At 47.9% G+C, this 57,671-nt stretch carries 52 protein-coding genes, 1 pseudogene and 1 other annotated feature (2 of these 54 cut by a window edge); of the genes and pseudogenes, 23 read left to right on the forward strand and 30 right to left on the reverse strand.

Annotation, left to right across the window (positions count from 1 at the left end):
• The 3 genes from dnaB to AB3Y94_RS08255 form a co-directional block, all read right to left on the reverse strand.
• Nucleotides 1-409, reverse strand: partial view of a replicative DNA helicase gene (gene dnaB / locus AB3Y94_RS08245; RefSeq protein ID WP_367295804.1) — the 5' end (the start) only. 989 nt of this gene lie to the left of the window's left edge; the window shows 409 of its 1,398 coding nt (coding positions 1-409); its start codon is at nt 407-409; its stop codon lies beyond the left edge, outside the window.
• 156 nt (nt 410-565) lie between these two features.
• On the reverse strand, nt 566-1,024 hold the full coding sequence (rplI, locus tag AB3Y94_RS08250) for a 50S ribosomal protein L9 (RefSeq protein ID WP_367295805.1): 459 nt from the start codon (nt 1,022-1,024) through the stop codon (nt 566-568).
• Nucleotides 1,025-1,093: 69 nt separating this feature from the next.
• Complete coding sequence (locus AB3Y94_RS08255; protein WP_367295806.1) at nt 1,094-3,109, reverse strand: DHH family phosphoesterase; 2,016 nt, start codon at nt 3,107-3,109, stop codon at nt 1,094-1,096.
• Between the two features lie 253 nt (nt 3,110-3,362).
• Here AB3Y94_RS08255 and AB3Y94_RS08260 point away from each other — a divergent pair, with 253 nt between their 5' ends.
• Entirely contained in the window at nt 3,363-4,124 is a 762-nt protein-coding gene (locus AB3Y94_RS08260) for a MerR family transcriptional regulator (protein WP_367295807.1), read from the forward strand.
• 117 nt (nt 4,125-4,241) lie between these two features.
• Here the strand turns inward: AB3Y94_RS08260 and AB3Y94_RS08265 are convergent, their stop codons facing one another.
• A complete protein-coding gene (locus AB3Y94_RS08265; protein ID WP_367295808.1) occupies nt 4,242-4,706 on the reverse strand; it encodes a VOC family protein in 465 nt (154 codons plus the stop codon).
• Nucleotides 4,707-5,316: 610 nt separating this feature from the next.
• Nucleotides 5,317-5,655 (reverse strand): hypothetical protein, encoded by a 339-nt coding sequence (locus AB3Y94_RS08270; protein WP_367295809.1) that lies wholly within the window; start codon nt 5,653-5,655, stop codon nt 5,317-5,319.
• Between the two features lie 100 nt (nt 5,656-5,755).
• Nucleotides 5,756-6,045 (forward strand) — a binding site (T-box leader).
• A 79-nt stretch (nt 6,046-6,124) separates the two neighbouring features.
• Here AB3Y94_RS08270 and AB3Y94_RS08275 point away from each other — a divergent pair.
• Entirely contained in the window at nt 6,125-7,729 is a 1,605-nt protein-coding gene (locus AB3Y94_RS08275; protein ID WP_367295810.1) for a peptide ABC transporter substrate-binding protein, read from the forward strand.
• A gap of 99 nt (nt 7,730-7,828) precedes the next feature.
• Nucleotides 7,829-9,013, forward strand: a complete 1,185-nt coding sequence (locus AB3Y94_RS08280) for an amidohydrolase family protein (protein WP_367295811.1) — start codon at nt 7,829-7,831, stop codon at nt 9,011-9,013.
• A gap of 78 nt (nt 9,014-9,091) precedes the next feature.
• On the opposite strand, the gene AB3Y94_RS08285 is transcribed toward AB3Y94_RS08280, so the two are convergent.
• The 14 genes and pseudogenes from AB3Y94_RS08285 to dnaA form a co-directional block, all read right to left on the reverse strand.
• Nucleotides 9,092-10,201, reverse strand: coding sequence for a glycerol dehydrogenase (locus tag AB3Y94_RS08285; RefSeq protein ID WP_367295812.1), 1,110 nt, complete (start codon nt 10,199-10,201; stop codon nt 9,092-9,094).
• A 354-nt stretch (nt 10,202-10,555) separates the two neighbouring features.
• Nucleotides 10,556-10,795: a 30S ribosomal protein S18 gene (rpsR, locus tag AB3Y94_RS08290; RefSeq protein WP_048733694.1), complete on the reverse strand. Its 240-nt coding sequence runs from the start codon at nt 10,793-10,795 to the stop codon at nt 10,556-10,558.
• A 27-nt stretch (nt 10,796-10,822) separates the two neighbouring features.
• A complete protein-coding gene (gene ssb / locus AB3Y94_RS08295; RefSeq protein ID WP_367295813.1) occupies nt 10,823-11,398 on the reverse strand; it encodes a single-stranded DNA-binding protein in 576 nt (191 codons plus the stop codon).
• A gap of 40 nt (nt 11,399-11,438) precedes the next feature.
• Entirely contained in the window at nt 11,439-11,735 is a 297-nt protein-coding gene (gene rpsF, locus AB3Y94_RS08300) for a 30S ribosomal protein S6 (RefSeq protein ID WP_125693240.1), read from the reverse strand.
• A 443-nt stretch (nt 11,736-12,178) separates the two neighbouring features.
• Entirely contained in the window at nt 12,179-12,940 is a 762-nt protein-coding gene (locus AB3Y94_RS08305; protein ID WP_367295814.1) for a helix-turn-helix domain-containing protein, read from the reverse strand.
• 302 nt (nt 12,941-13,242) lie between these two features.
• Nucleotides 13,243-13,708 (reverse strand): annotated as a pseudogene (gene tnpA, locus AB3Y94_RS08310) (IS200/IS605 family transposase).
• Between the two features lie 214 nt (nt 13,709-13,922).
• Nucleotides 13,923-16,073, reverse strand: a complete 2,151-nt coding sequence (locus tag AB3Y94_RS08315; protein ID WP_367295815.1) for a BspA family leucine-rich repeat surface protein — start codon at nt 16,071-16,073, stop codon at nt 13,923-13,925.
• A 234-nt stretch (nt 16,074-16,307) separates the two neighbouring features.
• On the reverse strand, nt 16,308-18,152 hold the full coding sequence (locus AB3Y94_RS08320; RefSeq protein WP_367295816.1) for a BspA family leucine-rich repeat surface protein: 1,845 nt from the start codon (nt 18,150-18,152) through the stop codon (nt 16,308-16,310).
• A gap of 339 nt (nt 18,153-18,491) precedes the next feature.
• A complete protein-coding gene (gene gyrA, locus AB3Y94_RS08325) occupies nt 18,492-21,038 on the reverse strand; it encodes a DNA gyrase subunit A (protein ID WP_367295817.1) in 2,547 nt (848 codons plus the stop codon).
• A gap of 31 nt (nt 21,039-21,069) precedes the next feature.
• Nucleotides 21,070-23,013, reverse strand: a complete 1,944-nt coding sequence (gene gyrB, locus AB3Y94_RS08330; protein ID WP_367295818.1) for a DNA topoisomerase (ATP-hydrolyzing) subunit B — start codon at nt 23,011-23,013, stop codon at nt 21,070-21,072.
• Between the two features lie 3 nt (nt 23,014-23,016).
• Nucleotides 23,017-24,171 carry a DNA replication/repair protein RecF gene (gene recF, locus AB3Y94_RS08335; protein WP_125680583.1) on the reverse strand — a complete coding sequence of 385 codons (1,155 nt, stop codon included), beginning with the start codon at nt 24,169-24,171 and terminating at the stop codon, nt 23,017-23,019.
• The gene (gene yaaA / locus AB3Y94_RS08340) at nt 24,171-24,398 is read right to left on the reverse strand and encodes a S4 domain-containing protein YaaA (protein ID WP_125680581.1); all 228 of its coding nucleotides are present in this window, start codon (nt 24,396-24,398) and stop codon (nt 24,171-24,173) included. The genes recF and yaaA overlap by 1 nt, the downstream gene beginning before the upstream one ends.
• Nucleotides 24,399-24,826: 428 nt before the next feature.
• A complete protein-coding gene (gene dnaN / locus AB3Y94_RS08345) occupies nt 24,827-25,966 on the reverse strand; it encodes a DNA polymerase III subunit beta (protein ID WP_125680579.1) in 1,140 nt (379 codons plus the stop codon).
• A 282-nt stretch (nt 25,967-26,248) separates the two neighbouring features.
• The gene (dnaA, locus tag AB3Y94_RS08350) at nt 26,249-27,607 is read right to left on the reverse strand and encodes a chromosomal replication initiator protein DnaA (protein ID WP_367295819.1); all 1,359 of its coding nucleotides are present in this window, start codon (nt 27,605-27,607) and stop codon (nt 26,249-26,251) included.
• A 545-nt stretch (nt 27,608-28,152) separates the two neighbouring features.
• On the opposite strand from dnaA, the gene rpmH reads away from it, so the two are divergent.
• The 8 genes from rpmH (at nt 28,153) to AB3Y94_RS08390 (ending at nt 35,310) form a co-directional block, all read left to right on the forward strand.
• Nucleotides 28,153-28,287, forward strand: coding sequence for a 50S ribosomal protein L34 (gene rpmH, locus AB3Y94_RS08355; RefSeq protein ID WP_081624573.1), 135 nt, complete (start codon nt 28,153-28,155; stop codon nt 28,285-28,287).
• Nucleotides 28,288-28,382: 95 nt separating this feature from the next.
• A complete protein-coding gene (gene rnpA, locus AB3Y94_RS08360; RefSeq protein ID WP_125693224.1) occupies nt 28,383-28,739 on the forward strand; it encodes a ribonuclease P protein component in 357 nt (118 codons plus the stop codon).
• Nucleotides 28,740-28,777: 38 nt separating this feature from the next.
• Nucleotides 28,778-29,584: a membrane protein insertase YidC gene (gene yidC, locus AB3Y94_RS08365; protein WP_367296499.1), complete on the forward strand. Its 807-nt coding sequence runs from the start codon at nt 28,778-28,780 to the stop codon at nt 29,582-29,584.
• A 159-nt stretch (nt 29,585-29,743) separates the two neighbouring features.
• Nucleotides 29,744-30,541: an RNA-binding cell elongation regulator Jag/EloR gene (gene jag / locus AB3Y94_RS08370; RefSeq protein WP_367295820.1), complete on the forward strand. Its 798-nt coding sequence runs from the start codon at nt 29,744-29,746 to the stop codon at nt 30,539-30,541.
• A gap of 289 nt (nt 30,542-30,830) precedes the next feature.
• Nucleotides 30,831-32,225 (forward strand): tRNA uridine-5-carboxymethylaminomethyl(34) synthesis GTPase MnmE, encoded by a 1,395-nt coding sequence (gene mnmE, locus AB3Y94_RS08375; protein WP_367295821.1) that lies wholly within the window; start codon nt 30,831-30,833, stop codon nt 32,223-32,225.
• 63 nt (nt 32,226-32,288) lie between these two features.
• A complete protein-coding gene (mnmG, locus tag AB3Y94_RS08380) occupies nt 32,289-34,199 on the forward strand; it encodes a tRNA uridine-5-carboxymethylaminomethyl(34) synthesis enzyme MnmG (RefSeq protein ID WP_367295822.1) in 1,911 nt (636 codons plus the stop codon).
• A 385-nt stretch (nt 34,200-34,584) separates the two neighbouring features.
• Entirely contained in the window at nt 34,585-34,974 is a 390-nt protein-coding gene (locus tag AB3Y94_RS08385) for a hypothetical protein (RefSeq protein WP_367295823.1), read from the forward strand.
• Nucleotides 34,975-35,058: 84 nt separating this feature from the next.
• Nucleotides 35,059-35,310, forward strand: coding sequence for a type II toxin-antitoxin system Phd/YefM family antitoxin (locus AB3Y94_RS08390; RefSeq protein WP_367295824.1), 252 nt, complete (start codon nt 35,059-35,061; stop codon nt 35,308-35,310).
• Here AB3Y94_RS08390 and AB3Y94_RS08395 read toward each other — a convergent pair.
• The 4 genes from AB3Y94_RS08395 to AB3Y94_RS08410 all read right to left on the reverse strand — a co-directional run bounded on the left by AB3Y94_RS08395 (nt 35,307) and on the right by AB3Y94_RS08410 (nt 38,578).
• Complete coding sequence (locus AB3Y94_RS08395) at nt 35,307-35,996, reverse strand: YjjG family noncanonical pyrimidine nucleotidase (protein WP_367295825.1); 690 nt, start codon at nt 35,994-35,996, stop codon at nt 35,307-35,309. The two genes, AB3Y94_RS08390 and AB3Y94_RS08395, sit on opposite strands and share 4 nt — an antisense overlap.
• 113 nt (nt 35,997-36,109) lie before the next feature.
• Nucleotides 36,110-36,376 (reverse strand): hypothetical protein, encoded by a 267-nt coding sequence (locus tag AB3Y94_RS08400; RefSeq protein WP_367295826.1) that lies wholly within the window; start codon nt 36,374-36,376, stop codon nt 36,110-36,112.
• Between the two features lie 109 nt (nt 36,377-36,485).
• A complete protein-coding gene (gene brnQ, locus AB3Y94_RS08405; protein ID WP_367295827.1) occupies nt 36,486-37,829 on the reverse strand; it encodes a branched-chain amino acid transport system II carrier protein in 1,344 nt (447 codons plus the stop codon).
• A gap of 101 nt (nt 37,830-37,930) precedes the next feature.
• A complete protein-coding gene (locus AB3Y94_RS08410; RefSeq protein ID WP_367295828.1) occupies nt 37,931-38,578 on the reverse strand; it encodes an NAD(P)-dependent oxidoreductase in 648 nt (215 codons plus the stop codon).
• 122 nt (nt 38,579-38,700) lie between these two features.
• Between AB3Y94_RS08410 and AB3Y94_RS08415 the strand changes: the two genes are divergently transcribed.
• Nucleotides 38,701-39,258, forward strand: coding sequence for a GNAT family N-acetyltransferase (locus AB3Y94_RS08415; protein WP_367295829.1), 558 nt, complete (start codon nt 38,701-38,703; stop codon nt 39,256-39,258).
• A 61-nt stretch (nt 39,259-39,319) separates the two neighbouring features.
• Here the strand turns inward: AB3Y94_RS08415 and AB3Y94_RS08420 are convergent, their stop codons facing one another.
• Complete coding sequence (locus AB3Y94_RS08420) at nt 39,320-39,841, reverse strand: acyl-CoA thioesterase (RefSeq protein ID WP_125693341.1); 522 nt, start codon at nt 39,839-39,841, stop codon at nt 39,320-39,322.
• 177 nt (nt 39,842-40,018) lie between these two features.
• On the opposite strand from AB3Y94_RS08420, the gene AB3Y94_RS08425 reads away from it, so the two are divergent.
• Nucleotides 40,019-41,227 carry a condensation domain-containing protein gene (locus AB3Y94_RS08425; protein ID WP_367295830.1) on the forward strand — a complete coding sequence of 403 codons (1,209 nt, stop codon included), beginning with the start codon at nt 40,019-40,021 and terminating at the stop codon, nt 41,225-41,227.
• Nucleotides 41,228-41,273: 46 nt separating this feature from the next.
• Here the strand turns inward: AB3Y94_RS08425 and AB3Y94_RS08430 are convergent, their stop codons facing one another.
• On the reverse strand, nt 41,274-41,690 hold the full coding sequence (locus AB3Y94_RS08430) for a MerR family transcriptional regulator (protein ID WP_367295831.1): 417 nt from the start codon (nt 41,688-41,690) through the stop codon (nt 41,274-41,276).
• Nucleotides 41,691-41,786: 96 nt separating this feature from the next.
• On the opposite strand from AB3Y94_RS08430, the gene AB3Y94_RS08435 reads away from it, so the two are divergent.
• Nucleotides 41,787-42,764, forward strand: coding sequence for an aldo/keto reductase (locus tag AB3Y94_RS08435; protein ID WP_367295832.1), 978 nt, complete (start codon nt 41,787-41,789; stop codon nt 42,762-42,764).
• A 124-nt stretch (nt 42,765-42,888) separates the two neighbouring features.
• Here the strand turns inward: AB3Y94_RS08435 and AB3Y94_RS08440 are convergent, their stop codons facing one another.
• Nucleotides 42,889-44,082, reverse strand: a complete 1,194-nt coding sequence (locus AB3Y94_RS08440) for a multidrug effflux MFS transporter (protein WP_367295833.1) — start codon at nt 44,080-44,082, stop codon at nt 42,889-42,891.
• A gap of 339 nt (nt 44,083-44,421) precedes the next feature.
• On the opposite strand from AB3Y94_RS08440, the gene lepB reads away from it, so the two are divergent.
• The 5 genes from lepB (at nt 44,422) to AB3Y94_RS08465 (ending at nt 48,875) form a co-directional block, all read left to right on the forward strand.
• A complete protein-coding gene (lepB, locus tag AB3Y94_RS08445) occupies nt 44,422-45,006 on the forward strand; it encodes a signal peptidase I (protein ID WP_367295834.1) in 585 nt (194 codons plus the stop codon).
• 138 nt (nt 45,007-45,144) lie between these two features.
• Complete coding sequence (locus AB3Y94_RS08450) at nt 45,145-45,603, forward strand: MarR family winged helix-turn-helix transcriptional regulator (protein ID WP_367295835.1); 459 nt, start codon at nt 45,145-45,147, stop codon at nt 45,601-45,603.
• A 260-nt stretch (nt 45,604-45,863) separates the two neighbouring features.
• Nucleotides 45,864-46,508, forward strand: coding sequence for a TetR/AcrR family transcriptional regulator (locus AB3Y94_RS08455; RefSeq protein ID WP_367295836.1), 645 nt, complete (start codon nt 45,864-45,866; stop codon nt 46,506-46,508).
• A gap of 154 nt (nt 46,509-46,662) precedes the next feature.
• Nucleotides 46,663-47,997: a C1 family peptidase gene (locus AB3Y94_RS08460; RefSeq protein WP_367295837.1), complete on the forward strand. Its 1,335-nt coding sequence runs from the start codon at nt 46,663-46,665 to the stop codon at nt 47,995-47,997.
• 239 nt (nt 47,998-48,236) lie between these two features.
• Nucleotides 48,237-48,875: an HAD family hydrolase gene (locus tag AB3Y94_RS08465; RefSeq protein ID WP_367295838.1), complete on the forward strand. Its 639-nt coding sequence runs from the start codon at nt 48,237-48,239 to the stop codon at nt 48,873-48,875.
• A 470-nt stretch (nt 48,876-49,345) separates the two neighbouring features.
• Here the strand turns inward: AB3Y94_RS08465 and AB3Y94_RS08470 are convergent, their stop codons facing one another.
• The 3 genes from AB3Y94_RS08470 to AB3Y94_RS08480 form a co-directional block, all read right to left on the reverse strand.
• Nucleotides 49,346-49,666: a hypothetical protein gene (locus tag AB3Y94_RS08470; RefSeq protein ID WP_367295839.1), complete on the reverse strand. Its 321-nt coding sequence runs from the start codon at nt 49,664-49,666 to the stop codon at nt 49,346-49,348.
• A gap of 48 nt (nt 49,667-49,714) precedes the next feature.
• Entirely contained in the window at nt 49,715-49,885 is a 171-nt protein-coding gene (locus AB3Y94_RS08475; protein WP_367295840.1) for a hypothetical protein, read from the reverse strand.
• A 204-nt stretch (nt 49,886-50,089) separates the two neighbouring features.
• Complete coding sequence (locus AB3Y94_RS08480) at nt 50,090-50,632, reverse strand: hypothetical protein (RefSeq protein WP_367295841.1); 543 nt, start codon at nt 50,630-50,632, stop codon at nt 50,090-50,092.
• A gap of 272 nt (nt 50,633-50,904) precedes the next feature.
• Between AB3Y94_RS08480 and AB3Y94_RS08485 the strand changes: the two genes are divergently transcribed.
• Entirely contained in the window at nt 50,905-51,723 is an 819-nt protein-coding gene (locus AB3Y94_RS08485; RefSeq protein ID WP_367295842.1) for a DNA/RNA non-specific endonuclease, read from the forward strand.
• Between the two features lie 149 nt (nt 51,724-51,872).
• On the opposite strand, the gene AB3Y94_RS08490 is transcribed toward AB3Y94_RS08485, so the two are convergent.
• On the reverse strand, nt 51,873-52,028 hold the full coding sequence (locus AB3Y94_RS08490) for a hypothetical protein (RefSeq protein ID WP_367295843.1): 156 nt from the start codon (nt 52,026-52,028) through the stop codon (nt 51,873-51,875).
• 133 nt (nt 52,029-52,161) lie between these two features.
• Between AB3Y94_RS08490 and cls the strand changes: the two genes are divergently transcribed.
• The 3 genes from cls to AB3Y94_RS08505 all read left to right on the forward strand — a co-directional run.
• Nucleotides 52,162-53,604, forward strand: a complete 1,443-nt coding sequence (cls, locus tag AB3Y94_RS08495) for a cardiolipin synthase (protein ID WP_367296500.1) — start codon at nt 52,162-52,164, stop codon at nt 53,602-53,604.
• Nucleotides 53,605-54,211: 607 nt separating this feature from the next.
• Nucleotides 54,212-57,307 carry a YfhO family protein gene (locus AB3Y94_RS08500; RefSeq protein ID WP_367295844.1) on the forward strand — a complete coding sequence of 1,032 codons (3,096 nt, stop codon included), beginning with the start codon at nt 54,212-54,214 and terminating at the stop codon, nt 57,305-57,307.
• A 92-nt stretch (nt 57,308-57,399) separates the two neighbouring features.
• Nucleotides 57,400-57,671 carry the start of a prenyltransferase gene (locus AB3Y94_RS08505; protein WP_367296501.1) on the forward strand. The gene runs 646 nt beyond the window's last position, so the window shows 272 of its 918 coding nt (coding positions 1-272); its start codon is at nt 57,400-57,402; its stop codon lies beyond the right edge, outside the window.

The following is a 57,671-nucleotide window of genomic DNA, read 5'->3' on the forward strand; positions in this document are numbered from 1 at the left end:
CGTCTTCGTCCTGTTGATAACCCTGCGTTGCAATGTTCGTGGCTGTCTGAATCAGCCGCCGTAAAATGGCCTTTTCTTGAACAATCTTAGCGTAGTAGGTGGCGTTGGCCGCGGTGGGCACGGAACCCGCTAACTCAGCAATGTAGGTCACACCACCGACGTCGTCCAGCTCGTTTTTCGCCGTCAATCGGTCGGTGATGGTCACCACATCAATGGCTTCATCACGGTCGTTCAGGTCGATCATGGCCTGAAAGATAATCTGATGTTCCCGGCGGTAGAAGTCTTCCGGGGACAGATATTCCATGGCATCCACCAATGCGTCGGTACTCAAAAAGATCGCCCCAAGGACGGCCTTTTCGGCATCGAGGTTCTGTGGTGGTGTGTGATCTGTGAGAACGTTGTTATCCATGCTTAACTGATTACCTCTTAACTCAATTTTGTCTGCCGCAACGGACTTCTGAACTTACATTTTACCATGTAAGCTAGGATGGGGGAAATATAAGTTACCCCACTGACGGCTGGTACCATGAAAAAAGCCGCCCTGATAGGACGGCTTTTGAAATATTTATTTTTGCTTAGCAACCACGTGAACCCGAATCTTCGCGGTGACGTTGCTGTGCAGCTTAACCGGCACGTTCGTGAAGCCCAAAGACCGGATAGGTTCTGGGAGTTCGACCTTGCGCTTGTCGATCTTTAAATCAAATTGCTTTTGCAGTGCTTGAACAATCTGCTTACTAGGAATGGACCCAAATAACCGGTCGTCTTCCCCCGCCTTAGCCACGATTTCAACAACCGTCTTGTCGGCTTCCAGCTTCTTTTGTAAGTCCTTGGCTTCTGCCAATTCTTCGGCGTCCCGCCGTTGTTCAGCTTTGCGTTCGGCACTCAACTGACTCATCGCGGATTGGTTGGCTTCCTTAGCCAACCCCCGTTTGATCAGGAAGTTTTGGGCGTAGCCATCGGGAACATTCTTGATTTCCCCACGCTTACCCTTACCGCGAACGTCCTTGATAAAAATAACTTTCACGTCGCTCACTCCTCACTTATTCCAACTATAATATTAATCCTACGCTAAGACGACGCGTTTAGCAATTAACTAAGTCGTCGCTTCCTCCGGCTCATCACTATGATTTAAAATATCAATCAGCTGCTGCTTGACCTCAGCCACTGTCTTGTCGCTGATTTGCGTGGCTGCGTTCGACAGGTGACCACCACCGCCCATCGCTTCCATGGACAATTGTACGTTAATTTCACCCAGCGACCGAGCAGAAATACCTACCCGACCATCGGCCCGACGCGTAATGACAAATGACGCATCGACACCCGACATGTTCAACAGGTCATCGGCAGCCTGAGCGGCAGTAACGGGATCGTAGGTTTGGTCCTCTTCACCGGCGATCAGTGCCATGTCTTCATTGATAAACTCGACCATTTCAATTAAGTGATTGCGTTGCAGGTAACTGTCGACGTTTTCCTTCATATACTGTTGCATTTGAATCGCGTCAGCTCCAGCAGACCGCAAGTAACTGGCAGCATCGAACGTCCGCGTCCCAGTCCGCAACGAGAAGTGCTTGGTGTCGACGAAAATCCCTGTCAGCATCGCAGTGGCTTCCAGCTTGTTGATTGGTTCACCCTCTTGTGACTGATACTCAAACATTTCGGTAATCAGCTCACACGTAGAGCTAGCGTACGGTTCAATGTAGACCAACAATGGGTTCTCAGGGAACTCTTCACCACGACGGTGATGGTCAATAATCATGACCCGGTTTTCCAGGCGGTGATACAGTTCAGACGAAATGGAAATCGATGCCTTGGAATGGTCAACCATCAGCAACATACTCTGATCGGTCGCCTTCTCCAGGGCTTCTTCCGGTGAAATAATGGCGGCATCGACATCTGGATATTCTTTCAAGTTATCCAGCAACCGTTGCACGTCGGAATGAACAGTCTCTTTGTCGAGGACAATCCACGCCTTCTTATTATTCATCTTCGCAATCCGCCGAATCCCTAAGCAAGCTCCCAACGAATCCATATCCGGTTGGGTGTGTCCCTGAACAAAGATTTGGTCGGATTCATTCATCAATTCCTGCAGTGCTTGCGAAATCATCCGGGCCCGAACCCGCGTCCGTTTCTCCATCGGATTCGTCTTACCACCATAGTAGCGGGCTTCCTGGTCAGCGGCTTTCACCACGACCTGATCCCCACCCCGACCGAGGGCCAAGTCCAGATTACTCTGAGCTTGATCGGCCAGTTTATTCAAGTTAGGGTCGCCGTACGCAATCCCCATACTCAAGGTCAGAGGGAAGTTTTGCTTCGACGTACTCTCGCGAATGGTGTCCAAAATTTTAAACTTATCCGCTTCAATCCCAGCCAATGATTTAGCATAGGCCAGAATGAAGTAGTGGTCATCATCCAATTGTTTGAGGTACATATCAAATTGCTGGACCCACGCCGACAATTCATTCGTGACATAATTTCTCAGGTTAGAAATGTCTTGGTCGGTCATTGACTGTGTGACTTCATCATAGTTATCCAGGAAGATCTGCCCAATCGCAATTTTCTCATTATCGTACTGTTCCTGAATCAATTGGTAATGGGTGATGTCATACAAATAAATCGCATGAAAATCTGGTTGAACGTACATCGTGAAACGTTTATCCCGCCATTTCACGGTCGTCATGGTCTGGGGCTCCGCACCTTCCACCAGCTTTGCCAAGTCCGTATCAACCGCCCCAATCGTGCGGTTCAAAACGTCCTGGTCACCAAAGTAGTGTTGCAGGTAAGGATTGACCCATTCAATCTGATCGTTTTCCCCGAGAATAATCACACCAGGTGGCATCCGTAGCAGTGCTTCCTGCTCACCCTGCTGAATTCGAAAGGACAGGTCAGAGATGTACTGCGTCGTATCGGCACCAATTTCCGCCATAGTATTAAATGCTATCAGCGTTGCGATTCCCACCAGAACTAAAACGACGATCCCAAAAATCCAATTGAGCAGAAACGAGAGCACAATGCCGAGAATTGCCAGTATGGCAGTCATCATTGCAATGCCTCGCAAGCGCCGGTTCTGTAAGAACTCAGGCACATTTGCTCGTGAAAATAATTTATTCATTTTGCTCCTCATCTGATTCATCTGGAAAAGATATTTTGACCCACCCATGCCGGGCAAAAACTCACGGGATCAAAAAGTGTCAAATAATAACCTTATTTTATCACACTCGCTGGTAATGACAAACCCGTCCTACGTAATAAACCGCGTCATGACGGGCACGGCAAGAGTTTGGGCATGATTAAAAATTCCCAGTTGACCTTGACGTTACGTCAACCACTATAGTAGATTACAAGCAAGACAGGAGGTGGTCACCATGACCTACAGCATTCAACAGTTAGCCAGTTTAGCTGGCGTCAGCACTCGGACCCTACGCTACTATGATCAAATCAAGCTGTTACCCGCTAATCGCAACGTTCATAATGGCTACCGTGAATACGATGCGAGCGCCGTAGACCGGCTCCAATTGATTCGTTACTTTCAAACGTTTGGCTTCGAGCTGACCACCATTCAACAACTGCTCAGCCAGCCCCGTACCGTCCAAACAGCCGCATTAGCTACGCAACGGGCCCAGTTGGCCGCAAAGCGTGATCACCTCACTACCTTGCTGAATACGCTGGACCGCACCCTAGCGGCCCGTAACGGAGGTCCTCAGATGACTGATTCAGAAAAATTTGCCACCTTTAAACAGGAGCAACTCGCCGACAACGAGCAGGCCTTTGGCACAGAAGCCCGTCAACTATATGGAAAAGCAACCGTCACAGCTAGCCAACAACGGTTTGCTAATCTAAGTGAAACCGAGTATTGCGACATGCAGGCCACCGAGGCTGAGCTATTTGTCGCTCTCAAAACGGTCGCCACAACGGGTGACCTCACGAGCGAAGCCGCTCAGCGAGTCTACGAGTGCCATCGGAAATGGTTGTGTTTCACGTGGAACAACTACTCACCGGCTGCTCACCGTGGCTTGGCTCAAATGTACTCACACGATTCCCGTTTTGCCGACTACTACAATCAACGGGTCGGCTTGCCTAATGCGGCAGCTACATTAGTGGCCGTGATCAACCGGTTTACAGCATAACTCGAATCACCACACGTCAACCCTTTTTTAATCTACTACAGAAACCAGCGGCCATGAGAAAATGTCATGGCCGCTGGTTTCTTGGTAAACTTTCTAATATTACGAATCAAAACCGGTTTATTGATTGGGATCCTTGATTTGGCTCCAAGGCATCACATGGAGCATCCAAGAAATGCCGTACTTGTCAGTGAAATGGCCCATCTTACCACCCCAGAACTGCTCCTCATATGGCATATCAACGGTCACTTCACCTGAGGCAACCAACCGTTGATAAAAAGCGTCCGCTGCCTGAACACTAGCGGCATCGTCACCATTAATATCCAAGATCATATCCACCTGATTAGACGACTGAACCGGGCCCCGAAAACTATCGGCACACTGAAAGCTCATGCCTAGGACTGTAAATCCGGCATGAATCGTCAGACTCTCTAGTTCGGCATCTACTGGTAGATGAAACTGTTTGGCCTGTTCTGGTTGGGGGCTAAAACGATAGACATCCGTGGCACCAAAGACCGTTTGGTAATAGGCCAAGGCCTCCTTGGCACTTTCAAAGGCAAAGCTGGGAATAATTCTCGATTGCATAAATAACCATCTCCTGACTATGAATGTCCTAAGTTTAGCAATCTTCTCAGTGAGATGGTAGTAAAGGGGCTTGAATAATTTATTGTTCGCAATCTAGTGGCGGCCGCAACTGATACTTTTATTCATATCGCTCATCAATCACTGCCTTTAAACACTTACTATTCCCTAATCAGGCTCTGATGTTTCATGTGAAACAAAGCTATTCAGTCTGATATCTCACCTGTTTAGTTGATAAACGCACCGATTCCATCCAGCTGACCGCGATTAATAACGATCCATTAACATGTATAAATATTAGCTGTGTAATGCGCCATATTTATTCAATTATGCTAGCGTTATTCTTCTTGTCTCCTCAGTTTTCCTATGCTAAGCTTGATTTCCAATCAGTCAGGAGGTTAGCCTTATCCTTAGCTTACTCATGCGTTTAATCATTTGGTTACCCACCTTTCTAATCACTTGCTTTGCCCTTTTTATATTATTGGGCCGACTAATGGGTCCCCTCCTAGTAAGTGACAACATCAGCATTGTCTTCACGATTATCATCCTAATTGTCAGCGTGGCGATTGCTGTCGAGATTGCCAATTGGGTATGCTTTCGTCATTGGCATGAATCAGGCAACGACTAAACCCAATCGTCTACCAAAATTTCTTACATTATAGGGTATAAATACGAGGTCGGAATTTTTCCCAGCCTCGTTTTTGCTAATCACTATTTTACCATCAATATCTGCCAACTTTCTCATTTTACAACCGCTTTGGGCCGGTTTTACCGGGTAGCCAGCCTGAAAATACTGACAACAATCGTTAGAAGTAAATTTTACTAACTCCCAAAACAATTTAATTATCCAGTGAATGATCTGCCAAATTAGCCACCGCTTGTCACCGCTTACATTACTACCAATATCATATTTATCCCACACCACCCAATCATCCCCACCATCTTCTCTCAACTAATCACCACTGAAAATTTTACGTCTTTTTTTCAAATTCGCCGTTGACAAAACAAATTTCGGTGCTAAACTAGCAATTATTAACAATTGATTAGAAAATTAAAAAGTGATGATGAAGTCCAGTAGTGCTGAACGATCTTGTCAGCGAGCCCGGTTAAGTGAGAGCGGGTCAAGATTCTTAGCACGAACATCCCTTCGGAGCTGTTAGCTGAAATTCAAGTAAGTTTATACCGGAAGCATCCGTTATCAATGCAGTGAATCGCGGGAGTGGTCGTTTCCCAAAAGTTCCTAGCTTTTGAGGCTCGTCCTCTAGGAGCCCGCCGTTCATAGATAAGGCTACTTTTTGAGTAGCAAAAACTAAGGTGGTACCGTGCGAACTGCACCCTTACAGAGAAACATTTTCTGTAGGGGTGCTTTTTATTTCCCCGCTAATCACTTCTAATCAATTGAATCTAGGAGGTTGTTTCACATGAAACATTCAGTTTGGGCAATGCCCGCATCTTTATTATTACTCGTCACCCTCAGTGCCTGTGGTCAAGCATCCGGTAACACGACCAACAAGAACAAAACGCTAAACGTCACGCTGGCCAGTGAACCCGCCACCGCCGACCCGAACAAGTCGACCGATACCAACAGTGGTAACGTCATCACCCAAACAATGGAGGGGCTCTATACCTATAACAAAGCCGGCAAATTAACTGCCGGGGTTGCCACCAAGATGGTTAAACCCACCAACAACGGCAAAACCTACACGTTCACGTTACGTAAGAACGCCAAGTGGTCCAACGGCCAGCCAGTTACCGCCCAGGACTTCGTAACTTCCATGCAACGGTGGGTCGACCCTAAGACCAAGGCTCAATATGCCAGTCTTCTAAGTGCCTTTAAAAACTACGATGCCGTCCAGAAGGGTACCCTCACTCCCGATAAATTAGGGGTCAAGGCTTTAAGCAAAACCAAGCTCCAATTTCAATTAAGCAAGGCCGTTCCCTACTTTGATGACTTAGTCGCCGGCTACTACCCACTGAACACCGACGCCGTTAAGAAATATGGGCAGAAGTACGGGACTAGCGCTGCTAAGACCGTCAGCAATGGCGCCTACAAGCTGGCTGGCTGGACTGGGAGTAATTCCTCATGGACCTACGTGAAGAACACCCATTACTGGAACGCCCAAAACGTCAAAATCAAGAAAGTCGCTGTATCCGTCACCAAAGATGAAAGCACCGCCTCTAATCTTTTTAAGAGCGGTAAGATTCAGGAAACCACGGTTAGCGGCCAGTACGTCCGGGCCAACGCCAACGACAAGCAACTTCACACTCACCTGTTGGGCCGGTTGCAATACCTCTATGTCAACAGTAAGAAAAAAGCAACGGATTCAGAAAACCTACGTCAAGCTGTTTCACTCGTCATGAGCCGATCAACGTTGACTAAGAAAGTGCTTCAAGATGGCTCTAAACCAGCCCTCAGCGCCGTCCCTCGTGGTGATCAAGCTAATCCTAAGACTGGCCAAGATATGGCCGCTCAGGTTGGGAACCTGTTACCTCAAGATGTCACCAAGGCCAAGGAATACTGGGCCAAATACCTCAAGGAAACTGGTAAGACTAAGGCCACGTTGAACCTTCTGACCGATGATACCGACGATGACAAGCACGTTGGTACCTACCTACAATCCGTTATGCAGAAGAATTTCAAGGGCCTGACGGTCAATGTGACCTCAATCCCTCACGCCCAACACGTTGCCCGCGACTTTGCCGGCACCTTTGAGCTGAACCTTACCGGCTGGTCCAGCAGTTGGCTTGACGCCTCCGACTACCTCAGCCTAGCCGCCAAGACCAACACCGTGAACTTCACCGGCTGGAACGATGATCAATTCAACGAATTGCTGAACGACGCCAACAGTAAGACTGGTTTGGCACGCTACAACGGTCTAATGGCTGCCGATAAGCGGTTGATGGCGGTCAAGGGCTACATCCCCGTTTACCAACCTTCAGAAGCTAAGTTGGTCTCCAGCAAGGTGGGCGGTCTGACCTACACGCTCCTGCACGATGCTAAATACCAATACGCTTACTGGAAATAAACGATTCCACTAGCAACATGATCATAACCACCAATACTTCCACTAACAACCAAACGATGCTAACGAAACGAGTTACTTAATATATAGGAGGAAACGCATATGAGCAAAAAAACTTTCTTTAACTTCACCTTATTTGATGGTACCACCGATCAGAATGAAGCCGACGCCTGGTTCACCGTCGACACGGAAACGGGTAAATTAGTCGACCGCGGTCAGGGCACGCCCGCTGAGGCCGATGAACAGGTTGATTTAGGCGGTCAGTACGTCATGCCAGGGTTCTTCAACGTTCACACCCACGTTTCAGCCAATCCTTTAGCACTGAACGGCAGTCACAACTCTGAATCTGAAGTCTCCGTCTTTGCCTGGACCAACCTCCAAGCACTCTTAAAGTCCGGTGTAACCTATGTCCGGGGCTGCGGGAACGATTACGACGTTGACGTGAAACTCAAGCGTCTGCAGAAAACCGGTCAGCTCCCACACACTCCCCGGATGTTGACCTCCGGCAAGGCCTTCTCGATGACCGGTGGCCACGGTGATTCCGCAACTGGTGGGCACGCCGTTGACTCACCCGATGAGATGCGAAAGGCCGTTCGAACCGCCTTTAAGAACGGTGCTGAGAGTGTCAAAGTCATGGCCACTGGTGGCGTCATGACCCCTAACGATTTCATGGAAGACGCTCAATTATCCGTAGCCGAAATGCACGTGGCCGTTGAAGAGGCCCACCATAAGCGTCGCGTCGTTGCTGCTCACGCCGAAGGGAACCCTGGTATCCAAAATGCTTTGGATGCGGGCGTTGATTCTATCGAGCATGGCTTCTACGTCAACGAATCTGAAGCCAAACAAATGGTCAACCAGGGCACCTACCTCACGCCAACGTTGATTGCCGAATGGGTCATCCCAGAATTTGGTAACGGTGACCTCCCTGACTGGGAAGTAAAAAAGGCCGCCGACGCCTTAGACGATACCTACGTTAACATGAAGCGAGCCTTCAAGTTAGGCGTTAAATTCACCTGCGGGACCGACGCCGGGACACCTTACAACGGCTTCGATAAAACGCCCGAGGAATTCGGTTTGCTCACCAAGCTAGGGATGACCAATGCCGAAGCCTACCAGTGCTCGACGTTGAATTCCCCTAAGTTATTGGGAGTTGCCGATGAATATGGCACCCTTGAGGTTGGCAAATTCGCCGACTTCCAAGTCCTTAAGAAGGACCCCCTCGCTGACACCGCCAATGTGGTTCAGGCAGACAAACAAGTCTACCTTGGTGGTCACCGCGAGTTCTAAACCTCGTTAAAAAGCAATGCGTTCGCATGGGATCCGACCCCAGTGCTGACGCATTGCTTTTTTAATGCTTGCCTCTAATTAGCCCAATCCTTGCATCTTCCGTGACAGACTATCGGTTGCCTTAATGGCTGCCAGAACGTCCCGCGGTGTTACGGGGAAGCCCATGTTATGAATGGTCTCGCCCTTTTGAGTAGTCAACGTGGCCACTTTTAACAGGTCTTCATCACTCACGTTTTCCAAGTGGAGGTCGGCCAAAGTGGTTGGCAGGCCCAATGCCGCCTCAAACTCCAGGTAACGCCGGAACTGGTCGTCAGTCGCCCCTTCCAGGACTAGGTTGACTAACGTTCCGAAGGAGACCTTTTGCCCGTGCGAGAGCTTATGCACGTCACCGGACAGCGCGGTCAACCCGTTTTGAAAACTGTGCGCGGCCGCTAAACCGGAACTTTCGGCACCGACCCCACTCAATAGAATGTTGGCCTCAATGATGTGTGACAACGCTGGCGTCACTACGTGGTCCTGAGCAGCCGCCACCGCTTGATCCGTGTATTTAAACAGCAATTCTTCACACTTTTCAGCCAATGCGATTCCGGCTGCCGTCTGGTCCGTCTGCAATGGGAGTAACGTTGTCGCCCGGGCCCGCGCCACAGTCTGTGCTTCCACGTTAGTCGATAATGCATCGGCAATGCCATCAATTAGGAACCGAACTGGCGCACCCGCAATCACGGAGGAATCAACCAGAACTAAATCCGGATTCTTGTCGTAGAATTGGTACTTCAGGAATTCCCCGCTAGCGGAGTAAATCACACTCAATCGGGTACAAGGCGAGTCATTCGAAGCCAGCGTTGGCACAATAACCACTGGTACGTGAAGCCGGTCGCCAACAGCCTTGGTCGTATCATTAGTCTTTCCACCACCGAGAGCGATGACGAACTTGGCATCCTTTTGCTCACCGATATCCTGAATCCGCTCAATTTCTTCCGGTGAACTTTCCCCGTTAAACGAAATGTGTTCGATTTCCAATCCATCAGCGGTCAGGTATTGGTAGAACCGTTCACCAATCAGTTTCCAAACAATATCATCCGCAATCAAGAGCCCATGGTCGCCAAATGGTGCGATGTACCGCGCCGCGTGCTGTAGTAACTGATCACCCTGAACGTATGTCGAAGGACTTGCAAATGCCGTAATCATTGAAAATACCTCCATCCTTAAGAAAGGTTCCATTCTAATCAACAAAGTGTGAATGAACAGGTAATTCGCCATATGAATCGCGCTTACCGTGAGATTCCAGTAGTTACGGGTGGACGTCTCCCCCATGGTTTACTGACCTAATCCTGGCCTGTGATTAAGCTTATGACCAGAGTATGCCCCGATTTAGTTAAGGGTGCAAGTAAGATATCTTGTGAAAGTTTTGGCCAATTCCCGTTTTCTTTTCTTGTGAATTTTTCTGAAAACAGGCTACATAAAGGGATTACTAATTCACAATCACAAAAGAGAGCAAAAAAAAAGACCCGCTACATTGCTGTAGTTAGGTCTAATTCTTTATTAACCTTCTTCACTGACGAAAGGCATTAAGCCCATAATCCGTGAACGCTTGATAGCGATGGTTAACTTCCGTTGGTTCTTGGCACTAGTACCAGTAACCCGGCGAGGTAAGATCTTACCCCGTTCAGAGATGAACCGACGTAATAAGTCAGTATCCTTGTAATCAATGTATTCGATGTGGTTGGCTGCAATAAAGTCAACCTTCCGACGGCGACGGCCGCCACGACGTTGTCCTGCCATGAGAATTTCCCTCCTCGTTATTTGAGATTAGAACGGTAAATCATCATCGGAAATGTCAATTGAATCGCCGGAGTTCGCAAACGGATCAGCTGTGTTGTTCCCAGCATTACCTTGGTTGTTATTAACCGGATTAGGATTCGAGTTCGTAGGGGCGGATGAGGCCGACGGTGTCGGATTCCCACTCGTGTACGGATTGGCATTTTGATTCTGATTTTGAGGAGCGTTATTCGCGGAACCACCATTGTAATTACTACCGGCGTTGCCACCCGCGTTACGATTGCTCGAACGGGGTTCCAAGAACGAAAAGTTCTCAACGACAACTTCGGTCACGTAAACACGTTGGCCTTGTTGATTTTCATAATTCCGGGTCTGGATGCGTCCTTCAATCCCACAAAGAGAACCTTTGTGCATAAAGTTAGCAAAGTTTTCCGCGGATTTACGCCAAATGACGCAACTTACGAAATCAGCTTCCCGTTCACCTTGTTGGTTGGTGAACCGCCGATCAACGGCCAGCGTGAATGTGGCAACAGCAGCACCGCTTTGGGTGTAACGTAAGTCAACATCCCGTGTCAGTCGGCCAGTAAGTACTACTTGGTTGATCATTGCTGAATAACTCCCTCTCTAGATAAAATTATTTTTGAATTTAGTCTTCGCGCTTAACGATCATGTGACGTAAGATACTGTCGTTGATCTTAGCCAAACGGTCGAATTCGTTCAAGGCTGCGTCATCAGTAGCGTTAATCAGGTTGATATGGTAAATACCTTCGTTAAAGCCGCCAATTTCGTAGGCGAACCGACGCTTTGACCAGTCTTTTGAACTGATCATATCTGCACCGTTATCAGTCAGCACCTTGTCGAAGCGTTCAACCAGAGCGGTCTTCGCAGCATCGTCAAGATCTGGACGAATGATGTAGGTGATTTCGTATTTAGTAGATTCCATGAATGTTACACCTCCTTATGGACTTCAGGCCCCCGCTGCAATGCGGAAGCAAGGAGAGACACTAGCGTAAGCCAGATACTCACAAGCTAGTAGTATAGCATAAACGTAGCAGTTAAGCAAATCGGGGCCGACCGACGGGTGTTGCTGACGTTACAAGGATTAACTACGCAAAGTTATCGTAGTTTTTTTGAAGGAATTGAAAGTTTCTACCAATTAATTTTCCTCTTCCTTAAATCCTGCCAAATGAGGACCCGCCCGTGGCAACATCGTCGGAAAATTGCTTAACCGTCTGCTTAGCTACCGCACCATCAAAAAAACGTCCGAGAACATCCCAGACACCTGTGACCGTCTTTTCACTTAATAATCACCGAAACGGGTGCTGCGGAACTTCTCGTTAGTCCACGTCTATCCTAACTTTGCGCGACGACCATCCTTTGATGAGCTTAGAGATAAGCCTGTGCCAACAAGGTATAGTCGTCTGCTAACAGATAATGTGAATCGTGGGACACAGCCCAGTTGACCCCTTCACTAATAATCCGAACAGCCTGGTCGACCTGACCTTGCTGCAGCAGGACCTGCGCATACCGATAGAAAATGGCATTTAAATTTTCATCAGGATCCATGACCCGCTTCGTCCGCATAATGGCTAGTGCGCGCTCAAAACCAGCAAAGTTTCCGGGCTGGTGGTCCGCCACCAAGTAGTTTTCCAGCGCAATCAATAAAACTTCCAACGACCGGTACTGGCTTGGCCGTTGGGGCACCATCATCGTCAATGCCGTTCGAACGCATCGCAATGCACCAGGCGCCTCATGAGTCACCTGGTAGAGGGCCCACCCATAGTAGTAATAATAGGTCTTTAAGTCCTCGTCCGTTTTTAGTGTGGGAAGCAGGTCGGCAGCGTCCATATAAGCCACCACTTCAGCGAAGCGACCGGCCTGGTATAACTTGTGGACCTTGCGGCTAAACGTTGGCTGACGACGAATCAGATAGTTCTGACGCACCGCTTGCTGCATCGGTAACCGCAAACGTTCACAGAGCTGAGTTAACAGAATTGGATTGGGCATCTGCCCCTGCTCAATTTTATTAATCAGCGACTGGGCACACAGACCTGCCGCCAAAACGTTCTGTGCAATCCCTAGCTCCAACCGTCGCGCTCGCAAACCGCGACCCAGTAGCTGACCAGCCCGTGCCAAATCATCTGCCATGACGCCCATCGCCCCCACTTTCATCCGTAAATAAGTTACTCTCAGGGTAGCAAATTCCACTAACAAAGTAAACCCGTTAAACCATTTACAATAAAGAAAATATCAAATACAAATTTAATCGTAAAACGAGTTTCATCCCCGCCCCAAAAATTAACCACAAAATAAAAACCACCCGTTGAACGGGTGGTTTTCTCGAGGGCTATAAGCCCTGGATACTGGCCAGCGTCTCAAGGCGCTGGCTTTTGTGTGTCAAAGCCAAATTGCGTTTGCCACTTTTGCTGCCGCTTTAAGCGGCGTTTGTATTACTTACCCTGACCCTTGAAGGGGTCTTCATACTCCCGAACGCTGAGTCTATCCACCGCCTGATCACTTTTTTCTTGATCACGAATATATTTTTTGATGGTGGCTTCGTTCAAGCCCACCGTGCTCACGTAGTATCCGATTGACCAGAAATGTCGATTTCCAAATTTATATTTCAAATTTGCATGCTGGTCAAACATCATCAACGCACTTTTTCCCTTTAAATATCCCATAAAGCTCGACACACTGAGCTTGGGTGGGATACTTACCAGGAGATGAGCATGATCTGGCATCATATGACCTTCCAAAATCTTGACACCTTTATACTGGCATAAAAGTCGAATATCCTCCTGTAAGTCACGTCGATATTGATTATAAATCATCTTTCTCCTATTACTTTGGAGTGAATACGATATGGTACTTGCATAACCACTTTGTGTGCGCAAGACTGTTGAGTTTATTCGCCATTTGAAAAGTCCCCTTTCGATTTAGCAATGTTGGCTTCGACACCTACATTCTAATTCTTATGGAGGGCTTTTTGGTACAACCGATCTATTATCCGCCCGCATAGCGGGTGGGTTTTTGTTTCGCACGCTTTAGCGTGCTCAACTGGGCCTAAAGGCACTACTAAAAGGACAATCACCCCAATTTCAGGATGATTGCCCTACTAAATCCATTTTTTCTAATCTTGCCGCTTAAACCAATGAATACTCAACAAACTTAGTCCCAGGAAGCCCGCTAATACGGCAACCCAGCTCGACTTTTGTTCATTGGTTTGTGGTAAGGTTGTGGCCGACTGTTGCTGCATCGCAGTTGACGATGACTTTGGTTGTGCAGCCAGTTGCTGACCTGGCTGCTGCGTACCATGACCCACCTTTGCAGCTACTGAACCGTTCACAGTTGCGACCTGACCAACAGTCCGGTTGCTCATCTTGTCGGCTGACCCACTCGTCACAACTTTGGGCTGACTCGTCTTAGTCCGCTTAACCGGCGTCTTGCTTGTCGCTTTTTTAGTCGTTGTACCACCTACATTAGCACCACTACCGCCGGAAGCCTTATCATCTTCGTTAGCGTTGGTACCTGGTTCTGGCGTTGGGGTCGGCGTTATTGGTTCAGTTGGCGTCCCCGTATTGCTCCCACCACTAGGATTAGTGTCGGGTTCAGTTGGCGTCGCTACTTTTTGCCAGACGTACGTGTCCGCCATAGTACTACCATCGTAAGCGGTATTGAGTTGGGCACTCGTGAAGGTGGCACCGTTAGGCTTATCAACTGTTCCGGTTCCAACTGCTTGCCAGAGGCCCGTATAAACGTCTGTCACAGGGATATCTGGCAATAACGCATTACCAGTCGTGGTGTCCCCCAGACGGGTATTCGTTCCTAAAACTAATTCTTGCAACCCAGTCGTATCAGCTAAAGCCTCATTGACGTGGTCGCCGTCCACAGCCGCCAAGTTAAACCCAGAGAGGTCCAATTTTGTTAAAGCTGTGTCTCCAGCAAACATCCGAATCATGTAGTTAATCGTGGGGTGCCACTGGCTCAAGTCCAGCGTAGCCAACGATGGATCGTTGTGGAACATACTGGTGAACTGACTGCCGCCAGAAACGTCCCAGTCACTAACCTTAGCCGTCGTCAGCAATGGATCACCTTCAAAAGCCTGGACGAAGATAACGACGTTACTGGTATCCCAGTTACTCCCGTCAAATGACACCAAATTTGGCATACTTGCAAAGGCATTGCTCAACGTTTTCAACTTACTCGTCTGCCAGCCAGACAAGTTCAAGTTAGCAATGGCTGTCCCATAAAACAGCGAATCGGCTGAAGTCAGACTGCTAACGTCCCAGTCAGCCGCATCGACCGTGGTTAAAGCATCATCGTTGTAAAGCATCGAGTCCATGGTCGTCACGTTACTCGTGGTCGTCCCTAATTTGAGGTCAACCAGTCCCATCTTGTAGTGCGTGTCGGTCTCTGGATCATAGTAGCGGCCACTGAAGGCGCCAGTCATATCCGTCACGTTACTCAGGTCCCAGCTACTGAGATCCAAACTCTTCAAGGCGAAGTCCTGGCTGAACATCTGCGTCATGTTCTTGACTTGACTGGCATCGACGTTTTCCATACCCTCAAACGCGGTCACGTTCTCCCAGTCCCAGAACAGCATCATACTGTTTGCCGGCAGGACAACTTTACCCTGACTACCGTCAAAAACCACTTTGGTAGCACTATGATACCGCCCGATGTTGGCTAACGTACCAGCATAAAAGGTCATCACACCATCGCTATCCATCGTCCATTTACTGGTCCCAGACATCCCCGTCTTAACAATCGTGGGAGCTGCCGTTGCCGCTGTATCCGCGAGACTCGCTGGTGCAACGGGTGCCATCGCTCGAGCCATCGTGCCCCGGTAACCCTGAGCAACCTTTGGCGTAGGCTGCTCCTCACTGATTACTTTCTTGGGTGTCGCCGTCGTGACCGGTGCCACTGGCTTGGGTGTCAATTTGCCAGTTGTATCTGCCGGTTGAGCAGGTGTAGCGGCGGGCTTATCGGCCGCTTGAATCACCGCTTTCGATGCGGTATCGCTAGTCGGTTTAGTCACCGGCGTCTGTGTAGATCCTTTGTCAGTTAGTTTTGGCTGTGAACTAGTTAATGTCGCTGATTGCTTCGTTGTGTAGTTAGCCGTATTGGCCGCTGAATCACTGATTTGGTTGTCAGAGTTGGTGGCGCTTTCATTAGTGTCAGCATAAGCGGTGTTCGCTTGGACGCCAACCCCTGCGATGGCCCCCATAATTGCTAAGGTTGTCAACCTTGTCTTTGTCGTGTTCCTCAACTTTTTAGTCATGATTAATCCCCCTCAACTTTGTTACATATTGATTAAACTGTCTAACCGTAGTATAAGCGTGAAACAGCGAAAAATCTACCTATGCGCACTAATTAAATACCGGTTTTACTGATTGTCGAATAAGTTTCCTCTACAAACCATGTTTCATGGGAAACACTCTGTCTGAATTGACATCAAAAAGGCGTTGGAACAAGAGTTCCAACGCCTTTCTGGTTTACAAATTATCCTTATTAATTAAGCTTGTCGTTTGAACCAGTGGGCACCCAGCAAACTCATGCTGAGAGCGCCGGCTACTACAGCCAACCAACTTGACTTCTGTTCCCCAGTTTGTGGCAGTGTCGCTTGTTGCGTCGTTTGTGGTGCTACTGCCTTAGCAGCCGTTGACACTACAGTTGGTGTTGGTGTCGTAGCTGATGCTACCGCCGCAGTGGTTCCTTTGACCGCCTGACCGGATGCCTTAACTGTAGGTGCTGCCGTGGCTTTTACGGTCTTCTTAGAGGCGACCGTATCGGCTGCACTGTCGTCAATAGTAGCCGCATCCCCACCATTAACAACATCCGTTGTTGGTGTTTCCGGAATTGGATCAGGCGTCACAACATCTGGTGTACTTGGATTTACCGGTGTCCCAGGATCTACTGGAGTAACTGGCTTAGGCGTTGTCTTCTGCCAAACGTAAGTCCCAGCCATTGTGGCACCATCGTAGCTCGCAACTAAGTCATCACTGGTGTAAGTGGCGCCCGTTTCAACCGATTGCCAGAGCCCCGTATAGTCATCATTGACTGGAACTGCCGGCAATGCCACGTTACCGTAATCATTGGTCAGTATGGTGTTCGGTCCCAGTACGAGCTGTGATAATCCGGTGTTTCCGTCCAACAGGTTGGTAATATATTGACCACCAACGTTGGTTAAATTAAGTTGCGTCAATAGTGGGTCATTTCTAAACATCCCAATCGCGTTCCCCACTTTACCGGTCTGCCAGTCGCCCAGATTGATTGCAGTCAAATTAGCCATATTGGAGAAAGCATCCCGCGTAGCCGTCACGTGACCAACGTTCCAACCGCTAACATCTAACGTACTAAAACCAGTTCCACTTAACATGTTTTGAATATTCAGGGCATGACTCAGGTCCCAGTTTGCAAAATCTACGTCGGTCAAGTTCGTGGCGTTCTGGAACATCCCCGTCAAATTGATAGCAGCATGGAAGCTCTTGCCTAATTTAACACTCTTTAACTGCATCTCTTGCAAGATTGCTGGTGATTGCCCAGCAAACATATAACTCACGTTAGAAACTTGACTGAAGTCCCAGCTACTGAGGTCAATACTGGTCAGCGCCAAATTCTCAGCAAAGAGATTGTTCATCATCGCGACCTGACTGGTATCCACGTTGTCCAACCCTTCATAGGCGGTCACTTTTTCAAAACTAGCAAACAAAGAGTTCGCGTTAGCTGGCAAAACAATTTTACCCGCGGTACCATCAAAGACCACCTTCGTAGCGCCAAAGATGTTGTCGTTGGTACTGTCAAATTGATTAAACGCCCTGCCCAGCGTCCCGGCAAAAATCGTCATCGTGCCCTGATCGTTTAGCGTCCACTTACTGGTACCCCAAACGCCGGTCTGAACTTCAACGGGGGCAACTGGTGCTGCCATTCTTGCTGATTCAACTGATTGTTGTGGTTGCACAGCATCTAGATTAGCCGGCTGTGGTGCGTCGTGCTTAGCCGGTGTGGTTACTTTGTCTGGGGCTGTTTGTTCAGGAGCAGCCGGTGCCTGAGGTGCTGGTGCTACTGGCGTTTTTTCTGGTTGCGGTTCAGTTTCTTCAACTGGTTGTGATTTCTCGATGTTACCGGATTTATTTTGAGATGGTTCCTCCTGTGAATGATTCAGAGTAACTGACTTGTCTTGAAGTTGATTAGTCTTGGTTACCGGTGAAGTTACCGTCGCCTTAGGTGCTTGCTGGTCGGGTGCTGCCGTTGTATCTGCCTGAGCAACGTCGATTTGGTAGCCTAGTCCTGCCAAGGCACCTAGTAATGCCAAGGTTGTCAACTTTTGCTTTGAACTGTTCCCCAACTTTGCACTCATGGTAATACCCCTTTCACTTTTGTAACACATCCGTCTATCTGTCTAACGTCACTATAACATGGTCGTGAAGGAAAGTACATGCTATTTAATAATTAACATATGTTTTCATTTTGCCAAATATCGATGAAATCATGCAATGGTATATCACCAAAACCAATCGTCTTGTAAAATTGGCCTTTTCTGCAAATACCAGCCGACTTCCAGAGCGTCAAAGTTGACCAGTGTCAGCTTTAACGCCCGCTTCCTCCACCAAGTTTTTTCAAGTCCATCGTCTATCTTTATTCAAATGCGCACAAAAAAAGGACCTTACCAGTTGGTAAAGTCCCTTTACAAGGCTATTTAATCTTCTGTTGGTGCGTCAGAATTTGGGGCAACGTGGGTAGCTTCGTCAGTTGACGGTGCCTCCTCGTTAGCAGCGTTTTCATCCGCGGCTTCGTCCGGCGTGTCGTCTTCCTTGTCGACTTTAGCCATGGTTGCCACAGCCGTATCATCGGCCAAACGAATCAGGTGAACCCCTAAGGTTGCCCGTCCCGTTTCGGAAACGTCGGCGCCACTGAACCGAATCATGACACCTTTATCGGTGACTAGCATCAAGTCTTCGTCACCATCCAAGGTGGTCAATCCAGCTAACGGTCCGTTCTTCTCGGTCACGTTAACGGTCTTGATTCCTTTACCGCCACGCCCCTTGATTGGGTACTCGCTAGCAGCCGTTTGCTTCCCATAACCTTTTTCGGAAATGACAAACACGTGACTGTCTGGTTTGAGCACGCTGGCACCAATGACATAGTCACTGTCCCGTAGGCGAATCCCCCGGACACCGGTTGCAGACCGACCCATCGACCGGACATCCTGTGCGGCAAAGCTGACCGCATAGCCCAAGTGGGTCCCAATAATCATGTTAGCATCACCATTAATGATGTCCACATCGATCAATTCGTCATCTTCCTTTAAGTTGATGGCTTTCAGACCATTACTCCGGATATTGGCAAATTCGTCCACAGGCGTCCGTTTAACGGTCCCTTGTACCGTGGTGAAGAAGATATCTCTTTCTTCGTTTTCACCAGGGTTAGCGACGTTAATAACGGCCTGTACGTGTTCGTTGTTGTTGATTCCCAGCAAGTTGATCACAGGAATCCCCTTGGCAGTCCGACCGTATTCAGGGATTTCGTACCCCTTCATCCGGTAGACCTTCCCCGTGTTCGTAAAGAACAACAACATATCGTGAGTGGAGGTTGCTACAAGGTGTTCGATGAAATCATCATCGTGCACACCCATACCTTGAACCCCTTTACCACCACGGTTTTGTGCCTTAAATTCAGACGTTGGCAATCGCTTAATGTAGCCGTTATGCGTCAATGAGACCACAACGTCTTCTTCAGCAATCAAATCTTCGTCTTCCAGGCTCAGCACCTCGCCGACCATTAATTCGGTCCGGCGAGCGTCACCAAACTTGTTTTGAATATCTAACAATTCTTGATAGATGATGGCTTGTTGCCGATCCTTGGACGCCAAGATTTCCTTGTAATCCTTGATATTGGCCATTACTTCATTGTATTCTTTCTCGACCTTTTCACGTTCCAAACCGGTCAAACGAACTAACCGCATGTCTAAAATAGCTTGCGACTGCTTATCTGACAGGCTGTAACGCGTCATCAATTCATTCTTAGCCACTTCCGCCGTTTGTGACTGACGGATGATGGTAATAATGGCATCGATGTGGTCCAGGGCAATCCGCAACCCTTCCAGGATGTGGGCCCGAGCTTCAGCTTTCCGTAATTCAAAGGCAGTCCGCCGCCGAATAACTTCCAGCTGGAATTCCAGGTAGTACTGCAAGATGGCCTTTAACCCCAGAACCTTAGGCGCACCGTTAACGATGGCCAACATGTTGATTCCAAAGGAGGTCTGCATCAAAGTCATTTTGTATAAGTTGTTTAAAATAACTTCGGCACTGGCGTCACGACGAACATCAATGACGATTCGCATCCCCGTCCGGTCGGTTTCATCGTTGACATCCGTGATGCCTTCAATTCGCTTGTCCCGAGCCAGTTCAGCAATTCGTTCAATCAGCTTAGCTTTGTTGACCATGTATGGAATTTCCGTGGCCACAATGCGTTGCTTCCCGTTCTTTTCTTCCTCAATGTCGACCTTAGCCCGCAAGGTAATGGTACCCTTCCCGGTCTCGTAGGCCCGGCGAATGGCTGCCTTCCCCATAACAATCCCACCGGTTGGGAAGTCGGGACCTGGTAAGGCCTCCATCAACTCAGCCAAGCTGGCATCAGGGTTATCCATCAAGATGTGCAAAGCACTGATAACTTCCGTTAAGTTATGAGGTGGAATGTTGGTTGCCATCCCCACGGCAATTCCGGAAGCCCCGTTGACCAAAAGGTTCGGGAACCGTGATGGCAGCACAACGGGTTCCCGTTCACTACCGTCATAGTTATCTTGAAAATCGATTGTATCTTTGTTGATGTCACGCAGCATTTCCATCGCAATTTTACTTAACCGCGCTTCAGTGTACCGCATGGCAGCGGCCCCGTCACCATCGACGGAACCAAAGTTCCCATGACCATCGACCAGCATGTAGCGGTACGAAAAGTCTTGCGCCATCCGTACCATGGATTCGTATACGGCCGAGTCACCATGGGGGTGATACTTACCAAGAACATCCCCAACCATCCGGGCTGATTTCCGGAATGGCTTGTCGGGAGTAATTCCCAGTTCATGCATATCATATAAAATCCGACGGTGAACGGGTTTTAGCCCGTCCCGCACGTCTGGTAACGCCCGTTGAACAATCACGCTCATTGCGTAATCCAAGAAGGATGTCCGCATCGTTTGTGAAAGGTCAACGTCGGTAATCCGACTTAAATAATCTTGATCAGCCAAATCTTTACCCTCCGTTCTTCCCTAACACACACTAAACATCCAACTCAGCGAAGGTGGCATTATCTTCGATGAACTGACGCCGTGGCGCCACTTTGTCTCCCATCAACATGGTAAAGACTTGGTCAGCGTTGATAGCATCTTCGGCATCCACTCGTAAGAGCCGCCGGTTTTCTGGATTCATGGTCGTTTCCCATAATTGTTCCGCGTCCATTTCCCCTAACCCTTTGTACCGTTGGATTTGTGGCTTCGGTGCTGGTGGTAATTGTCCTAAGAGTTCTTTCAATTCATCATCGGTGTCTAAGTACCGTTGCATCTTACCTTGCCGGACCCGGTAAAGCGGTGGGCAAGCGATGTAAACGAAGCCGGCATCCAATAATGGCCGCATGTAGCGATAGATCAACGTTAGCAATAAGGTCCGAATATGAGCCCCATCGACATCGGCATCGGTCATGATGATCAGCTTGTGATAATTAGCCTTAGAAACATCAAAGTCATTCCCAAAACCAGTTCCCATAGCCGTAAACATCGACCGAATTTCTTCGTTGGCCAAGATTCGATCCATCGAAGCCTTCTCAACGTTCAAAATCTTACCCCGAATTGGCAAAATCGCTTGCGTCAACCGCGAACGTCCCTGCTTAGCAGAACCACCGGCAGAATCCCCTTCGACAATGAACAATTCAGAGATAGCTGGATCTTTAGACGTATTGTCCGCCAACTTACCAGGAAGGTTGGAAATTTCCAACCCACTCTTTTTCCGCGTAACTTCACGCGCCCGTTTAGCAGCTACTCGCGCTTTAGACGCCAACGTCCCCTTGTCCACAACCTTGCGGGCAATGTCAGGATGTTCCATCAAGTAACGCATGAAGTGGTCAGCAAACGTGTGATCCACAGCGGTTCGTGCATCGGAGTTCCCTAATTTAGTCTTCGTTTGACCTTCAAACTGAGGGTCCGGATGCTTAACAGAAACGACGGCCGTCAAACCTTCACGAACATCATCCCCAGTTAAGTTGGGTTCGTTGTCCTTCATCAGTTTGTTTTGCCGAGCGTAGTCGTTCACGACCCGCGTCAAGGCCCGTTTGAACCCTTCCTCATGCGTCCCACCTTCGTAGGTGTGGATGTTGTTGGTAAAGGTCAACAGGTTGTTGTGATAGTCATCGGTGTATTGAAGCGCCACTTCTACGGTAATGCCATTTTCTTGGCCTTCCACGTAAATTGGTGGTTCAAACAACGTTTCTTTGTTTTCGTTTAAGTAGTCAACGTAGTGGCGAATCCCACCTTCATAGAGGAAATCGTCTTCCGTTGGCGTTTCTGGGCGTTCATCACGAATGGTGATGCGCAGACCCTTGTTCAAGAAAGCGAGCTCACGAATCCGCGTCGTCAACGTTTTGATATCAAACGTCGTCGTTTCCCGGAAGATATCTGGATCCGGCAGGAAATGAACAATGGTCCCGTGATCATCGATGGGAAGTCCCTCTTCGATCACGCGCATTGGTTCGACCACGTGACCGCGTTTGAACTTCATACCATACTTCTTACCATCCCGGATAACTTGCGCATCCAATTCGGTAGACAGGGCGTTAACAACAGACGCACCAACCCCGTGAAGTCCACCGGAGACCTTGTAACCGCCACCGCCGAACTTCCCACCGGCATGCAGGATCGTGAAGACCGTTTCAAGGGCAGGTTTCCCCGTCTTTTTCTGAATATCGATGGGGATTCCCCGACCGTTATCAGTTACAGTCACACTATTATCTTTGTTAACGGTCACGTGAATTTCGTTGGCAAAGCCCGCCAAGGCTTCGTCGATCCCGTTATCAACAATTTCCCAGACCAAGTGGTGCAGGCCTTGGGCACTCGTCGAGCCAATGTACATCCCGGGACGTTTCCGCACAGCCTCCAAGCCCTCTAAGACTTGAATTTGGCTGGCATCATATTCCCTAGCTCGTTCTGCTTTGGTTTCGTGTTCGTTAGCCACTGCCTAATCCTCCTTTGTTGCTGCATCGCCTTGTTCAGGCGAGCCATCCGCCACCACGGTCCCATCGGCCACGTGAAAAATGGTCGGGTCCTTGATCAGTTTGCGCGTGATGCCGCTCAAACTGGTGGTGGTGATAAACGTCTGTACCTTGTCCTGAATCGCCGTCAATAAATGCGTTTGACGTGCGTCATCCAGTTCTGAAAGTACATCATCAAGCAATAAGACTGGGTATTCGCCAGTCTCTTCCTTCATCAAATCAATCTCGGCAAGTTTGACACTCAATGCAGTTGTCCGCTGTTGGCCCTGTGACCCGAACGTTTGCACGTTCTTCCCGTTAACCTGGAAATGCAAGTCGTCACGGTGAGGACCAACCAAGGTCGTGCCCTGATAGAGCTCTTTTTCCTGCTGCTTCGCGTAGAGCGCGGTCAGCGCATCACAGATGGTCTTGGCGTCCGTTAACTGGTCGTCAGCCACCTGCGTGGCGTAGTGAAACGTCAGCTCTTCTCGTTGCTGCGAAATTTCGGCGTGAATGGCTTGCGCCCAATGCTCCAACTTCTTCAACATCGTCAACCGCGCCATGATGATCTCCGCCCCAAACGCTGCCAGCTGATCTGACAACACAGACAAAAAAAGGAGGTCCTTTTTTTGCTTGTGCTGGAGATCCTTTAGGTACCGGTTTCGCTGTTTTAACAACGTCCGATACTGGCTCAAGTTGTAGAGGTACCGCGGATTCATCTGACCAAACTCCATGTCCATGAAGCGCCGCCGAACGGTTGGCGCACCTTTAACAATGGCAAGGTCTTCCGGTGCAAACAAAATCACGTTGAGCTGTCCCACGTATTGAGACAACCGGGCTTGCTCCAAATGATTGACCTTGGCGCGCTTCCCCTGGCGTGAAAATGTGAGCTCTAACGGCACCGTGCCGGCAGATTTAACGACCCGGCCACTGACCTTGGCCGTCTTGGCCTGCCAATTGACCAAATCATGGTCATTGGCGGTACGGTGACTGCGCGTTAACGCCAGCACGTAAATTGCCTCTAATAGATTGGTCTTGCCTTGCGCATTTTCACCAAGCAAGACATTAATGCCCTGCCCCAACTGCAAATCAGCCGTTGGATAGTTCCGAAAATGCTGCAGCTGCAACTCTTGCAAATACATTATTCACCCTGCTTTGAGCGTATAAAAAACAATCCCGTATCAGGCACTTCCACCGTATCGCCAGGATACAGCTTACGGCCACGCCGGTTGTCCGGCTCGTCGTTAATATTTACGGTATTCTCACGTAAATACCACTTAGCTTGGCCGCCAGTACTGATAATGGATTCTTCCTTGAGTAACTGGCCTAAAGTGATGTAGGGCGTGTCAATGAAAACTTCTTTTTTCACAATTTCACCCCTTAATTTTCTTCTCTTATATTATACCGCTTTTTAAACGAAAGGTACAGGTTGACCACCTTATTTTTGCGTTCTCAGCCGATTTGGGACCTTTATGATATTTTTGGTAAAAAGCCACTAAATTTGCTCAGAACAAAAAAGAACCCGCTTATATCAAAATATCCCTTTTTTTGTGCTCAAATCCAACATTTGTCGTTTATTTGCTGAAAAAAGCCGTTAATTGCGCACGCAAATACTAATTTGGCCCCCAAATACAGCTGATTTTCACTTAATCCACAAGGTTTCCTCTGCTACGACAATGAACCTAGACCAATTCGTTAAATCGACAGGTGACAGACCGTGGCCAACCCCATCAAAAAATGGATCCCATCCTAAACAGATGAGACCCATTTTTAAATTTCTGCTTAATCCTCGTTCGTCTAGAACGTTCGGACTGGCGTAATCAGCTGAATAAAGTTGCTGGTGTCTTCGGTCGGAACCAACGTAAACGGTCGTAAAGCTGAGGTGAAGGCCACCCGAATCGTGGCTTGACCAAACGAGTGGAGCGCATCCTTCATGTAGTCAGGGTTGAAGGAAATCTCAAGGTCTTCCCCATCCAGAGCCTTTGGTGCCAACTCTTCTTCAACGTTACCCACATCAGGAGAATTACTGAAGATGGTGACCTGGTTGTCTGCGGGAGTCAGTGTTAACTTAACCACGTTGTTCCGTGATTCATGAGATAACAGGGAAGCCCGTTCTACAGCTGCCAATAATTCTGGTGCTTCGAATTCGACGGTCGTTGAGGCATCTTTAGGAATCAACCGTGAGGTATCGGGATAGTTGCCTTCTAACAGACGTGAGTAGAAGGAGGTATCACCCAACAAAAACAGAACTTGGTTTTCAGAGAACTGCATCTTCACATCAGCGTCGTCGTCCCCAATCATCCGTGAGAGTTCGGTCAAACTCTTTCCTGGAATAATCACATCAAATGAGGCTTCACTAGGTGTTGGCAGTTCAATCTGACGTTGGCTCAACCGGTGACTGTCCGTGGCGACGGCCAAAAATTGGTTATCTGCTAAGACAAAGTGAACCCCGGTCAAGATTGGTCGACTTTCTTGGTTGGATACGGCAATAACCGTCTGACTGATCAATTCCTTGAAGACTGCGCCAGAAAGAACCACTGAGTCGGCAGCATCAATTTCTGGTAGGTGTGGATAATTATTCGCATCCTGGCCATTAATGTTAAAAGCGGCTGAGCCGGAAGTAATTTCTGTTTGGAATCCGTCCTTAACAGTGACGGTCATATCCTTTTCAGGCAATCGTTTAACGATTTCGCTAAAGAACCGAGCAGTTAATACAATGGAACCAGGTTCATCAATGGCCAAACCAATGTCTGGGTCATCGGCGCGAATCAACGTTTCAATAGAAATATCTGCGTTGGATCCGGTTAAAAGTAACCCAGCGTCACTAGCAACGATTTTTAATCCCGTCAAGATAGGAATCGTAGTCTTGGAAGAGATGGCACGGGAGACGTTATTCAATTCCTTAATGAACGCAGCCCGGTTGATTGAGAATTTCATAGATTGGACACTCCTTTTTCGTGGTGCGGGTTATTTACTTAATTAAAAGAAAAAATAGTAGCCGTAGTAGAGCGGTGTATTCTGTGGATAACTTTGAGAAACTACTAAGCAGTTACGGTTTTCCACCTGTGGATAACTTGTGGAAAACTTGTGGAAAACTTCGAGTCTTTTCTTTTTTTATCCACACGCCGTGGACTTACTACTCTTCATGATACCCCAATCGGTCACAAAAAGACCGTCATGAGTCCGTAACTTTGGTAGCTAGACTCAGACGATCCCCTCCTAACGACGCAGATCCTCCTTGAGACTGTCGATATCCTTTTGCAGTTCAGGATCAGTCTTTAAAGAATCCGTAATTTTGTCGTAGGCGTGGATGACGGTGGTGTGGTCCTTACCGCCAAATTCGTTACCGATACGTGGTAAGGATGCCTCGGTCAATTCACGTGAGAGGTACATGGCAATCTGCCGTGGCATCACGATAGCTTTTTTCCGTTTCTTACCCTTTAAATCCTTGAGTGAGACGTGGAAATAGTTGGCAACCTTATCTTGAATCACCGGAATGGTGATGGCGTCGCTAGCGTTCGCGAGGTTTAGGCTCTTGAGCGCTTCGGCGGCTAGGTCGGTGGTAATCGGCTGATGCATGAGTTGCGAATAAGCCTGAACGCGGGCTAATGCGCCCTCAAGTTCACGCACGTTGGAGTCGATTTGACCGGCGATATAACTGAGTGTGTCATCGGGGATGTCAATTTGATCGGCATCCGCTTTATTACGCAAGATAGCAATTCGCGTTTCAAGGTCTGGTGGTGTGATGTCTACGGATAACCCCCAGGCGAACCGAGAAACTAACCGGTCTTGCAACTTGGGAATTTCGTTAGGCAGACGGTCAGATGTTAAAACGATTTGTTTGCCATCGTCATAGAGTGCATTAAATGTATGGAAGAACTCTTCTTGGGTTCCTTCCTTATTAGCGAAGAACTGAATATCATCGACTAGTAGCAGATCAACGTTACGGTACTCCTGTCGAAACTGCTCCTGCGTCCGAGTTTGAATCGCATTAATGAAGTCGTTCGTGAAGGCCTCGCTAGTCACGTATTTAACCTTGGTGTCCGGGTGATCTTCCAGCATTTTATTGCCGATCGCGTGCATCAAGTGGGTCTTGCCCAAACCAACGCCACCGTAGAAGAACAGCGGATTATACATCACGCCGGGTTCTTCTGAGACAACCAGAGCCGCTGCGTGGGCCATCTGGTTACCTTTTCCGATAACGAAAGTGTCAAACGTGTAGCGGGAATTCAACGCCGTTTCCTTCATAAAGGTTGGCGTTGGTTCCGTTGAGGCCGCTTCTCCAGGAGTCGCGGTCTTGGCTTTGAGCGTCGCCTGTTGCTGACGCTCCCCTTCCAAAATAAGGACGGGCTGAATATCTTCGTGAGCGGCTTGGTATGCGTATTCTACCAATTGCTGGTCCAGGTGTTGATGGGTCCAGTAATCACGATGCAGGGGTGATGGGAGTTCCAACGTTAATTTGTTGCCTTCGAGGGCAATCGGCTTGGCTGTTTCAATCCAAGTCGCGTAGGCCGTCTTGGAATTGTTCTCTTCGAACAACGCCTTGATATCAGTCCACAAAGTTAACATGTCTGGCACTGATGTATCCCCCTATTTTAGTTTAGATGCTCATTTATCGATTGGGCGTAGTCCACCCCAAAAGAAAACGTAAATCCAGTGTAGCATGAAGAAAAAAAGTTTTCCACAGGGTATTGGGGGCTGTGAATAATTGTTTCACAGGAAGTGAATAGAGTTATCCACAGGCTTGTGAGAATCTGTGGATAGTTTCTTTTTATTTTAGTTATACACAGAGACCTGTCGATTAGAAAAGGCACAGTATCAAGTGTTTCACAAGTTATCCACAGAATCAACAAAACCTAATTTCTGAAAATTAACAGCCTGTGGAACGGTGGATAACTCGGTGGCCAAGTCTAAAATAACTTTTTCTGGATATTAGAGTTATCCACAAGCAAAGTGCATGAAACAAATTTTACTGGGAACAACTTTTTCTATGAAATCGAAACTTGCTATTTCAATCCAGCCGTTTTTATGCTAATATGTTCAGGAAATGCATTTACTAGATGTATCCAAGTCTGGGACTCCCAGATGAAAATATAGTCATAGTTAAGAGAGGAGTTTTTACGATGAAGCGTACTTTCCAACCAAAGAAACGTCACCGTTCACGTGTCCACGGCTTCCGCAAGCGCATGAGCACTAGCAATGGCCGTCAAGTATTAGCACGTCGCCGTCAAAAGGGACGTAAAGTATTGTCTGCATAGGCCGCTGATGGTTCAGTGGTCTTTTTATTTTATCTGCGGGGTGACTGGATCACCAATCCCTCACGGACTGTAAATCGAGAATTTTGGAGATGCACATGCGAAAATCTTACCGCATTAAGAAAGAAGCGGAATTTCAGCAGGTCTTTGAAACCAGGAATTCAGTCGCCAATCGGCAATTCGTGGTGTACTCAATGGAAAAGCCTAGTCAGAAGCACTTTCGGGTCGGCATTTCCGTCGGGAAGAAAATTGGTAACGCCGTTCACCGTAATTGGGTGAAACGTCGGATTCGGCAGAGTCTCCTCGAGTTAAAGCCCTACCTCAAGCAGGATGTGGACTTTCTCGTGATTGCTCGTCCCCGAGCCGATGGTATTGCCATGCCCGATGCGAAAAGTAGCATGATCCACGTGTTGAAGCTAGCCAAACTGTTGGATTCTAACTTTAGCGAGGAATAAACGTGAAAAACGTCAAAAAGTACAAACGTACCCTACTTATGTTGGGCATTGTGAGTTTGGTCTTTATCCTTTCTGCTTGTAGCAACAAACCAATCACAAATCAAAGTACGGGGTTGTGGGACGGTTTAATCGTCTTGAACTTCTCCCGGGCGATTATCTGGTTGGCCAACTTGTTCGGCGGAAGTTACGGTGTTGGGATTATTATCTTCACCGTGATCATTCGGATTATTTTGATGCCGTTGATGATCTTCCAAACGCGTAGCATGCGGAAGACGCAAGAGGTTCAACCTCAACTCAAAGCCCTGCAAAAGAAATATTCGTCTAAGGATCGCGAGACGATGCAGAAGTTGCAGACCGAGCAGCAAAAGCTGTACTCGGAAGCCGGTATCAATCCTATGTTGGGTTGTTTACCAGCTGTTGTGCAACTGCCTATTATCTGGGCACTGTATCAAGCCATTTGGCGGACGGCGGAATTACGTACTGGGAGTTTCTTATGGCTACAACTTGGCCACAAGGACCCGTACTTCATCCTACCGATCCTAGCTGCATTGGCAACGTTCGCTAGTTCGTGGTTAACCACGAAATCCGCCCCAGAGTCCAGCTCAATGAACACGATGATGGTTGTCGGGATGCCGGTAGTGGTCTTCTTCACTGCCCTGAACGTGGCCTCATCACTGTCACTTTACTGGACCGTTTCCTACATTTTCCAAGTTGGGCAAACCTTGCTTATCCAGAACCCTTGGAAGATTCAAGCAGAGCGTGACGTGAAGAACCGGGAAAAAGCAGCGCATGACCGTGCAGTTAAAAAAGCTGTTCGGCGTGCTAAGCAAAGTAAGCGTAAATAGTTAAATATAAATGCATTTTAAGGGTCTGGGAATTCATTCCAGGCCCTTTTCTTATGCCTAACTATGCGGAGCCTCTGCTTTTTTACCAGGACAATGGCTAGCTGTATCGGGCAGTATGGTATACTGAATTTTAGCGAAAACGATACGGAGGAATGAACGATGACGATCTTTACGGGGAAAACGGAAGAAGCAGCGATTGCCGCGGGATTGGCCGCGCTGAACTGTGAACGGGACCAGGTCGCGATTAAGGTCGTAGCAACCCCGCGTAAGGGTCTACTAGGAATTGGTCGGCGTGATGCCATGGTGGACGTGGTCTTAAAACCTGTGGCTGAGGAAGAAAAACAGGCAGCGAAAGCGGCAAGTTCAACCACAGCAACTTATTCGGTGACCCACGCATCGGCACCCACGACTGACCCGACGAGTGCAGCGGTGACAACTACGCCAATCGAGTCCACCACACCAAAAGAACAGCCGACGGTTACGCCAGCAGAACGGCGTCAGCAGCGTGAGGCGGCCGTAGATGCCGTGCAAGACTATTTGGCGACCATTGTTGAGCAGCTGGGTATCGACGCCTCTCTGGAGGTTGAGAGTAGTGCTCACCGGCAGGTCCGCTTGACGTTTACGACGAATAAAGAGGGACTGCTGATTGGCAAGCATGGTCGGACCATCAACGCTTTGCAGAGTCTAGCCCAGCTGTTCTTGAATCATAATGGGGCCGCACACGTCGACATTGAGCTGGACGTTGCCGGTTATCGGGAACGGCGAACAGTGACGCTGACCCGTTTGGCTGAGAATACGGCCCGAGAGGTTGTGGCGACGGGGAAGCCCGTTTATTTGGACCCTATGCCATCATTTGAACGGAAACAGATTCACGCTGTGCTCGCCAAGAACCGCTACGTGACGACTTATTCAGCGGGCAAAGAACCGCATCGGGCCGTTGTGATTGAACCAGCATAGGTTTCTGTTTGACAAATGGCGTGATTGCCCTTATAGTGAAGACAATCATTCTTATCAAGTTTACGATAAAGTAGTGAAAGTACTTTATCCGCGCAGAGTTAGGTGGCGTGGAGTGGGTGCTTTTTTTTATGGCGTTAAATGATACGCCCGGGTTGAAAAGAGTGTGGTAGCGGGTGGCCACTGTTCTTGATAAGGGAATAAGCTCCCGCTCATAAAGGACGTCGCGATTAAGATGGCCGCGCCTATTATTCAGTAGTTAAAATGATTTTAAATCAAAGGAGGATGACTTATGGCAGTCACCACAACAGAGTTTGATACGATTGCAGCAATTTCTACCCCACCTGGTGAGGGTGGGATCTCCATTATTCGGTTGAGCGGTGAGGAAGTCTTTAGCGTTGCCGCTAAGCTATTCAAGGGCGCCAATTTGACTAAGGTAGCGAGTCATACGATTCACTATGGGCACATCATTGACCCTGAAGATGGTGAAGAGGTCGATGAAGTCATGGCGACCGTGATGCGAGCACCAAAAACGTACACCAAGGAAGACATCATTGAAATCAATTGTCACGGGGGAATTGTGGCTACGAACCGGATTCTTCAATTGTGCTTGAGCTACGGTGCGCGGTTGGCCGAACCCGGTGAATACACCAAGCGGGCCTTCCTGAATGGTCGAATTGATCTGACGCAGGCAGAGTCTGTGATGGATTTGATTCGGGCTAAAACGGATAAGTCAATGAAGGTGGCTTTAGACCAATTAGACGGAGACTTGTCTAAACTGATTCGTAATTTGCGACAAGATATCCTAGATGCGTTGGCTCAAGTGGAAGTTAATATCGACTATCCTGAGTACGATGACGTGGAAATGATGACGACTAAGATGCTGCTAGAAAAGGCCCAAGAGGTCCAAAAGCAGATCAAGGTCTTGCTTTCAACGGCGAAGCAGGGGAAAGTCTTACGTGAAGGACTGGCTACGGCCATCGTGGGTCGTCCCAACGTGGGGAAATCGAGCCTGTTGAACCACCTCTTACATGAGGATAAGGCGATTGTGACCGACGTTGCTGGCACTACCCGTGACGTGATTGAGGAATACGTGAACGTTAAGGGTGTGCCTTTGAAATTGATCGATACGGCTGGTATCCGGGACACTGAGGATAAGGTCGAAAAGATTGGGGTCGAACGTTCGCGGAAAGCCATCAATACGGCGGATTTGGTCATGTTGGTGTTGAACGCGAGTGAACCGTTGACCGCTGAGGACCGTGAACTCTTGAAAGCCACGGCCGATACACAACGCATTTTAATTTTAAATAAAACGGACTTGCCAGAGAAGCTGGACATGGCCGAGGTTAAGGCAGCAGCTGGTGACAGTCCACTGATTGGGACCTCGATCCTGCAGAGCACGGGGATGGATGAGTTGGAAACGACTATTGCCCACCTGTTCTTTGATGAAGGCATTGAGTCTAGTCAAAATACCGTGATGGTCACGAACGCTCGGCACATTGGGTTGCTTCATCAGGCCAGTGCCGCGCTAGATGACGTTCAACACGGAATTGCGGCGGGGATGCCCGTCGACCTAGTCCAGATTGATATGACGCGTGCCTGGGACCTGTTAGGTGAAATCACTGGGGACAGCTACCAAGATGAATTACTAGATCAGCTGTTTAGTCAGTTCTGTTTAGGCAAATAACGGTAAAACACATAAGACCGTTCGATTATACGTAGGTGTAATCGGACATGGAGGGAAAGAATCTTGACTGAAGTAAAGCAATATTCCGGCGAGGATTACGACGTTATCGTCGTTGGTGCCGGTCACGCTGGTAGTGAAGCAGCCTTAGCCGCTGCACGGATGGGGAATAAGACCCTGTTAATGACGATCAATCTTGATATGGTGGCATTTATGCCATGTAACCCATCCGTGGGTGGTCCAGCCAAGGGAATCGTTGTCCGTGAAATTGACGCTTTAGGCGGCGAAATGGGCCAAAACATCGACAAGACTTACGTTCAGATGCGGATGCTCAATACCGGAAAGGGTCCGGCCGTTCGCGCCTTACGGGCACAGGCGGATAAGCATGCCTATCACGCGGAAATGAAGCACACCTTGGAACGCGAGCCTAACCTGACGTTGCGGCAAGGGATCGTCGATGACTTAATCGTCGAAGATGGTGTTTGTCGTGGAGTTATCACCAATACTGGGGCCCACTACAGTGCCAAGGCTGTAGTGGTTGCGGCCGGAACGGCTGCCCGCGGTAAAATCATCATTGGTGAATTGATGTACTCTTCCGGTCCCAACAACTCGCAACCAGCGACTAAGCTGACAGCGAACTTGCCTAAGTATGGTTTCGACTTAGAACGGTTTAAGACTGGGACGCCACCACGGGTTGATGGTAATACGATTCATTACGATGAGACGGAAGAACAGCCCGGTGACGTGGAACCTAACCACTTTAGTTTCACCACCCCTGACAGTGCCTACCTGGATCTGAAGAATCAGTTATCGTGTTGGTTGACCTACACGAACGCTAAAACGCACGATATTATTCGGGAAAACTTAGACCGAGCGCCTATGTTCACCGGTGTGATCGAAGGTGTTGGCCCTCGTTATTGCCCATCCATTGAGGATAAAATCGTGCGGTTTGCTGACAAGCCACGACACCAACTCTTCCTTGAGCCAGAAGGTCGTAAGACTGATGAATGGTACGTTCAGGGACTGTCAACGTCTATGCCAGAAGAAGTTCAGCAAAAGATTTTACACTCCATCAAGGGGTTAGAAGATGCTCAAATGATGCGGCCGGGTTACGCCATTGAATACGATGTCGTTTCACCATACCAGTTACGGCCAACGTTGGAGACGAAGCCACTGAAGAATTTGTTCACGGCGGGGCAAACGAACGGAACTTCTGGTTACGAAGAAGCTGCTGGTCAAGGGCTGTTAGCCGGCATCAACGCCGGGCTACGGGCCCAGGGTAAGCCTGGGTTCACGCTGAAGCGTTCTGATGCCTATATCGGTGTGATGGTCGATGACTTGGTCACCAAGGGAACTAACGAGCCTTACCGGCTGTTGACGAGTCGGGCTGAATATCGCTTGATTTTGCGGCACGATAATGCTGATTTACGTTTGACTACCAAGGGCCATGAGCTGGGACTGATCAGTGATGAACGCTACGAGGCCTTTCTGGCTAAGAAGGCGGCACTCAAGGCCGAAATTGACCGGTTAAACAGCATTCGGATCAAGCCTGGGGATGACATCAACGCGTTTGTTCAGAGCCACGGTGATAAGCCCCTGCAGGATGGCGTGCTAGCAGCTGCCTTCTTACGTCGGCCATACGTGGACTACCAAACGTTGTTACGGTTCATGCCAGCACCAGAGCAGCCATTAGATCGGCACATCGTTGAGGAGATTGAAATCTCCCTGAAGTACGCTGGTTACATCAAGAAGGCTGAAGAGAACGTGGCTAAGCTGAAGCGAATGGAAGCCAAGGCGATTCCAGCTAAAATCGATTATGATGCCATCGATGGTCTCGCAACTGAGGCACATCAGAAGTTGAAGAAGATTCAACCTGAAACGTTGGCACAGGCTAGCCGGATTAGTGGGGTTAACCCTGCCGACATTGCTATCCTGAGCGTCTACATTGAACAGGGGAAAATTGCCAAGGTTGATTAGCCTTGACCGAAGTAGCATAAAAGGATCGGGACAATTGGCTCGATCCTTTTTAATTATTAATAATTATTATTAATCAAAGTGTGGTATTAATATAGTAATAAAAGGAATACGCAATCTTTACCGATTCTTTGCAAGATTTCAACATAACTTCGGTAAGGTAGAAACTGTAGTGAGACAACGTTAAATGGTTGGCTAGTGAGCGAATTACGCCACCCTTAGATAACGGCAACAAACGGGTGGTACAGCTTATTATCAGTAAGCAGGATACCGCTGACTTTGCGTAGCTAATCATTTGGTTGCGAAGTCTGGTAAAATATTCCCAGGGTCATCTAATATCGGGGCAAGTGATGTCAAGGCATTACTTGAAACAAGGGGAGTTTTTACAATGTACACGAGTCTGTTGAGTTTCGGGGTGCTGTTAACGCTAGGCAGTCACTGGCAACATCAGCGGTTGTTGCGAGCAGTGCAGCAACAGTCGGTCACATCGGAGCGGATCACCCGCAACCGGTTTCTGTATCATGGGTTGTTATACGTAGGCCTCAGCTACGTGGTAGTGGGGCTTTGGCAACCGGCTTGGCTGAATGCACGTGTCATTGGCTTACTGTTACTGGTAGATTTGGTAGCAGTTGCCATGGCGGGTTTAGAGCGTCGCCAACGACGGTATCCTAGTGCTGTTCGGGCGTTGGGTCGCCGTCAAGCATGGTACTTTACTGGCAGTCAACTACTATTGGCTGCAGTGTTGTTGGGAACATTACTGGGGTCACCATACCGGTAAAATACATTAAATGAATCGCTGTCCGTTAACGTTAGTCTTTAACTGCGCTAACGGACGTTTTTAATTTTAAGGGGGAGCTTTAACATGAAACAGTATTCACCAGTAGCAGCACAGGAAGACTTCTTAGAAATTCTATCGGCGGTCCATCAGCTTAAAGAGACTATTTTGATTACGCCGACGGATGAGCGAGACGAGCACGCGGCCGTAATTTTACCTTTGCAGGAATGGCAGGCTTTGTCCGAATTGGCTTTTTTAGAGGCGCCAGCAGCACCGATTAAGCAAAATAATCGGATCAGTCTAACCAGTTTGCGGACTGATCAAGTCGAGTGGGGTTAAGTCTCTGCGAGTAAGAGCTGTTGGAGGTCTGAGTAAGTCGTTACTTCGTAAGTTGGTTGGAAGTCGAGCTTGTTAACGTGATGCTGCGGATTGAACCAGACGTTGTGGAGTTGAGCGTTGCGTGCGCCTAGAATGTCAGACTGTAGGCGGTCACCGATCATTAGGGTGTTCGCTGGTGTGAGGTCCGGATAATGGTGAAAAATGGGTGCAAAGAAACGACGATCTGGTTTCGTATAACCAATGTCTTCAGAAATAAAGAGGCTATCAAAGTGTTGTCGGAGACCAGAGCCGTGCAGGCGGTTTAACTGGATGGACTTGGTGCCATTGGTGGCGACTACTAGTGTCAGTCCAGCTGCCCTCAGCGTTTGCAACAAGGTGTCCGCCCCCGTCAGCGTATAGTAATTGTGGTCGAGGATAACGTTGTACTGTTCTTCAACGGTAGCACCATCCACGGCTAGGCCCATAGCGGCAAAGGTCTGGGTGAACCGATCATTTAGTAGCTGGTCGCGTGGGGCGCCTTGCTCAATGGCTTGCCAGACGGCGTGATTGATTTTCAGGTAGGTATTAAAGCCGGTCTGAATATCAGTCACGCCGTATTTTTTTAGCAAATGGGTGATACCTTCATTTTCACCACGGGTGAAATCAAGTAGCGTGTCGTCGAGGTCAAAGATGGCGTATTTTAACATGGTTACGGTCCTTTCAAGGTGGTTTACCAGAGTTTAGCATAGTTTGGTGTTAGGTGAAATTTAGGCATGAAAAAAGGCTCCGTTATCCGTTACTGGATAGCGAAACCTAGCTGTTAAGGGTGACCGCCCATGGCCAAGGCCCGGACGACGGATAGAACTAGAAAGGCAACTTGAATGCCAAGGTCGATCCGGTTCAAAGGATTCTTGTCAGCAGTACTTTCAAAGACGTTAAAGTGAAGCATAGCAGTAATCAGTGAGCTAAAGCATAAGAACGCGACAGTAACGGGGTCTTGAAGAAATAACATAGCTAGTAAGAGCACCACCGTCAGAATTGGTACACCAATTTTAAGCGGGGTGACTGGGTACTTTGTATCGGTCATTTGAATTACCTCGTTTCGTTTAAATGAGAGTATGAGATTTTGGTTATAACTTGCTCTTATTTTAACAGAAAGTGAAGTAAAAAGGGAGGTAAAACCATTGGATTGTCAATTAACCCTCTGATTTGTCGAACAGACGACCTAATAGCCAGCCTAGTGCAATGCCCAGTAGTGCCGGAACGACCCAGCTGAATCCAGCTACTGCTAAGGGTAGCCGGTTGTTGAGGTTAATTATCGCGTGCCCCCAACCAGTTTGCTGCAGATTAGCTGGCAAGGCGGCTACTGCGGAGAAGATTGCTGGGATTAGGGTAATCAGGGTGCTGGTTCCAAACAGCCAGCGAGAGGTCCCCAGAATAGGCGATAGGACTGCTAGGAAAATCAGCACGATGGCTAGTGGGTAAAGAAACATGAGGACGGGCGTTGAGTAGGTAATGAGCTTGGTTAATCCGACGTTGGCAAAGAGACAGGGCAAGATGCTAGCCGCTGCAATCAAAGCTGCGTAAGGTATCCGAGGAAACATTTCGTGCAGAGTATCCCCGAAAGCTGAAATCAAGCCAATGGCCGTTTTAAGGCAAGCGATGATGACGATCAGTGCCAACAGGGCGTTTCCAAAAGTACCAAAGTAATAGGCTGCCACCTGAGCCAAGGTGATGCCCCCGTTGGCGGCTGGTGAGAATTGACCAACGCTCATCGTTCCCATTAAAGCCAATAGCGTATAAATCAGACCCATGAGGACAATACTGATAGTCCCCCCTTTAATGACATCGCGGGCAATCTGGCCAGGTTCAGTGACCCCCAGAGCGCGAATGCTATTGATGATGACAATACCAAAAGCCAGTGAGGCGAGGGCGTCCATAGTGTTGTATCCCTCGGTGAACCCGCTGAGGATTGGCTCAGTAATGTAAGTACCGCGGGCAGCGGAGGTAAAGCCACCCATCGGTTTGACAAAGGCTGCGAGTAGCAGGATGCCTAGGAGAACGAGGAAGGTTGGTGTCAACCATTTACCGACGTAGACCATGAGTTTACCTGGATTTCGAGCTAGCCACCAAGCGGTGAAGAAAAAAATCACGGAGAAGATAGCCAGAACAGCAGGTTGTGCCCCCGGACTGGTAAAGGGCGCCAAACCAATCTGGAAAGACGTGGTTGCCAGTCGCGGTAGGGCGAAAAACGGGCCAATGGTGAGGTAAAGTAGGATGGTGAAGACGTAGGCGAACGGTCGATTGACTTTCGTTGCTAGGTCGAAGACCCCCTCGCTACGCGTTAAGCCGATACCTGCGACCCCTAGGAGGGGCAGACCAATTCCGGTTAGCAACAGGCCAATGACTGCTGTCCAGACGTGATGTCCAGCCTGTTGGCCCAGAAAGACCGGGAAGATCAGGTTACCGGCGCCGAAGAAGAGGCCAAAGAGCATCATGCCAATGATGAGTAACTCGCGCCCGGATAATTTAGTTTTCAAAGTAATCGCAACTTTCTATTAAGTTTCAGACAGTGTCTATGCATAATCAACGACTAGCATACCAAAAAACGCTCGCCGAGGAAACGGCGAGCGTCAGAAACTTACTTATCGGCTACGGTGAACCGGCTATTATGATGTTGTGGGTGTTCAATTTCGTCTAAAATAGTAACGGCCATCGTACCAGTTGAGGTGCCCGATTCTTGTTGGGCATTGACTAGGAGATCGTCTTGGCCTAAAAGCGCTGCGGTAGCTTTTCCGGGATGGAAATTAGCTGCGGGAGAGATGCCGACCCAGTTAACGTTGTCAACTTCGCGGAGGAAGTTCAGTTCCTTCAGCTGATTCTGAGGAATGCTGATAAAACCAGCCGCATGGGGATCTTTGGCAATATCATTGACGAACAAGTGGCGGTCATCACCCGTGAACAGGCTGCCAGCCCCTAAAATGAAGACTAAACGCGGCGTGGTTGTTTCGCGGAGAATGTGGACCAGGCGGGCGGCTAAGTCCACGTGCAAGTAGGACTGAGCTGGGGCCGTGGCAAAAGCATCAATCACAACGTCGGCGGCCTGTAAGTCAGCGGCGGCGACGGCAAAGGCGTCTACGGCCCGGGTCGTGAGATTGGGATTCGTGGGTAAGGTGGCCAATTTTTCGGCTGAACGGGCCAAGGCGGTTACTTGGTGTCCTCGTTTGAGTGCTTCTGCAACCAGTGCGCTGCCGGCCATACCGGTTGCACCAATAATTGTAATTTTCATAAAAAATCGTCCTCCTTTTGAGCTGTGATTAGTATAGAGGAAGTTAGATCAATCACCAACTATTTTGCCCCTTCATTGCAACCATATGGTACAGTGGAGAAAATACTGAGGGGGTCACGAGAATGAAAGATGTGGTACAAGGCAAACTGGTCCATTTGACAGAAATGAGAGACGGGGATGCAGAGTGGTTGCAGGATACCCAGTGGGAGCCCGGACTGCTACGGAATTTATCCGCTGATGCTCTGCACCCACTGACAGCGCAGGAGTACGCAGAATGGGCAGCGGATCCGGACGGTGACGACCATTACTTCTTCATGGTGCGGGCTAATGCGGACGATGGCTTACTGGGATCAGTTGTATTGAATAATGTCTATTTCAAAAATCGGCGGGCGTCCATGGGGATTGCCTTACCCGTAGTCAGTGATCGTGGTCAAGGCTATGGGCAGGATGCCATTCAGACAATCCTGTCATTTGCGTTTAATGAGCTGGGCCTACATAAGGTGAATCTGGAAGTTAATGCCAACAATCCATTGGCCATTCACGCCTACGAGGCAGTCGGGTTTACGAGAGAAGGAGTCAATCGGGAAGCAATCTTCCAGGATGGACACTGGCTGGATCTCTATTCATACGGGATTCTAGCAAGTGAATGGCGCGCTGCTTCACGTGGAACAGAAGACTAAAAAAGTTCGCACTCGCACCTAGAAGGTGTGACGACGAACTCGGAATGTTTCATGTGAAACATTAAAGTGGCCAAGGAAATTCGGTTGAAACGTGGTTGTTCAGGCTAGCTTGTTCTGCTCGACGCTGTTTTCGTTGGGCAGTACGTTTCTCGTAACCGGAGACAATGTAACGTTGTTCCTCTGTGACGGGTTTGACTGGTGGTAGTGGTTGCGTTGACCGGGAGTCTTCAATGACGTAAGTAATAAAGCATGTGAAGCCAACGAAGCGTTCACTGGTCGTGAGGTTTTCGCCAATGATCTTAACAAAGACCTCTAAGGAGCGGGTTCCTGTCCCGGTAACGTAAGCTTCCAAGAACATGGAATCGTCTAAGTGGAAAGGTTCTAAGAAACTAACGTGGTCAAAGGAAGCCGTGACCACCGTCTTATGGGTTAGTCGGACAGCGGCTACGGAAGCGCTATCATCTACCAGCGACAAAATTTTACCGCCGAAGACGGATTCATGTTCATTTAAGTCTGGTTGAAAAACCCGGTGACTGGTCACGATTAATGTGGCGTTGCAGGACACGGGCGTGGTTCGATTCATCAAAAGCTTCACCTCATCAGTTAATTTGTCTCCCTCTATTCTACCAGAGTCCGTGCATCCCGGCGACTTTAGCAAAGATTACAGGACTATTAATTTTTTACAATGACTCAGTGAATTCCTAGAGGTCGGCCAGTTGGCTTGCTATACTATGGATAAATGAGTAAGGAGGGGTGTTGCATGATATATCACGGTGAACCGTTAGACTTGATGCCAACGTTGGACACGGCCCAGACGTATCCGTTACTTGAGTGTACACTGAGTTTGACGCACCCCATTGATTTGGCCCGCTTACAAGAAGCAATTGAGACGACTCAAACGGTGGTTCCCCAGGTTTTGGGTCGGTATAATTTGAAATGGAACCGGTTTGAAGTTGAAACGGATGTGGCGACGGATGTGGTTGAAGAATATGCTGCTAGTCACGACCCTGGTCGCGTTCAACTGGACGTCTTAGCGGGACCGCAATTGAAAATCCAAGTGATTCATTACGCTGCCTATGATCAGTTACGGTTGGCAATGAGTCGCCTACTGGCTGACGGGGAAGGGTTCAAACATTATCTGTACCTCTTGGCTGCGGCGTACGATGGCCAGGATTTAACGAATTTTACCAATGAACGCAGTGTGCGTAAAATTTTAGCACATTTGCGGCATCCTCATCGGGCATTGCCGCTCTTGCATGATAACGCGACGGAAGCCTTCCCCCAGTTGAGTGGCGACGTGCACCATCACCGTGGCGAGGCCACCATTCCGCGGGTCGAAAGCCAGTTGCTTCGGCAAAAAGCGCGTGAGCAGGGGGTCACGATGAATGCTGTGCTCCTTTCTGCTTACGCGCTCGCGTTATTCGCTTTAACTGGGGAAAAGCGGTTGGTCATCCCATACCAGGTTGATTTACGGTTACACGGACCAGTGGCGGCAATGAACATTGTTCAAGTAGCCAACTTGACTAGTGAAATGCCTGTGGCCATAACTGTTAGAGATGGTGATACTTTGGGGGCTGTGGTTCAGCGGACCCAGGCGACGGTCACGCAAATGCGTGATGAGTTAGCTTACCTACCGCCTTTAGTGGAAATCAATCGGATGAGTCGGGCCTTACCACCACAGTTGGTGCGGCGGCTAGCTGGGAAACACCGACCACAGGCGGCCATTTCCTTTGCCAACTTCGGCCACATCGATCATACGCGGCTCAATTTCTCAGGAATCACAGTCACGCAAATTTACTTTGCTGGGGCTTATCGGACAATGCCTCATTTTCAACTAACGGTCAGCGTGTACCACGATGCGTGGACGTTGGCGTTTCGAATGATGGGGTCCGAACCCGACTATCAATTAGGAATTAAAATTTTGAAAAATGTTGTGGCTCAGTTAACCCAGTGGAGTCACGAGGAGTAGTCTATTGGACCTGAAAGTGACTTTTAGGTCCAATTTTTTATACCTACTATTTTTCGTAAGCCGGTTTATAATCCGCCCAGTCTGGTCGTGGGTCGCCCTTAGCTTCTGCCTCTTTGATAGCTGAATAGAAGGCTACCTTTTGCGTGATATGCCGTTGATACTTCTTTAGCTTGGCTAGCTGCTGAGCCACACTGATGGCGTGTTCATTCAAAACGTTTAAGATTTCATTCAGGTCGTCCCCGGTTTCCTGATAACTCAGCAGGGTTTGAAGTTCACTCATGCTCATGCCAGAATTTTTGAAACAAATGATACTGTTTAATTTTTCAAGATTGGCCTCATTATAGACGCGGTGGTTCCCTCTTTGTTGGACGTTAGGAATCAGACCCAATCGTTCATAATATCTGAGGGTTGAGGGGGCTAGGTTATACGCCTTGGCGACTTCTGAAATGGTTAATTCGGTCATTATTTATCCTTCCTATTCTTTGATAGAGAAATTACTTTACTTGAAGTGTACTTCAAGTGGTATGTTAGAAACAAGTAGAAGGGTAGGTTAACAAATATGAAATTTAGAACATTAGGAAAGACGGGTTTTAACATCAGCGAAGTCTCTTTGGGGACTTGGCAGCTTGGTGGTAAGTGGGGGGCCCCATTTAGTGAAAAGGATGCTAGTGAGACTTTAGAGGCCGCTTATGACCGTGGCGTGAATTTCTTCGATACCGCCGATGGTTATCAGGATGGGTTAAGCGAAAAGGTGCTCGGTCAGTTCATTAAACGCCATCCCGATGTCCACTATTCAACCAAGGTTGGTCGCAAGGAAATGCCCCTGTCAGTGGAACATTTCAGTCCCAAGTTCATCAGACGATACGTTGAAGAGAGCCTGCAAAACATGCAAGTCGATTCGCTTGATCAGGTGTTGTTGCACTGTCCACCAATGAGCGTGTACTACCAGCCAGAAACGTTTAAAACGTTGGATGATCTCAAAAAGGAAGGAAAAATTGCCAACTACGGTGTCAGCGTGGAACGAGTTGAGGAAGCCATTAAGTCACTCGATTACGATATTTCCAGTGTTGAAATCATCTTCAACATGTTCCGGCTGCGGCCAGCTAAGTTGTTCTTTGATCTAGCTAAGCAGGCCAACGTGGGAATTTTGGCCCGGGTGCCCTTGGCCAGTGGTTTGTTGACCGGGAAGTTTACGGCGGACACCCACTTTGAACCTAATGATCACCGGATGTCTAATCGGAACGGCGAGCTCTTTAGTAAAGGTGAAACGTTCTCTGGTGTCGACTACTTGACGGGAATTAAAGCCGCCAATGAGTTGCAGGAGCGACTTGGTACGGATAACCTGGCGGCGACGGCCTTGCGTTACATCCTAATGTTTGACGCAGTTTCTGCCGTTATTCCTGGGGCCAGCACGCCTAACCAGATTGAACGGAATACGATTGCTGCGGACGTCAAACCATTGACTAGTGAACAGATGGCCATTGTCACGGATGTTTACGATAAATATATTAAGGATCCAATTGAATACATGTGGTAATCCCTGCGGTAACAAAAGGGCGGTTGATAGTGGTCGACCGCCCTTTTTGTCATCGCAGAGATCAGTTATGTATGAACAAGTGAACGGTTAAAAAAACTCCCACCGGATAGGTGAGAGTGAGTATTTAAGCTTTAGCGAATTTACCTTGAACCTTGACGAGTCCAAGGGCTCCCAGGTTACAAATGAAGAGCATTACCGCCATTGCTGCGTAGGAGCTACCAGTCAGACCAACTAGTGGCGAGGCTAAGCCCCCACAGGCGTTTTGGGAGAGACCAATGACGGCTGACGCACCACCGGCGTTACTAGTCGCCTGATCCATGATAATGGTGACGGTTAAGGTGAGGAGTGCGCCGATTAAAATCACAAGGATGAGAATCAGGCCACTCACTAACCAGACGTTGGCGGGGAAGAGTAGTGAACCGATTAAAATCAGACTCGTTAATGCGGCCAACGTCAACAAGGTTGTGACCTGCTGACGGTTGGAGAAACGGCCAGCCAATTGCCCAGGGAGGTTACTCCCAACAACGATTCCGAGTCCATTAAAGGCGTAGAGCAGACTAAACATTTGCGGGGCCATGCCGAATCCGGTCTGGAAGACGAAGGTCGATGCTGAAATGTAACTGAACAGGGCGCCGTAAACGAGGCCTGTTGCGAGAATCAGCGGCCAGAAAGCAGGCTTGATCAGCAAGCTCCCCATCGACAACAGTGATGTGTGGAACCCACCTGTTTGGCGGTCCGCAACTGGCAGGGATTCGTGGAGACCAAGGGCAACGGCGAAAGCGATAACCCAGCCAATTACGGCCAGCAAGATGAAGATAGCCTGCCAGTCAACGTAACGAATCATGAAGCCACCGATAATGGGGGCAATGATGGGAAAGACACCGTTGACGGTATTGAGGAGGGCGTAGAACTTCGTTAGCTTTTTGCCAGAGAAGAGGTCCCGAGCCACTGCCCGAGCCAGCACCTGACCGGTGGCTCCGGCTAGTCCCTGGATGAACCGGAGGCCAATTAAGAGACCAATCGAGTGGATAAAGGCCATTGCAAGGGAAACTAGGCCAAAGATGATAAAACCGGTGATTAGCGGTTTACGGCGACCATATTGATCAGACAGCGGACCGGCAATCAGTTGACCTAGCGCCAGACCAATCAGACAGGCCGTGATACTGAGTTGCATGAGTGAGGCGTTGGTTGCAAATTGCACTTTCATTTGAGGTAGGGCTGGCAAATAAAGGTCGATGGCCAGGGGCCCCGTTGCGCTAACGGTTCCCAAGAGTAAGGTTAGCCAGATTTGATGCCGTCGTGAGTGTGTTGAATTCAAAGACTGTCAGCCCTTTCTAGAGATAGTGTGAAATTAATGATAGCATAAAATATTGCTGGACCGCTGCTCTGTCGGGCAGAATGGCGGTCCAGCGGATGAAATGGCTATTCGTTGTGTATTTGTCCATTATTGCTGGAAAAAAATGAATTTGCAAGCTCAGTTTTTCTACGGAGGAGATCATTTTTGTAACATTTAAAATAAACTTGGGAAAAAGCATGGGGGTTTCAGTCAGTAAATGGTAAGATTAGATTCGACCATAAAAACGGAACCGGTTGTCTGATTTCGTTGCGGGTGTATGATAACAGTATATTAATATTCTTGAATATAAGGAGCCTCATCATGAAAGTATTAAAGGAAGTCATGAGTTGGATCATCCCCGTGATTATCGGGCTGGCTATCGCTTTTGCCATCAAGCAGTTCGTCTTTACCCGGGTGCGGGTCGATGGGCCATCCATGGAACCCAACCTGCAAAATAACGAAAAGGTCTTTGCCTTTAAGCAGTCAAAGGTTAAACATCTGAGTGTCATTGTTTTTGACGCCCACGGTGAGGACCCATCTGCTAAGGCCAATACTAATTATGTTAAGCGGGTAATTGGGTTACCAGGCGATACGGTTACGAGTAAAAATGGGTACATCTATGTGAACAAGAAGAAGATTAAGCAGAGTTTTATCAGTGATGCGGAGCGGAATGCTGGGACCGGAAATTGGACCTTAGCTAGTCTGCAAAAGAGTAATGGTTGGGGTAATGGCACCACGGTCGTTCCTAAGGGCAAGTATTTTGTGTTGGGTGACCACCGGAGTGTGTCTAACGACAGCCGTTACTGGGGATTCGTTGATAAGGATAAGGTGTTGGGGGTCGTGAAAGTACCAGTTTGGGCCTCTAATAAGACGCGGCGGGCTAACGTTAATGGGCTGGCCTACTAACTAAGAACGCGATAGTTCACGGGAATGACCGTGATCATCGCGTTTTTTTGTAGTATATTAGTTAGTTAGCACTGGCTTGACATCCCTTGACATTTAGTATATGCTTGCGCACGTATTTTTCAGGGAGGGGACGGTACTTTGGTTACCGGAAACAACGATTCGGATATTTTAAAATGGCTTTCAATTACGACTCGCTATGCGCGGATTGCATTAGATCGACGCTTACAGCCGTACCGATTGAATGCTAGTATGTACTATTATATTTTACGGATTCATGAGCGGCCAAAGATGACCCAGGATAAGTTGATCAGTTTGACGTACCTTAATCCGAGTAATGTGACGCGGGCAGTCAACCAGCTAGTTAATTTGGGATACGTGCGGAAGCGGCAGTCGAAAACAGATAAGCGAGTTTACGAGTTGTCATTGACGAAAAAGGGCGAGACGCTTTATCCTAAAATTGTGATGCTACGTCAAGAGGTCGCGGATAACTTATTGATGGACATTACGCCGGAACACCGTGATGGACTGGTGGCTGAGATTCGCCAGCTAGCCCTGCAGGCCGTACATAATGAAACGTCAGGAATTGATAATGAGTAGGGATGAGGAACTGAGCTGTTGAGCTGGTTCCTTTTTAATTGGCTATCCTTAGCCGGGCTGACTGACCAGTTAGTTGATTTATTGATTAACAAGATTTACTATAGAAGCAAAGGTGAGCGATTACTCACTAAAATAACGACTTTAAAAGATTAGACGCAACGGCTCAATCATTGGTGTGGTCAACAAGGGCCTATTGCGTCAGGAGTGGTGTTCTCGCGTCGACAGGGTGGCAGTCATGAATTAACGGAGGGGATTGGCGAATGGCAAAGGAAACTAATATTCAGACAGCATTTCAGGAAGTGATGGCAGCCAGTGGGAATATTCCGCCCAAGCAGAAGCAAGTGTTGGCAGCTAGTCTGGCCTTGTTTGCTGAGAAGGGGTTTGCGAGCACGACAACGAAAGAAATAGCGGAACGAGCAGGTGTAGCCGAGGGAACAGTTTACCGGCGTTATCGCACCAAGGATGAACTGCTAGCTGGCGTGTTGGCACCGTTCATGACGGAGGTTTTGCCCAAACTGGTTTCGGAGTTTGCCGAAAAGGTTGTGGGGCAGACCTATGCATCTCGGCATGACTTGGTGACGGCGGTAGTGAATGATCGGATGCAGTTTGTGGTGGAAAATCAGTCAGTTTTACGCGTGCTGGCCACGGAGATTTTGGTAAGAAACGACTTACGGGAGCAAATGATTTCTCGGATGGTGCCGTTGTTACAACAGAATTTGTATCCAGTTTTAGACCACTTAAAAGCTATTGGTGAGCTGGTTGACTGGCCTAATGATCGTATCGCACAGTTCATGATTGGGACCATGTTGATCCAGTTAGTGCGGAGCACTTTGACGAGTGAAGAGGTTACGGGCGCTGCGTCCCTCATAATTAAATTTTTAGAAAAAGGTTTGGCACCGAAATAACTGGTACCGACTATGGGGAACTGGGTTAAGCCGGTTCCTTTTTTAATGCTCAAGATTAATTGCGTTGGGGGCGGGGGAGCGCTAGAATGAATCTATGTTAATTATGAGATTTTCATTAGAAGATTTGTGAAAATTCCGTAGAGAGGAGCTTTTTATGCCAAAAGATAGTCAGAAGGTACACGTCTTAAGTCGCGCAGAAATGGCAGACTTACACGCTGATTTACAGCAACAACCCGCACACGAGGTCATTAGTCGGGCGGTTATTAAGAATGGGGTACTAGCGGCAGCTGAGGATCCCCAAGCAACGGTTCGCCTGGATCGCACATTTTCCGTGGAATTAGATACCGGCAAAGTTTCCAATCAGAAGCACTCTGGCCGGTGCTGGCTATTTTCGACACTGAATACAATTCGCCATCAATTTGCGGCTAAGTATGGGGTCAAAGATTTCGAGTTATCCCAGAGTTATCTATTTTTCTGGGACCGGATCGAACGGGCCAATATGTTTTATAACAATATTTTACGAACGGCGGATAAGCCATTGGATGATCGGGAAGTAGCATTCTTTTTGCAACGACCGGACGATGATGGTGGTCAGTGGGCCATGGGGGCCGCCCTAGTCCAAAAATATGGGGTCGTTCCGGCAAGTGCTATGCCAGAATCCTTTAACACCAATGACACAACGGGGATTGGGTCTGCCTTAAATCTGAAGTTGCGAAAGGATGCGCTAGCACTCCGAAAGTTGGTAGCGGATGGTGCCAGTGAAGAACAGATTGCTGCCACACGCGCTGCGGCATTGAAGGAAGTTTATCGCATGGCTGCCTATGCCTTTGGTGAACCACCAACTACGTTTGACTTAGAGTATAAGGATGATAAGCACCAATATCACCGAGATGCAGGTCTGACGCCACAGGGGTTCTTTAACGAGTATTTTGACATTGATTTGGACGATTACGTGGTTCTGTCGAACTCACCAGATAAGTCATTTGATCGCCTGTACAGCTTGCCTAGCCAGGATAACATCGTTGGTGGTAAGCACATCACGATGCTCAATGAGCCGATGGCAGACTTGAAGCAAGCCGCCATTGCGCAATTGCAAGATGGTGAAACGGTATGGTTTGGGAATGATGTTCTCCAACAGATGAGCCGCGAACGAGGCTTCCTCGACAGTCATCTTTATCAGGTTAGTGATCTATTTGGAGTCGATTTGAATCTGACGAAAGCGCAGCGTTTAGCAACTGGTGAGGCGGAAGTCTCACACGCTATGACGTTGACCGGGGTCGACTTGGTTGCGGACGAACCGACCCGTTGGAAGGTTGAAAACAGTTGGGGTGAGAAGAATGGCGACAAGGGTTACTTTGTCATGACGGACGACTGGATGGACGATTTTGTTTACGAGGTTGTCGTGCACAAGCGCTATCTGACAGCAGCACAACAAGCGTTACTAACAACGGAACCAGAACCATTGCCTGCCTGGGATTCGCTACAATAATTAAAAAGTCAGTCGCAATTAGGCGACTGACTTTTTAGTCAGGGATGAATGACAGTGAGTAGTAGCCTGAAAGACTGGCTGGGTAATTGGCGGTGGACCGGTTGACTGTTATTGTTTCATGTGAAACACTTAGGCGAGTGTCACTGATAGTTTCAGAGTAAAATGACTGGAATTTTACGCAAGATTACGGGTAAACTAGGAAAGATGGCAAGACAGTTAATTTGATGAGGTGATCCGGAATGCACAACTTTTTCTTCGACTTTGATAGTACGCTAGCAGATACCCGAAATGTCGCAGTGGCTGCGACACAACAAGCTTTTACGGTTAGCGGATTAACCCAACCCAGTCGAGCTGCGGTTGTCAGCTATATGGGGGTACCGATTGAGGTATCTTTTGCTAAAATGGCTGATCACGCTTTGACGGCGACGGAATTGAAGGCGTTGTATGCGACGTTTAGAGAACAGTATCAACAGGCTGAACAGTTAGGAATCGCCCTATTCGCTGGGATGGCAGACACCTTGTCTGAATTAAAATCCCGTGGTGACCGGCTCTACGTGGTCTCCAGTAAGCATTCCGTTCCCCTACAACGTAATTTGGAACAAGTTGGTTTGGGAACGACGTTTGCGGCCATTAGTGGATCCGATACGGTGGCCAACTACAAGCCAGCACCGTATGGTATTCTAAATCTGTTAAACCGCTTTGATTTGGTTGCCGCTGAAAGTGTCATGATTGGTGATGCTAAGTATGATATGCAGATGGGCCACCGCGCTGGTGTGGCCACCGCTGCAGCAATGTGGGGCGCAGCAGACCCGAATTCAGTTAAGGCGGAAGAGCCGACTTATTTGTTGCAAGCACCAGCAGAATTATTAACAATTTAGCTAAACGTTGACCAGTCTTCTGTGACTGGTTTTTTGATAAAAAAAGACCATCCCTGGTTAGAGGACGGTCAGAACCGCTTACTTGGTTAGGGCAAGTGGCTTCATTTTATTTGGTGAATAAAATGAAAAAAGGTTGGTTAATAGGTTTATATTGGTATGCTTGTATCGTAACGGGTAAATGTGAAGAAATTGTGAACTTTTCTTACGAATAGGCAATGATACTTATAAAATTAATCTAATGAGCTACCGAAACCCAATTAATTCAAGTCTAACCGGGGGTTGGATTACTTTTTTCTAATTGTTAATGGTAGGTTGACCAACAAAATGGGCAGAAAAGAAAGTTGAAGTTAAGGAAACTTCAGAAAAACGTATATGTAACATAAGCATTAATTTATGTTACATTTCGTTAAAAATTTTATGAGAAAATGAAGTTAATAAAAACCGACCCATGAAGAGTCGGTTACGTCGCTTTAATATTGATTGTGATGAAGATGAGTGGTTAGTGGTCGAGGCTTACCATTGCGTCGGCAGCCGGGATGACGTTCCAACTGAAACTGTTTCGTGCGTTCTTTTTCAATCTGCACCTGTTTTTTAAGTTGCCGATTTTTCCAAAACCCATGGATCATCAGGGAAACGGGGATAATCTCTAGCGAAATAGTTGCGGGAATCAGCCAGGGATTCTCACTAACCAGTTTGGTGAAATATTCCTTATGTTCCTGTAGGACTTCTGGGTCGGTATCCACGATAAACTTGTGGTTAATCATCATCATCACACTCCTTTGCACCATCATAACCCAAAGTGAGAGCGCTGTCAGCCGGTCTGTTTTACCGGTGCCAAGTTAATGATGGTCACGCCAGAAGCGTATGAGATGCAGAACGCCTAAAATAGCGGCGACCCCTAGGATGGTGGTTTCCAGCAGGACAATGCCACTCAGGTGACGGTAGCGTTGATAGAGGATGACCCCACCGACGAAGAGTACGCTCAGGATAAAAGGTAGGTATTTTTTCATGTTTATTCCCCCACAAAAGAGAGTGAGATAAAAGGTGGTTAGTCAATGAGCATTAACGTCGATAGGCGAATAATCCTAGTCTTGGATTGTTGGCCTATCGGCGTTAATCGGAGTTGACTGCCTTTTTTCGCACGTCTTGACGATAGACATTTAAAACACAAAAAGAGTTTGAGACTTTTGTCCCAAACCCTTAGCATTTGCCGCTTATTCGGCAACTTTAACCATCACAGCCTTGGTAACGTCTTGGTCGACGTCACGTGAAATGTGATAACCAGCCACCTTTAGCTTACTTTCTTTGTTTTTACCAGTAAGCGTGTCTTTAACCGTGAACTTTTGCGTCATTGGGATATCTGATAACTTCCCTTTGAAATTGATTACGGTGTCGTCACCCTTAGTTTTGAACGTGGTATTAAGGGTACCTTCCTTATTCAAAGCATTGGCCTTTTTAGCGGCGCTGTAAGATTTGTAGAGCTTGTTAACGTTGTAGACAGTTACTTTACCGTTCTTGTTAAAACGGTATGCCTCAAGACCTGAGTTACTCTTGGCATTCACGGCACCAGTTACGTACCAGAGTTTGGTCGAGCCGGTCAGCGTTGACTTGACGTCAGCCTTCTTAGTCGTTTTGTTTTTGAAGCTAGCTTGTTGGTTGTTCCCCGACTTGCTACTGTTGTTACTGCAGCCAGCAAGACCGATAGCAAATACTGCTAATAGGCCAATGGCGGCGGTAAAAATTCGGGATTTCTTCATATCTCAATCACCTCATCGAAAATGATAACAGTTTTGTGCGTCACACACAAACCCATCTACTTCTATCCACCCACAGTATAGCATGGTCGTTGGGGTAAATAGTTACGGGGCAATTAAAAAAGTATTAAGTTACAGGTAACTTAGGACATCACCTATTATTAATTCTTGTGCTACTTGATTATTAATAATAGAATAATAGAGACAAACGTATGTTCTTCTGGTAAAATTAAGTCTGTTAGTTTTGCTAAGAGAGAAAGGGGAACCAGTAAGTTATGAGTAAACGTCGTCGGGGACGTCGCCGAAGTACGGTTTCAATTTATGCGGCAATATTAGTGATTGCTGTTGGGGCAATTGGCGGTTTGAGTAGCCAGGGAAATCCAACGGCAAAAAAAGTGACCAATGTGGTCTCAAGTCTGGTTGGGGATACATCCAAGGACAACGGTAGTAGCTCAGCAACGTCAGTCCCTAAGCAGTCCGTTGCCACCAAGGCACTCGCTGATCAAAAATATTCGGACACTCAGATTGTTGCGGTGAATCACAACAAGCCGACATTTACAGCGGCCGAACTGTCGACCAAAAAGGGGGCCTGGGCGACCTATGGTGCGCTGGATGGTCTTAATCGGGTGACCACGGCGAATGCACTTCTGAGTAAAAGCACCATGCCAACTGCCAAGCGAGAACCACTCTATGTCAGTCCAACCGGGTGGAAAAATAAGGCCTATACCGTCAATGGTAAGAAGGGGTACTTGTATAATCGGAGTCACTTGATTGGGTACCAGCTGACAGGACAGAATAATAATTTAAAGAATCTGATGACCGGGACGCGGTCACTAAATGACCCAGGAATGACCGCTTACGAGAATCCAGTGGCCAGTTACCTGAAGAGTCATCCTACCGATTACGTTCGTTATCAAGTTCAGCCAGTATTTCGTGGGAACGAACTGGTGGCCCGTGGTGTGCATATGCAGGCCAAGTCGGTCAAAAACACAGGGGTCTCCTATAATGTTTATATTTTTAACATCCAAACAGGTGTTAAGATTAATTATGCTACTGGGACCAGCCAATACGGTGATCCCGCTGCCAGTTTTTAGGGCATGGTGGCGTACAGTTTGGTCATTAGACACCAGCTTAGTTAGTTTTCGAAAAGTGGGAGACCGGTGAAATTTGCCGGTCTCTTTGTGTTGTCGGGCTATCAAATCTAGCACATGCCGTTTGCGTTGGAAACAGTTGCGGTAGATTTTTAACGACGATTCATGTACCGATAAATTGCGTAGAGGATGATGCCAGCTAGGACGATAATTCCAACCGTGGGGTTGTCACGGAAGAGCCAGCGGACAATCCGAAAAGAACTGGTACCGTGCAAGCCGCCGAGTAGAGTAGTGAAGTGAGTAAACATGGTTGCAAGACCTCCTTGAAGTTAGGAAAATAAAATATCAAAAAAGTTAAAGAAAAGTAAAGACATTTGAATGATTTAGCGTATCATGAAATCACAGAGAATAGAGGAGGGGTTACACGTGAACGTGAATTACATGCTCATCCTGGAAATCGTGGTGGTGATTAACTCGGCGCTGGCCCTTGTAACTGTCTTTCGGGAAAAACGTGATATTGCGGCGACGTGGGCCTGGATGCTGGTGTTGGTATTACTGCCAGTAGTTGGATTTATTGCCTACGCCTTCATTGGCCGAAAGTTACCGAAAGATCGCATGTTTCGTTTGCAGCGGCAGGTAGCCGTCCAACTTGAGGAACGGTTATCCCAGCAACGTGAAGAAATTGGCAATCAAGTCATGCCAGCAGATGAAATTAGCCATTCAGTTATCAATATGGTAAATATGTTTATGGAGACGGATCATGCGTTTCTGGCTCGCAAAAATCGAGTGCGGGTGATTACGGATGGTCACAACTTGTTCCATCTAATGATGGAAGACATTGAGCGCGCGCACTCAAGCATTCATATTGAATTTTACACCTTTTACAATGATCAGATTGGTAATGACATCTTGGACTTATTGGTAAAGAAGGCAAAGATGGGTGTAGAAGTGCGGGTCATTTATGATCCTTGGGGGTCCATGGGGACCTGGAAGCGATTCTTTAAACCGTTAATGGCAGCGGGTGGCCACGTGGAGCCATTCTTGGGCACTCGGTCGGCCGTTATTGACTTCCGATTAAATTTCCGTGACCATAGAAAAATTGTGACAATCGACGGACAGATTGGGTACGTCGGTGGGTTTAATATTGGTGATCAGTACCTTGGTCGCAAGGAAAAGTTTGGGTATTGGCGTGACACGCATCTGCGATTAGTTGGTTCGGGGGTCTTTTCCCTCCAAGCACGGTTCATGCTAGATTGGAATGCGACGGATCGTGATCACCCGTTCAAGGATGATCGTATTGAACACAAGTATTTCCCATTGACGAAGGTCAAAGGGGAAACCAGCTTGCAAATTGTTTCTAGCGGTCCAGACTCAGACTTACAGCAAATCAAGATGGGGTACATGCGATTGATTCAAACAGCTGAGAAGCGTTTGTGGATTCAGACCCCCTATCTGATTCCGGATGATAGTGTCTTGGACTCGTTGCGGATTGCGGCAATGGCGGGAATTGATGTTCGAATTATGATTCCAGATAAGCCGGATCACGCATTCGTATATCGAGCAACACAGTATTATGCGCGGCAATTGGCCGATGATGGTGTGAAAATCTATTACTATCATAATGGGTTTATTCATGCTAAGACGATGGTCGTTGATGGTCGGATTGCTTCCGTGGGTTCAGCCAATATGGATTACCGAAGCTTCAAACTTAATTTCGAAATCAATGCCTTTATTTATGATCCACAGGTAGCAATGCAGCTAGAGGAAATCTATGAAGCCGATATGCGTCATAGTGAGTTGATTACACCGGAAATGTTTGACGAACAGTCCCTGTACTTGAAGTTTAAGCAGACGGCGTCCCGGTTACTATCTCCGATTCTGTAGCGAAGATGTTGACCGCGTTGGGCAGGTAAACGTCTGATAAAGTGCTAAATAATTGGGTCTGATGGTATTCGGGTGTATGATGGTGGCGCTGAGATGATTAGCTTGTCTTTAGCTGGATTGAGGCCGGTGTTTCACCGGTCAGCTAAGGCGCATCGTACATCAGCAGACTAGTATGTATGTGTGAGGAAGTCCGTGAGTAGTCACGGGCTTTTTTCGTGGCTTGCTAACAATACCTGAGGATGCACCCGATAGCAATGAAAAGTTAAGACAACCAAGTTACAGGGTAATTGACGGACCGACTATTTATCTTAATGGTTGGGTACGAAGAGCGGAGGTAATGACAGACATTAGCCAGTTTTTTCGGTATAGTTGAACAACTGCTAGTGTTTTGACGTTAACTTGATAGTAGTACCTTAGCGTAAGGGACAGAATGTGTGGCTGGTCGTGAGGTGTTTAGAAAGTGCAGCGACAAGAGTTTCACGTGAAACATTAAAATCGGGTATCTTATGTCTGGAAAGATTGACACGGAGTGGTTTGATTTGTAGATTTAATGTAAGTCGGTTTAAAAAAGACCGAGAACTTGAGAAATTAATTGGAGGCTATCGTCATGAAAATCGCACACCACCGTTGGCCATTGTGGACTTTGTATAGCCTGGCCTTTATGGTGATCGCGGCATTTAGTTTTGGGGTGTTTGGCTTAGCCAACCGAACATTGATTTGGAATATGGACGGGATTACCCAACATTATCCTGTCATTTTGGAATTACACCAGTTGTTAGTGAAATCTGGATTTGCCGGATTGGCAGGCTGGTCGTGGACGATGGGGCTGGGAGCAGATAAGCTCACAACGCTGGCTTATTACGTTCTTGGGGATCCTTTTGCTTATGGCTTGGCACTGTTGCCAACGCGATGGTTAGAGACCGGTTACGGTATATTTATCATCCTACGACTCTATGCGACGGGGTTAGCCTTTCTAGCATTTGCCCGTCGATATAATTTTCGCCCAGGAAGTCGCTTGATGGGAGCTATCACCTATGCTTTTACTGGGTATTCTCTAATGGTTGGCGTTCACCACCCATTCTTCTTATTGCCCATGATTTGGTTGCCACTGTTGTTTGTCGGTATTGACCGAATCCTACGAGGCAAGGGATGGGGATTCCTAGGGTTAATAACGGGTGTGACCATCCTTAGTAACTTTTATTTTGCCTACATATTAGGGCTAGGTAGCTTAATCTATGCAGTTATTCGTTTCTTCAGTCTGCAAGGACAAGGGGCGTTGGTAGTTAAGTGGCGGCCAGTGATTGGCCGTTTCATGGCTGCAGCTGTCACTGGTGTTTTCGTTTCGGGTATCCTACTGTTACCATCGCTACTGATGATGCTGAAATCAACTCGGACCGTGTCTATTTTTGCAAATGGACTATGGTTATATCCAAATGGTTATTATTTACAGTTGGGAAATGCAATTCTAACCACTGGGAATACGCTGAGTTACTGGGCGGTATTGGGAATCAGCGGACTGACCTTTTTGGGCAGTGTGTATGTTCTAGTCCATTGGCGTGAGCATCGTTGGTTAGCAGGCACATTAGTGGCAATCGTGGTAGGCTTGGGGATCCCCGCGGTAGCGGCGTTCTTTAATGTGCTATCGACACCTTCTAATCGGTGGATTTTGTTAGCTGCCATTCCTTTTGGATTAGCGACGATGACGCTATGGGAACATTTGACGACGTTAACGCGGACAGACCAATATTGGTTAGCCGGTAGTGCAATGGCACTCTTGGCGATAATTTACCTTTGCAATGGCCTGACATTTAGCAATGCTAAGCGGGATTTGATTACTTATTGTTTACTACTGGCCTTGGTTGCTGTGATCTGGGGTGGTGCCCAGCTGACGGCGCGATGGCTAGTCAGTTTGGTTTGTATTTTGGTTGGACTGAACTTGGTAAATAACGCTTGGGGATACTATGATCCTAATGCCGGTGTTCAGGCAACCCAACAGTTACGACGGCACGATGCCACGCGGTATATTTTGGATTACTTTGATGGTGCTGATCACAGCATCAAAAAATCAGCGGACTTTTCACGGGTGAACGCTACGCGGAATTTCAACCTTTTCCGCACAGTCGGAAACAATATGACGATGAGTCACGGCTTGCAGGGGACAATGTCCTATTTTTCTGTTCAGAATGGGTACGTTGGGCAATTCAGTCGTGACTTACAAAATTCAGAGTATGCCATGAATGCACCAATAGGGCAGGCGGATAGTCGAACGTCACTGAACCAACTGTTGGGGGTTAAGCATTTATTTGCTCGAGAAGATCAGGTGGCCAACCATGTAGCCTTACCGTATGGCTATCACGCTCAGAAGAAGGTGTATCCAGAGAAATCGGTGTACGCACTCTCTAACGGTGTTGGAACGCAGATTTTAACGACCAGTCTTAACTTTCCTTTAGTGTATACGCAGCCGCAGGCGTTGTCAGCGAATGCTTGGCGTAAGCTTGATGGAGTTGATCGAGAACGTAGTTTGACGCAAGGTGCAGTGACGAATGACGCCTTTAAGGGCGTTGCTAAAGCGGCGTATACGTCACCTAAACGGACATTAGCTTATACGGTTACGCCGAATGCAATTCCGGTCATCGACAGTACTAATAAGGTGATTCAGTATCGTTTAAAGCAAGGAATTGCAGGTCAGAAGACCGGCTTAAACGATAAGCAATTGGATAATTATGGATCATCAATTAAGACACCAGAGCTGAAGGTCGATGAGAACGGTCTGTTAAATAAGCAAGAGGTTAAGACTTATGGTCCCATGGTTGATTTGAATCACCGGCAGACAGCTTTAAACAGGGTGCTGATGCAGAATCAACGGGTTCTTGAGACAACTGCTCAGGCTAATCAAAATGGTCTTCATCAGATGACGAGTGACGCTCAAGGGCAACCAATTAGTTATACGTTAACGCTAAAGCGGCCAAAACGGGCACAGGAAGCGGAGCTCTATCTAGCATTAGACGGTATTACGTCACAAAAATTGACCACTAAGCGACAATTGCAAGATCAGGATAATACCAGTATTTTGGGGGCAACGCCACGTTCTGGTCTAACTAAGTTAAATGCCTGGCGGGATGCGGTTAGCGCACCAGATTTAGGGGATTATTGGGTCACGGTTCGAACACGTAATCAATCAAAAATGTTTTCTCAGTTTGGGGTGGATAATCTTTCAGATTACGAACCAAAACATCAGGTGTTACTGAACCTAGGATATTCTAAGCAGCGACGGGAAACGATTACCGTAACTTTCAATGCGACGCGGCAGATTAACTTTAAGTCAGCTAAATTGCTCGCAATGCCGTTTGGTAAGAGCTACGATCAGCAAGTTCATGCTGCTCAGCAACGCGGGTTAAAGCACGCCAAGGTGACAGATAACCGGGTTGCTGGGGAAGTTAGTCCACAACGAACGAGTGTGCTAACAACGTCAATTCCGTACTCAGATGGTTGGCATCTGACGGTTGATGGTCGGCAAGTAAAAACGCAGGTTGTCAATGATGGCTTTGTGGGTGCTCGCTTATCGGCAGGAACGCATCAGATTCGGCTGACGTATCGAACTCCAGGATTGTTAGTGGGGGTGTTAGTTACGTTGCTGGGATTACTGACTTTAACAGTTGAGAGTAGTAGGCAATGGTTCCGTGAGCGCAAAGCGTCTCAATGATGGTTAGGAAGGGTGCTTCTCGAGTTTGAGAAGCGCTTTTTTGTGTAAAATTTGCTACACTCAATTTGTCGGAAATAGATAAAGGAGCGATGGTGATGGTAAGGTGGCTCAAGTGGCCAGTCTTTGTTGAATTAACAGAAATCTATACGGCACCGTTAAACGTGATGTGGTTCGTATTAGGAGCAGCAATTGCGCAGTACAATGTTGGTGTCGTGAACTGGACAAACGTTGGCTTGTGCCTATTAGTGGTCTTTATTTTCGATTTGGCGGTCAACGTGGCAGACAATTATTATGACTATCAACACGCACACGATAGGGAAGGGTACGCGCAACAAACGAATCCAGTTGGTCGTTTGGATTTGCC

The sequence above is a fragment of the Levilactobacillus yonginensis genome, from assembly GCF_964065165.1.
GTDB lineage: Bacteria > Bacillota > Bacilli > Lactobacillales > Lactobacillaceae > Levilactobacillus > Levilactobacillus yonginensis_A.

Coding starts and splice junctions, on each gene's coding strand:
- AB3Y94_RS08255 (WP_367295806.1), bottom strand. CDS start 3,109: ATGAATAAATTATTTTCACGAGCAAATGTGCCTGAGTTCTTACAGAAC.
- AB3Y94_RS08260 (WP_367295807.1), top strand. CDS start 3,363: ATGACCTACAGCATTCAACAGTTAGCCAGTTTAGCTGGCGTCAGCACT.
- AB3Y94_RS08265 (WP_367295808.1), bottom strand. CDS start 4,706: ATGCAATCGAGAATTATTCCCAGCTTTGCCTTTGAAAGTGCCAAGGAG.
- AB3Y94_RS08275 (WP_367295810.1), top strand. CDS start 6,125: ATGAAACATTCAGTTTGGGCAATGCCCGCATCTTTATTATTACTCGTC.
- AB3Y94_RS08280 (WP_367295811.1), top strand. CDS start 7,829: ATGAGCAAAAAAACTTTCTTTAACTTCACCTTATTTGATGGTACCACC.
- AB3Y94_RS08285 (WP_367295812.1), bottom strand. CDS start 10,201: ATGATTACGGCATTTGCAAGTCCTTCGACATACGTTCAGGGTGATCAG.
- rpsR (WP_048733694.1), bottom strand. CDS start 10,795: ATGGCAGGACAACGTCGTGGCGGCCGTCGCCGTCGGAAGGTTGACTTT.
- ssb (WP_367295813.1), bottom strand. CDS start 11,398: ATGATCAACCAAGTAGTACTTACTGGCCGACTGACACGGGATGTTGAC.
- rpsF (WP_125693240.1), bottom strand. CDS start 11,735: ATGGAATCTACTAAATACGAAATCACCTACATCATTCGTCCAGATCTT.
- AB3Y94_RS08305 (WP_367295814.1), bottom strand. CDS start 12,940: ATGGCAGATGATTTGGCACGGGCTGGTCAGCTACTGGGTCGCGGTTTG.
- AB3Y94_RS08315 (WP_367295815.1), bottom strand. CDS start 16,073: ATGACTAAAAAGTTGAGGAACACGACAAAGACAAGGTTGACAACCTTA.
- AB3Y94_RS08320 (WP_367295816.1), bottom strand. CDS start 18,152: ATGAGTGCAAAGTTGGGGAACAGTTCAAAGCAAAAGTTGACAACCTTG.
- recF (WP_125680583.1), bottom strand. CDS start 24,171: ATGTATTTGCAAGAGTTGCAGCTGCAGCATTTTCGGAACTATCCAACG.
- dnaN (WP_125680579.1), bottom strand. CDS start 25,966: ATGAAATTCTCAATCAACCGGGCTGCGTTCATTAAGGAATTGAATAAC.
- rpmH (WP_081624573.1), top strand. CDS start 28,153: ATGAAGCGTACTTTCCAACCAAAGAAACGTCACCGTTCACGTGTCCAC.
- rnpA (WP_125693224.1), top strand. CDS start 28,383: ATGCGAAAATCTTACCGCATTAAGAAAGAAGCGGAATTTCAGCAGGTC.
- yidC (WP_367296499.1), top strand. CDS start 28,778: ATGTTGGGCATTGTGAGTTTGGTCTTTATCCTTTCTGCTTGTAGCAAC.
- jag (WP_367295820.1), top strand. CDS start 29,744: ATGACGATCTTTACGGGGAAAACGGAAGAAGCAGCGATTGCCGCGGGA.
- mnmE (WP_367295821.1), top strand. CDS start 30,831: ATGGCAGTCACCACAACAGAGTTTGATACGATTGCAGCAATTTCTACC.
- AB3Y94_RS08385 (WP_367295823.1), top strand. CDS start 34,585: ATGTACACGAGTCTGTTGAGTTTCGGGGTGCTGTTAACGCTAGGCAGT.
- AB3Y94_RS08390 (WP_367295824.1), top strand. CDS start 35,059: ATGAAACAGTATTCACCAGTAGCAGCACAGGAAGACTTCTTAGAAATT.
- AB3Y94_RS08395 (WP_367295825.1), bottom strand. CDS start 35,996: ATGTTAAAATACGCCATCTTTGACCTCGACGACACGCTACTTGATTTC.
- AB3Y94_RS08400 (WP_367295826.1), bottom strand. CDS start 36,376: ATGACCGATACAAAGTACCCAGTCACCCCGCTTAAAATTGGTGTACCA.
- AB3Y94_RS08410 (WP_367295828.1), bottom strand. CDS start 38,578: ATGAAAATTACAATTATTGGTGCAACCGGTATGGCCGGCAGCGCACTG.
- AB3Y94_RS08415 (WP_367295829.1), top strand. CDS start 38,701: ATGAAAGATGTGGTACAAGGCAAACTGGTCCATTTGACAGAAATGAGA.
- AB3Y94_RS08420 (WP_125693341.1), bottom strand. CDS start 39,841: ATGAATCGAACCACGCCCGTGTCCTGCAACGCCACATTAATCGTGACC.
- AB3Y94_RS08425 (WP_367295830.1), top strand. CDS start 40,019: ATGATATATCACGGTGAACCGTTAGACTTGATGCCAACGTTGGACACG.
- AB3Y94_RS08430 (WP_367295831.1), bottom strand. CDS start 41,690: ATGACCGAATTAACCATTTCAGAAGTCGCCAAGGCGTATAACCTAGCC.
- AB3Y94_RS08435 (WP_367295832.1), top strand. CDS start 41,787: ATGAAATTTAGAACATTAGGAAAGACGGGTTTTAACATCAGCGAAGTC.
- lepB (WP_367295834.1), top strand. CDS start 44,422: ATGAAAGTATTAAAGGAAGTCATGAGTTGGATCATCCCCGTGATTATC.
- AB3Y94_RS08455 (WP_367295836.1), top strand. CDS start 45,864: ATGGCAAAGGAAACTAATATTCAGACAGCATTTCAGGAAGTGATGGCA.
- AB3Y94_RS08460 (WP_367295837.1), top strand. CDS start 46,663: ATGCCAAAAGATAGTCAGAAGGTACACGTCTTAAGTCGCGCAGAAATG.
- AB3Y94_RS08465 (WP_367295838.1), top strand. CDS start 48,237: ATGCACAACTTTTTCTTCGACTTTGATAGTACGCTAGCAGATACCCGA.
- AB3Y94_RS08470 (WP_367295839.1), bottom strand. CDS start 49,666: ATGATGGTGCAAAGGAGTGTGATGATGATGATTAACCACAAGTTTATC.
- AB3Y94_RS08475 (WP_367295840.1), bottom strand. CDS start 49,885: ATGAAAAAATACCTACCTTTTATCCTGAGCGTACTCTTCGTCGGTGGG.
- AB3Y94_RS08480 (WP_367295841.1), bottom strand. CDS start 50,632: ATGAAGAAATCCCGAATTTTTACCGCCGCCATTGGCCTATTAGCAGTA.
- AB3Y94_RS08485 (WP_367295842.1), top strand. CDS start 50,905: ATGAGTAAACGTCGTCGGGGACGTCGCCGAAGTACGGTTTCAATTTAT.
- AB3Y94_RS08490 (WP_367295843.1), bottom strand. CDS start 52,028: ATGTTTACTCACTTCACTACTCTACTCGGCGGCTTGCACGGTACCAGT.
- cls (WP_367296500.1), top strand. CDS start 52,162: ATGCTCATCCTGGAAATCGTGGTGGTGATTAACTCGGCGCTGGCCCTT.
- AB3Y94_RS08500 (WP_367295844.1), top strand. CDS start 54,212: ATGAAAATCGCACACCACCGTTGGCCATTGTGGACTTTGTATAGCCTG.